A 57,671-nucleotide genomic window follows, 5' to 3' on the forward strand; every position below is an offset into this window, starting at 1 on the left:
GAACCCGAGAATGCGGCCGGAACACTGGTCTCCGAGGCGGCCCGCGGCGAGGGCGGAATCCTGCGCAATGGCCTCGGCGAGCGGTTCATGGAACGCTACGACCCCGAACGCATGGAGCTGTCCACCCGCGACCGCGTGGCGCTGGCCGCCTACACCGAGATCGCCGAGGGCCGCGGCACCGAGAACGGCGGCGTCTGGCTCGACGTCTCCCACCTGCCGCGCGAGACCATCATGAACCGCCTGCCGCGGGTGTTCCAGACGATGATGGAGACGCAGATGCTCGACATTACGCAGTCACCGATCGAGATCGCCCCAACCGCGCACTACTCGATGGGCGGAGTGTGGGTCGACCCCGTCGACCACAGCACCGACGTCGACGGACTGTGGGCCATCGGCGAGGCCTCGTCCGGGCTGCACGGGGCCAACCGCCTCGGCGGCAATTCGCTCATCGAACTCCTCGTCTTCGGCCGCATCGTCGGGCAGAACGCCCTGGCCTACTCCGATGGGCTCGAGGCACAGGTGCGCTCGGCCGAGGCACTCGCCGAGGCCCGCGGCGAGGTCGACGAACTGCTCGCCTCGGACGGCACGGAGAACGTCCGGGCACTCCAGCGCGAGGTCCGCAACCTCATGACTGAGCACGCGGGTGTGGTCCGGGACGAGGCCGGGCTGCTCGCCGGACTGGAGAAGCTCGCGGGCATCGAAGCGAGGCTGGGTTCGGTCGGCATCCACCCGGACATCGCCGGATACGCCGATCTCTCGCACGCCTTCGACCTCAAGTCCTCGGTGCTCGCTGCCCGCGCGACCCTCGAATGTGCGCTCGAGCGCCGGGAGACCCGCGGCTGCCACAACCGCTCCGACTACCCCGAGCAGGACCCGCATCTGCAGGTCAACCTCGTCTGGTCGCCGTCGACGGGAGTCGTGCGCGAGGACATTCCGCCGGTCGATCCCGATGTCGAGTCGCTTATGCGCGCCGACGAGATCAGCCAGGTCGGCAAGCTCGTGGAGTGACCTCCCACTGCTACCTGACGGCGTCCCAGCTCCCTGGCGCCAGGGAGCTGGGACGCCGTCAGGTGTTTGCGGGGGTAGTCCACTTTTAAGAGTGACACGTCCTACAGGAGGAACGGTAGGTTGTGTCACTCTCGGTGCGTAGTGGCCCGGCGCGCGCCCTGCACCGAACGCACCCACCACCCAACCCATCGCCGAGGAGGGTGTGAAGATGGCGTCAGGAGGTGTCAAGACCGCGTTAAGATCCGATCCAAGGCACCCGCCGAGGCGGTGAGATGGACCCATGTCACCCACCCGTTCCACCCACTTCGCCAGCAGAGCCCCCGGCAACTTCGGGGGAGGTCGCCCATGAACTGGTTCACCGGCATCACCCAGATCCTCCTCGTCCTCGCACTCCTCGCCGCGGCTAATGCACCCCTGGGTGCCTATATGGCCCACGTGTTCACTACCGATCGCGACACTAAGGTCGAAGCCCTGTTCTACCGGATCACCGGCATCGACCCGGGCTCCGAGCAGCGCTGGCGGGTCTACCTCTTCTCGGTCCTTGCCTTCTCCGCGGTCTCGATCGGCGTGCTCTTCGCGCTGCTGCGCCTCCAGCACGTTCTGCCGCTGTCCAACGGCAAAGGCTCGGTGTCTGCCGACCTCGCCCTCAACACCGCGGTCTCCTTCGTCACGAACACGAACTGGCAGGCCTACTCCGGTGAGACGACGATGGGCTTCCTCGCCCAGATGGCCGGACTCGGCGTGCAGAACTTCGTCTCCGCGGCCGTGGGACTCGCGGTCGCCGTCGCCCTCATCCGCGGCTTCATGCGCCACAACTCCCTATTCATCGGCAACTTCTGGGTCGACCTGACCCGCGGGGTCCTGCGCATCCTGCTGCCGCTCTCCGTGCTCGCGGCCTTGGTCTACATCGGCCTCGGCGTCGTCGACAACCTCACCCCCGACCAGATCGTCCACACCGTCACCGGCACCGCCGGCGCCACTCAGACTATTCCTGGCGGTCCCGACGCCAGCCAGGAGGTCATCAAACACCTCGGCACCAACGGCGGCGGCTTCTTCAACGCGAACTCCGCCCACCCGCTCTCGGCCCCGAGCGCCCTGATCAACCTCCTCAATGTCTTCCTCATCCTCCTCATCCCCTCCGCCCTGCCCAGGACCTTCGGGATCATGGTCGGCAGCCGGAAGCACGGTTGGGCGATCCTCGCGGCCATGGGCATCCTCTTCGCACTCTCGCTGAGCGCCGTCATCGCCGCAGAAACCTCGGCGAGCACCCCCGCCGCCCAGGCCGCGGGCGCCGCGATGGAGGGACGAGAGACGCGCTTCGGCATCATTCCCTCGGCCTTCTTCGCCGTCGCCACGACGATGACCTCGACCGGAGCCGTGGACTCGGCCCACTCGAGCTATTCGGGCCTCGGCGGGGGAGTGCTCATGGTCAACATGATGCTCGGCGAGATCGCTCCCGGCGGCGTCGGCTCCGGCCTCTACGGCATGCTCATCGACGCCATCATCGCGGTCTTCGTCTGCGGGCTCATGGTCGGCCGCACCCCCGAAATCCTCGGCAAACGAATCGGACGACGAGAGATCACCCTGGCCAGCGGCGTCATCCTCATCACCCCGACCCTCGCCCTGGCCGGCACCGCCGTTGCCACCCTGTGGCCGGGCACGATGGATTCGATCCTCAACACCGCAGCAGGCTCCGCGACCCTCAACCCCCACGCCCTGTCCGAGCTCCTCTACGCCTTCACCTCGGCGGCCAACAACAACGGCTCCGCGTTCGCTGGGCTCGCCGCGGACACCCCGTTCTTCAACGTGTCTCTGGCTGTGGTGATGTTCCTCGGCAGGCTCGTCCCGATCGGGCTGGTGCTCGCACTCGCCGGTTCCCTGGCTGGCCAATACACCGCCGAGGCGACTCCCGGCACCCTGCCCACCCACCGACCGCTGTTCGTCGGGGTCGTCGTGGGCATCGGCCTCATCATCGGGGCCCTGACCTACCTCCCGGTGCTCGCGCTGGGACCGATCAACGAAGGACTGATGTGAGATGAGGAAGTCATCCACCGCACCAACGCAGGCTGCCGCCCCCACCCAGACACGCACCACCGCGACGCTGTCGCTGACCGCCCTCGCCGAGGCGGCCGTCCTCGGGCTGCGCAAGCTCGATCCGCGCACCGCCTGGCACAACCCCGTGATGTTCCTCGTCGAGATCGGCGCGGCCATCACCCTCGTCCTCGCGATCCTCGATCCCACCCGCTTCACCTGGGCGATCAGCATCTGGCTCATCCTCACCGTGGTCTTCGCCAACACCGCCGAGGCGCTCGCCGAAGGCCGCGGCCGCGCGCAGGCCGAATCGCTGCGGGCGACCCGGGTGAGCGCGAATGCACTGAGGATCGACGAGTCCGGCCACGAGGAGACCGTCCCCGCCTCCGCCCTACGCGCCGGTGACCGGGTGCGCGTCGTCGCCGGCGAGGTCATCCCCGGCGACGGCGACATCATCGCCGGAGCCGCGACCGTCGACGAATCCGCGATCACCGGGGAGTCTGCCTCGGTCATCCGGGAGGCCGGCGGCGACCGCTGCGCCGTGACCGGCGGGACGAAGGTGCTCTCCGACGAGATCACCGTGTCGATCACCGCGAGCCCGGGCGAGAGCTTCCTCGACCACATGATCGGCCTCGTCGAGGGTGCGAACCGGCAGAAGACTCCGAACGAGATCGCCCTCGGCGTCTTCCTCTCCGTGCTCACTCTCATCTTCATCCTCGTCGTGGGCAGCCTCGCCCCGATCGCTGCGTTCTCCGGCGCCCCGCAGTCGCTGACCGTGCTCATCGCCCTCCTCGTCTGCCTCGTGCCGACGACGATCGGTGCTCTGCTCTCGGCGATCGGCATCGCCGGCATGGACCGGCTGGTCGGGGCGAACGTCCTTGCCAAGTCCGGGCGGGCCGTCGAAGCCGCCGGCGACGTGTCGACCCTGCTGCTCGACAAGACCGGCACGATCACGATCGGTGACCGGCAGGCGAGCGATCTCGTTCCTTTGGGGTCGACGAGCGAAACCCAGATCGCCGAGGCGGCCCGACTCTCGTCCTTGGCCGATGAGACCCCAGAAGGGAGGTCCGTCGTCACTCTCGCCGAAACGGTCTTCCACGTCGAGGCTGCGGGTCTCGAGGCCTATCCCGAAGCCGAGTTCATCCCGTTCTCCGCGAGCACACGGCTCTCGGGAATCGTGTTGCCCGGGGAACGTGGAGCCGGAGAAACTGGAGCCGGCGGAACGGCTGGAGCAGCCGGAGATGCCGGAGGCGAGGGAACGGCTGGAGCGTCCGAATCCAGGGGGACGGCCGGCGTGAGTGCGCGAACCGTGGTCAAGGGCGCCGCGAAGGAGGTCATCGCCTGGGCGAGCGAGCGCGGCGCCGAGGTTCCCGCCGAGGCCACGGCTGAGGTCGAACGCATCAACACCGGCGGCGGCACCGCCCTCCTCGTGGCCGAGTCCATCGAAGCCGGCGCGCCTGCCGCCACCGCCGCGACCACGTCGGCGCGGGCTAGCGGCTCGGCAACCGCAGCGACGGCACCGGCCGCAATCGCGACGGCCACCGCGCGGATCCTCGGGGTCATCGACCTTCGCGACGTCGTCAAACCCGGCATAGCCGAGCGCTTTGCGACCCTGCGTCAGATGGGGATCCGGACCGTGATGATCACCGGCGACAACGAACTCACCGCCCGCTCCATCGCCCGGGAGGCCGGGGTCGACGATTTCCTCGCCGAGGCGACTCCCGAGGACAAACTCGACCTCATCCGACGCGAGCAGGCAGGCGGCCGGATGGTCGCGATGACCGGGGACGGGACGAACGACGCCCCCGCCCTCGCCCAGGCCGACGTGGGGGTCGCGATGAACACGGGAACGACCGCAGCGAAGGAGGCCGGCAACCTCGTCGACCTCGATTCGGATCCGACGAAGCTCATCGACATCGTCGCGATCGGCAAGCAGCTGCTCATCACTCGCGGGGCGCTGACGACCTTCTCGATTGCCAACGACGTCGCGAAGTACTTCGCGATCGTGCCCGCGATGTTCCTGCTCGCGTTCCCCGGACTCGGGGCGCTCAACATCATGGGGCTGCACAGCCCAGAGTCGGCGATCCTCTCGGCCGTGATCTTCAACGCCCTGATCATCCTCGCCCTCATCCCCGTCGCCCTGCGCGGGGTGCGGTTCACAGCGACGAGCGCCTCGGCGCTGCTGCGGACCAACCTGCTGATCTTCGGACTCGGCGGCCTCATCGTCCCGTTCATCGGCATCAAACTCATCGACCTCCTCATCGCCCCGCTGCTCTGACCACACCGTCCCAACGACCCCGCTGCTCTGAAAGACAGGCTCACCATGGTCACCCTCCTCACCCGCCAGCTGCTCACTGGCGTCAAGGTCCTTGCCGTCCTCACGCTCGTCCTAGGTCTCGCCTACCCGCTGTCGATGGTGGCGATCGGCACGCTCGTCCCCTCCCAGGACGCGTCGATCCGCGACGCCAGCGGTCAGGTCGTCGGCAATGCGCACCTGGCCCAGGAAGTCACCGGCGACGAGTGGTTCTACCCGCGACCCTCGGCCGGCGAATTCGACGGGCTCGCCTCCGGGGCGTCGAACCTCGCGGCCACCAGCCACGAACTCCTCGCCGACATCCGGGTCAGGCGGGCCGACATCGCCGCACGTGAGCACGTCGACCCGGCCGCGATTTCTGCGGATGCGCTGACAGCTTCGGCCTCCGGCCTCGATCCGGACATCAGCCCTGAGTATGCTCGACTCCAGATCGCTCGCGTCGCGCGCGAGACCGGAATCAGTGAGAGGGGAGTGGAGGCCATGGTCGCGAAGAACACCGCGCAGCCGCTGCTCGGCTTCATCGGCGAACCCCACGTCAACGTGACCACTCTCAACAACGACCTCGCCAACAGCTTGGCCGATTCATCCGACCACCGCACCGAATCGCCGGGCACGCACTGATGGTCCCACCTCGGCGGGGGACGCTCACGGTCTTTCTCGGCTACGCGCCCGGGGTCGGCAAGACCGTGGCGATGCTCGAGACCGCGGCCGCCGCCTCGGCGACCGGGCGCGATGTCGTCATCGGCATCGTCGAGGACCACGGGCGCGCCTTCACCCGTGCCCTGGCCGAAGGGTTCGAGATCGTTCCACGCCGGCAGGTTCCCCACCAGGGGAGGACCTTCGAGGAATTCGACCCCGAGGCGGTGCTGGCCAGATCCCCCGAGCTCGTCGTCATCGACGAACTCGCCCACACGAACGTCGTCCCTGACGAGGAGGCCCCCGCCCAAGACGCCACCCGGGCCAAGCGCTGGGAGGACGTCGAGGTGATCCTCGCCGCCGGCATCGACGTGTACACGACGATCAACATCCAGCACCTCGAATCCCTCGGCGACGTCGTCGGGGCCATCATCGGGCGCAGGCAGGCCGAACGCGTCCCCGACCCGTTCCTCCGCGCCGCCGACGAGGTCGAACTCATCGACATCAGCCCCGCCGCCCTGCGGGCCCGCCTCGCCGAGGGCAACATCTACGCCGCGGCGAAGGTCGACGCCGCGATGGCGAACTACTTCCGCCTCGGCAACCTCACCGCCCTGCGCGAACTCGCCCTGCTGTGGCTGGCCGACCGCGTCGACGAAGGCCTCGAGAAGTACCGTGACGAGAAGGGCATCCGCACCACCTGGGCCGCCCGCGACCGGATCCTCGTCGCCATCACCGGCGGCCCGGAATCGACCACCCTCATCCGCCGCGGCCTGCGCATCGCCGGCCGGGTGGCCGGCCGCGAACTCCACGTCGTCCACGTCGTCGAACCCGACGGCACCCGCCGCAGCGGTGCCCCGGCCCTGCTCGCCGCCCGCGAGCTCGCCGAGGCCAACAATGCCGTGTGGCACACCGTCGTCGGCGACGATGTGGCCAAGGCGCTCATCGAGTTCGCCCGCACCCTCAACGCCTCCCAGATCGTCCTCGGCGTCTCCCGCTCACCCTGGTACCGGCGCATGCTCGGCCCCGGCGTGGCCAATCGCGTGATCAATGCCGCCGCCGACATCGACGTGCACATGGTCACCCACGCCCAGGCCGCGAGATTCTGGCTGCCGGACCGCGAGTCCCCACGGGCCAACCCCCTGTCGACGCTGCGACGGATCCTCGGCTGGGTCATCGGAGTGCTCGCCCCACCGGCGCTGACCGCCCTGTTCATCGGACTCGGCCCCGGATCGACCTCGCTGAGCTTGAACTTCCTCTCCTACATCACCGTCGTCGTCCTCGTCGCCCTCATCGGCGGGCTGTGGCCAGCGGTGATGACGGCGGTGTTCGGCACCGTCCTCATCAACTTCTTCTTCACCCACCCGGTGAACTCTCTCTCGGTCAAACAGCTCGAGAACATCCTCGCCCTCATCATCTTCATCGCCGTGGCCGTCGCGGTCGCCACCGTTGTCGACAAGGCCGCCCGCCGCTCCCGGCAGGCCCAGGCCGCCGAGCACGAAGGGGCCGTGCTCAGCGAGCTCGCGGGAGCGATGATCGCCGAGGGCGACAGCCCCGAGGCGATGGTCGCAAGCATCCGCTCGACCTTCTTCCTCGACGGGGTGACGCTGCTGAGCGCGGGCGACGACGGGACCCGCGCGATCGCCTCGGCGGGGGAGGAGACCCGATCCCGCGCGCAGGCCGGAGAGATCATCGACCTCGACGAAACCACGTTCCTCGCGCTCAAGGGACGGGCGCTCAGCGCCGGCGAGCAGCGGATCCTCGACGCCTACGCCGGGCGGCTGCTGCGGGTGCTCACCGAATCCCGGCTGCGGGTTTCCCGCGAACAGGCCGAGGAGCTCTCCGCCGGCAACGCCGTCCGCACCGCCCTGCTCACCGCGGTCTCCCACGACCTGCGCACGCCGTTGGGGGCGATCAAGACCGCCGCCTCGGCGCTGCAGCTCGAGGAGATCGAACTCTCCGCCGCCGATGAACGACTCATGCTCGAGACCATCGAACACGGCACTGAACGCCTCGAGAAGCTCATCGACAACCTCCTCGACATGAGCCGGATCCAATCCGGTGCGGTGACGATCGCCACCGCACCGGTCCTCGTCGAGGATCTCGTCGCCTCGGCGCTGGCCGAAATTGACCCGGGATCCCGGGTTCTCGACCCGGGATCCCGGCCCAGCAGCCGAGGCTCGCAACCGCTCGACCAGGGATCCCAGCCGCCGATCACCGTCGACATCGCGCCTGGGACCTGGGTCGACGTCGACTTCGGGCTCTTCGAACGCGTGCTCGTCAACATCATCGAGAACTCCGTGAAGTACGGACAGGGATCCCCGATCATCATCGATGCCTCGACCGACGCCGAGGCGGTCCACCTGAGGATCGCCGACTCCGGCCCCGGAGTGGGTGCGGACGCCCTCGAACGGATCTTCACCCCGTTCACCAGGCTCGACGAGAGCAACACCGTGGGCCTGGGGCTGGGCATGGCGGTGGCGCTGGGACTGTGCCGGGCGATGAACATCGAACTGCGCGCCGAACAGACACCCGGCGGCGGATTCACCGCCGTGCTCACCTGCCCCGTGACCGAGGAGGCGGCCCCGTGACCGAGGAGGCGGCATGAAGCACGTGCTCGTCGTCGAAGACGACACCGACATCGCCCGGGCCGTGAGCATCGGCCTGCGCGGCAGAGGCCACGAGGTCTCGATCGCTTCGAGCGGTCGGCAGATGAATGAGATCCTCGCCGAGGCGGAGATCGACGTCATCCTCCTCGACCTCGGCCTGCCCGACGTCGACGGCATCGAGCTCATCGGCCAGGTGCGCCGGTGGAGTCAGGTGCCCATCGTCGTCGTCTCGGCCCGCCACGATTCCCATGGGAAGATCGCCGCCCTCGACGCGGGTGCCGATGACTATGTGACGAAGCCCTTCTCCCTCGGCGAGGTGCTCGCCCGGCTGCGGGCGATCGAACGGCGCTCGGGCTCCGGCGGCGGTTCGAGTCTCGTGCGCACCGGCGATGGGCGGGTGGTCATCGACCTGTCCGCCCACATCCTGGAGGTCGAGGGCGCCGAGGTGCACCTGACTCCCATCGAGTGGAACATGCTCGCGGTCTTCGTCAAACACAAGGGGGCGTTGGTCGAGGCCCGCACCCTGCTCACCGAGGTGTGGGGTCCGGAGTACAGCGGGGAGCGCGGCTATCTGCGCGTCTACATGTCCCAGCTGCGGCAGAAGCTCGAAGCCGATCCGGCCAGGCCTGCGTACCTGCACACGCAGATGGGGATGGGCTACCGGTTCATCCCGTAAGCTGCATCCTGCAGACGTCCCTTCGTCTCACCAGAAGTAAACATCAGCATCAGGAACACTGCGCTGATCGCCGTACTCAGGACGATGAGCACGGTGATGATGTTGCCGGTCTCCGCGCTCACCGCAGTCACTACTGTCGGCATCATTCCGCTCAGCCCGTAACCCACATTCCACGAGAACGCGGTGGCAGTTGACCGGATATGGGTTGGGAACGTCTCATTGAGGAAGATGATGAGAGGCGCACTGATGGCTCCGGAGATCATGACCATGACGGCACTGGCGACCAAGATCGACGCAGGTTGATCAGCAAGCACATTGTCGAGTGTCCAATAGAGTCCGGGAATCAGGATGAGGCAGCCGATGCCCGACCAGATGAATACCGGTTTGCGGCCCACGTGCTGACTGATGTGACCGCAAAGCACCGCGACCATCGCCGATCCGAGGACATTGATGATGACGAACAGGCTGGCCTGGTCCTGCGGTAAGTGGAAGTGTGATTTGAACACCGTCGGCAGGATTCCAGTAGTGAGGTAGTAGGGAGCGGAAGCCGAGAAGACGATCGCCGCAGTCAGGAGCATTCGTCCCCGCCATTGTCGTGAGAAGAGTCCGCGGATCGGTGTCTTTGGCACGGTCGGTGCATCCGCGGCGGTCTCTGCCCGTCGACTGGCCTCCCAGAGTGGCGATTCCTCGGTCCGGCGCACCACCACGTAGTTGATGAGTGCACCGAGCAGTGCGGCGAGGAAGAGGATGCGCCATCCCCAGCTCGCGAAGCCCTCTGGGCCGATGACCGCGCTGATGCCGATGACCATGAGGTTGATGATGACGACGGCGAGACTGGCGCCGCCACCCTTGATGAGTCCGGCAGTCATACCCCGGAATCGCTCGGGCACACTCTCTGTGGCCAGAGTGTGGGTGGAGGCGGCGATGCCGCCGACGAACAGTCCCTGAACTATGCGCAGGGCGATGAAGAGAATGGGGGCGGCGACGCCGATGAGTGCAGCGCCCGGCAGGATGCCCATGAGTGCGGTGGCGATCCCGGCCCCGACGACGCCGATTATCATCGACAGTTTTCGTCCGCGTCTGTCGGCCAGGGCCCCGAGCAGGAGAGCACCGAGGGGTCTGACCAGAAGACTGATGGCAAAGGACGCGTAGGTTGCGGTGAGGCTGAGCATATCGTTGTCGCTGGGGAAGAACACGACCGAGACGTACGAGGCCACGTGGAGGATGATCATGAGATCGAACATGTCGATCGTCCAGCCCAGCAGTGCTGCCCCGACCGCCTTGGCCTGCTCTCGGGTCAGACGTTCTTTGCCTCTGGCGGTGGTGGGAATTGTGTTGGATTTAGACATCGTTGTCTCTCCGTCTCTCGGTGTGGCTGGGTCAGGCGAATTGGAAGATGGCCTGGGGGTTGTCGACGAGGATGCGCTTGCGCACTGCCGGATCCGGCGCATAGCGTTCGAGCAGATCGAGCAGCTCGCCGTCGTTGGGCACCGGCCCGGAGTGCAAGGGGTGTGGCCAGTCGGTGGCCCACAACACACGATCGGGAGCAGTGGCGATGTACTCGCGTGCATAGGCTGCGGCATCGTCCCAGGGGTAGCCTGCGACCGATCGACGGTCGCCATTAGAGAGCATCACCCACCAGTTGCCTCGGCCGAGGAGTTCCTGCACGTGGGCGAAGTTCGGGTCATCCAGTCCGTATTCGTACTGCAGCGGGCCCATGTGGTCGATGATGATCGGAGCCTCGACATCGGCGAGCAGATCCGTGATCGGCTTCGGGTCGACACTGTTGAGATGGAGCTTGAGATGCCAGCCGAGGGGTGCCACACGTTGTGCCGTGCGCGTCACTTCTTCGGGATCCGGCATCCGATTCTTGAGCTTCGGGTGGTAGTTGAACCGTGCACCTCGCATGCCCGCCGCGTGCAGTTCGGCCAGTTGGTCATCGCTCGTCGAGTCATTCACGACTCCGCACCCCAGATAGTTCGGACCTGTTCGATGCAGGGCATCGACCATGGCAGCGTGATCGTTGCCGTAGGCGGTTGACTGCACGATGACGCCGCGGTCGATTCCGAGAGCTCGGTGCATGTCGAGCATCGCTTCGACTGTGGCCTGGTAGACGACGTAAGCCGCGTCCGGTTTGACAGGGAACCGCTGACGGGCACCGAAGATGTGGACCTGACTGTCGCAGGATCCGGGTGGGACGGCCGCAGCCGGCGCGCGGGTATCCGGGTCATAGAGGGCGTAGTCGAACATCGGTCTCCTTGCGGGGTTTGCAGTGGTGGTGTGCTTCAGACGAGAATGGCGGTCATCTCGGATTGGATGAGTATGTGGTCGCGGGTCGTGCCCAGGGTGACCTGTCGCACGGGCCGGTCGTTGTCGTTCGGGAAGATCTCCAGCCAGCGTCGATTGAGGATCTCTCTGACTGCGACCGACTGGATGCGCACGGAAAGCTTGATGACGTCGGCCCATGACCCTCCGGCCTCGGTGAGGATGGACTCCAGGCGGTCGAACATCAATAAACACTGCTCGCCGGGGTCAGCCGAGAACTCGTTCGGGTCGGAACCCCTCCCGCCTCCGTGGATCGCGCCGGTCATCAATGTGCCGCCGATGACACAGGCCGCCGGGATCGGATTCTCGTGGCTGAATCCGGAGATATAGAGACTGCGTCGTTGCGTCATGGGCGGGCTCCTCAACGTTGCCGATCTGGGATCTCACCCTACGAAGCGGGTCAGCAGAGCTTCAAGAGAACCTGTGGCGGGATTGATAGGCAACTCGAATAAATGAACGCCGAGCTGTTCAGAACGGCTGCATCCACCCTTCGGAACGAGATTTCTGCGTGGCCATTGACACGAATGTCGCGACTGCGGGCGCTGCGCCGCTGCGGTACAGCAGCCTGACCGGCAGCCATGCCGAGTCATCGATGACGGGATGGAGGGACACGGTTCCACCGGCGGTGATGTTCTCTGCGACCGACCTCGGCAGAATCGAGAGGCAGTCGGTTCCCTGTAGCGCGGTTAGAGCGCGGTTGCCGGGGAGCGGGTTGTCGAGGAATTTCGGACTCACCCCGGCTTCGTCGAGCATCTGGTCGATGAGCCCCTGATAGCCGGGGGCGAGATCGTGCGGGGTGACGAAGATGGTCTCATTGCCTAGGTCGCGCAGCTCCACGCTCTGGGCGCCAGCCAGGCGGTGCCCGCGCGGAATCGCGATGCAGACCTTTTCCCTGGCGACCAGAGTGCTCGACAGGTCCTCGGGCAGCGGATCGGTCCGTACCAGGCCCAGTTCGGCCCGTCCGCGGAGCACCGCTTCGATGACGTCGCGTTCCCACATCTCCAGAGCATCGATCGACATCTCCGGCAGTACGGATCGGCAGGTGGAGACGAGCTTCGGCAGGAACTCGTATCCGACGCTCATAGTGTAGAAGATCGTGAGTCGGCCGTGGCGGCCCGCTTGTGTCGCCCGAGTTCGTTCGACCGCCCGATCGAGCGAGGTGAGGATCGCATCGATGTCGGACCGGAAGCTCTGCCCAGCGGGAGACAGCTCGACGCGCCGAGTGCTGCGGGTGAAGAGTTCGACTCCGAGGTGGTCCTCGAGTCTCCTGATTCTCTGGCTGAGAGTCGGCTGCTCGATGCCCAGCGCCAACGCGGCGCGTCCGAAGTGGAGATCATCGGCCAGCTGGGAGAAAGAGCGCAGTGTCTCCATATCGAGATTCATTCCTGGATTTTATCAATGCCGGTTTCGGATTGCTTGAGTGGCAAAGGTTCGGGTTCTAGTTTGAAGAGACTGCCCTACCCGCGCCAACCGAAACTGCGAGGCTCTTATGAACACCTGTCTTCGAGGTTCAATCACTCCTCTGGTCACGCCATTCAACGATGACATGACGATCGACTACGGGGCACTGAGGGCCCTGATCGATGAGCAAGTCGAGGCCGGTTCTCACGGAATCTCCGTGACAGGAACGACGGGAGAACCCGGATCGCTCGTGCTTGCCGAACGGTTGGAGATGATTGAAGCGTCTGCCTCCGCACTCGATCGACGTCTGCCCTTCGTCCCGGGAACAGGGACGCATCAGCTGCCGGAGACGATCGAGCTGACTCGAAAGGCCGCCGAGGTGGATGCTGATGCCGCACTGATCATCGTGCCCTACTACTCGAAGCCGACTCAGAACGGCCTCTATGACTGGTATGCGCGGATTGCCAGCTCAGTCGATATAGATATCCTTCTGTACAACATCCCCTCGCGCACCGGTGTCGAAATTTCACCTGAGACCGTTGGCCGACTCTACCGTGACTTTCCCAATATCATCGGAATGAAGGAGGCCAGCCCGAATTTCTCCCATGCGAACTTCGTCATGCAGGATTGCGGTTCGGATTTCTTGCTGTTCTCCGGCCTCGAGGCGCTCTGTTTTCCGATCCTGGCCATCGGCGGCGCCGGTTTCATCAGTGTCACTGCCAACTTGGTCCCGGCGGAGATCGCTCGACTCTACGAGGTATTCGCCGCAGGTGACTGGGACGCTGCCCGAGCCCTCCACTATCGGCTCCTCGAACTCAATGACGTCGTGCTCACCGAGACCAACCCGACGGCTGTGAAATGGCTCCTCGGGCAGATGGGCAAGATCAATCCGAACGTTCGTCCTCCGCTCGTGCCGCTTTCTGATTCAGGTCGGACGACCGTGGCCGCGGCGGCCGCGACCTGGAACCTCCTGGACGGAGTGCGCGCATGAGTCTGAGTGAATCGACAGTCGCGGCGTTCGCGTCGGCAGGTACTCCGACGATCGCCAGCCAGTTGCTCAAGCGCGGCTTTCGCGACCAGTACATCCACGGAATCGCAGCGATCTCCGAGGGCAGCAAGATCATCGGGCCAGCCTGGACCATGCGCACCATCCCAGCCCGTGAGGACATGGAGGGATTGTGGCCGGGATCCTCACCCGAACCGGGCCTCAGCCTCTTCGCCGTCGTCGAGTCAGTGCCCCAGGGCAACGTGCTCGTCATCGATTCACACGAAGAGCGACGAACGGCGACAGGGGGAGACATTCTGCTTCATCGTCTGAAGGCCAAAGGCGCCGCGGGCATCGTTACGGATGGCAGTCTGCGTGACGTCGACGGCATCCGCAGCACCGGGCTGCCCAGCTTCTGTGCTGGAGCCACGGCGAACGTCAGTCGCAGTCATCTGCGCGTCGTCGAGCAGAATATTCCGATCGGCTGCGGCGGCACAGCGGTCTACCCTGGCGATATCATCGTCGGTGATGCCGACGGAGTCCTGGTCGTGCCGGAGCACTGTGCCAATGACGTGGCCAGAGACTCGTGTGAGCAGGAGCTGCTCGAAGAGTATCTCGCCGAGAGAATCCGGAATGGGGAATCGCTTGAGGGGATTTATCCTCCCTCCGCGCAGGTCAGAGCCGAATTTGCTGAACAGAGAGGAAAGAAATGATTATCGAAGCGACTTCGCTGTCACCGGAGGAGACCTATCGGCTACTTTCCGGTGTCGTCGTACCGCGACCGATCGCCTGGGTGCTGACGCGGACCGGAGACGGTGTAGACAACCTGGCTCCGTTCAGCTGCTTCACGTTCGTCTCGAACAAGCCGCCGATGCTGGGAATCAACATGGGACGCAAGAAAGGTGCCCGCAAAGACTCGCGCAGCAATATCGATGTGTCCGGTGAGTACGTGGTCCACATTCCGACGGCTAGGTTCACAGATGCGGTCCACACCAGCGCGAAGGAGTTCCCTGCCGAGGTCAGCGAGGTCAAAGTGCTCGGCCTGGAGACGGTGGCCTCGGCGCATGTGAGCGTGCCGCGGTTGCGCAATCTTCCTCTCGCGATGGAATGTCGTTTTCACAGTGCCGTCGCTTACGGAGACACCGGGGCCGAGTTCGTCGTCGGTGAAGTTCTGGCATTCCACGTCGATGACCGCATCTATGCGGATGGCAAGATAGATACCGCGCTCCTTGACCCGATCGCCCGCATCGGCGGGCCCAAATACTCGACGCTCGGGGAGATCACCACCTTGACCGCGATTGAGCAGACACCGAAGTCCGTGATCCCCAGCTGAACCGGCACTGCTATCCCAGCTGAGCCGACGCTGGCGCTGCGGGTAAACCTGTCATCCACAGCCTCTTGCCAGCTGATGCCTGGATAATTGATCCCAGCCGCCCACTTGATCACTTTCGGAAGGACCATGGACGACTATCGAAGTCCCAGCTGGGACATCTACTGCTGCATCTCATCACAACTTCATCCCGCGCGGGCAGGTGGACACCGTTGACCTGGCTGCTCTCGCTTCTCATCGGACTCCTCGTCGTCCTCCTCATCACCGTGGCCACCGGCTACTTCGTGGCGCAGGAATTCGCGTACATGGCCGTCGACCGCTCCCGCCTCGGCGCGCGGTCTGCCGCCGGTGATCGGGCCGCAGATCGGGCTCTGTCGATCACTCGCCGCACCTCATTCATGCTCTCGGGCGCTCAGCTGGGCATCACCGTGACCGGACTGCTCGTCGGCTATGTCGCTGAACCGCTCATCGGCACCGCCGTCGGAGAGGCCCTCGGCGGGACACCGATCCCGCAGGGCACCGGCATCCTCATCGGCACCGTGCTCGCCCTGCTCGCCTCGACGCTCATCCAGATGCTCTTCGGGGAGCTGTTCCCGAAGAACCTCGCAATCGCCCGCCCCGAGGCGCTCGCCACCTGGCTGGCCCGTTCGACATCGCTCTACCTTGCTGTCTTCGGGTGGCTGATCACGATCTTCGACAAGTCCTCGAACGTGCTGCTGCGTATCCTCGGCATCGAACCGGTCCACGACGTCGACCATGCCGCGACCCCGCGGGACCTCAAGCACATCGTCGCCGAATCCCGTGAAAGCGGCGACCTCGTCGACGAGGATTCCCTCATCCTCGACCGGATCCTCGACTTCCCCCAGCAGAGCGTCGAACACGCGACCGTACCCCGCTCCCGGGTCGACGTCGTCGGCGCCGACATGAGCCTGAGCGAGGCCCGTGGGCTCATGCGCACCGGACATTCCCGGTACCCCGTGCTCGAAGCGGACGGGCAGGTCATCGGCACGATCGACCTCCTCGACGTCCTCGCTCCCTCCGAGACCACCCTGCGCACCCTCATGCGGGAGCCGGTCTTTGTTCCCGAATCCCTGCCGCTGCCCGATGCGGTGCGCATCCTGTCCGATAACCGGACCCAGATCGCCTGTGTCGTCGACGAGTACGGCGGGTTCGCCGGCATCGTCACGATGGAGGACCTCGGCGAGGAGCTCGTCGGCGACATCGCCGACGAACACGACGTGGCTATCGAGGAGATCATCGAGGCCGGCGACGGCACGTGGACGGCCCCCGGCCTCATCCCCCTCGACGAGGTGGAGCGTGCCCTGCAGCGGGAACTGCCGGCCACCTCGGCGCAGACCCTGTCCGGGCTCGCCATCGAACATGCCAAGGGCTTCCCCGAGGTGGGGGAGCGGATCGTCATCGATCTGCCGGTCGACCCTGCGGAGTTCGCCAGCACGGAAACGCCGCGTCCCGCGCGACTGCTCGCCGAGGTGCTCGAGGTGGAATCGCACGTGCCCTTCCGGCTGCGGATCGGAATCGAAGTGGACCGATGAGCAACCCTTGGGTCATCGCCCTCATCACTGTCCTCATCATCGGGCTCAGCGCCTTCTTCGTCGCCGTCGAGTTCGCGCTCATCGCCGCCAAGCGGCACCGCCTCGAGGATGCCGCTCCCGGCAGTCGTTCGGCGCGTGCGGCCCTGCGCAGCTCGACCGAGCTCTCGGTGCTGCTCGCCGGCTCCCAGCTGGGCATCACGGCGTGCACGCTGGCACTCGGCGCAATCACGAAGCCGGCCGTCCACCACTGGATCACACCGGTCGCCGAGGCGCTCGGCCTGCCGCTGTGGATCGCCGACATTACCGGCTTCGTCCTCGCGCTCATCATCGTCACCTTCCTCCACCTGGTCGTCGGTGAGATGGCGCCGAAGTCGTGGGCGGTGGCCCATCCGGAGCGCTCGGCGATCATGCTCGCCGTGCCGATGCGGGCGTTCATGTTCCTCACCCGGCCGCTGCTGCACGTGCTCAACAACGCCGCGAACGCGTGCCTGCGCATCGTCGGCGTCGATCCCGTCGACGAGGTCGACCGGGCGCATACCTCGGATGATCTGCGGCAGCTGCTGCGGCATTCGGTGCAGGCGGGCACTCTCGAGCGGGAGTCCTCGGATGCCCTGCTCGGTGCCCTTGAGCTCAGTCGGATCAGCCTCGATGACCTCGTTGCAGGACGGGCGGAGCCGGTCGTCGTCGGTCCCGACGCGACCGTCGGGGAAGTCAGCGAAGCCGCACGCAGGACTCGCCACCGGCGTATCCTCGTGCGCACCGCGGCCGGGCAGGCGGCGACGCACATGGTCCATGTCCGCGACGTGCTCGATTTCGCTTCGGGGGACTCCGTCGCCGAGGTGATGCGTCCGGTCTCCGTGGTCGCGGGGTCGCTGACTGTGGTCCGGGCCTTCGGTGCGATGCGGGCCGAGTGCACACAGCTCTCGCTGGTCGAACGCAGCGACGGCAGATACGCCGTCGTCACGGTCACCGACGTGCTCACGCATCTGCTCACGGTGGACGGTGCCGAGGAGGCGCGACCCTCTCACTGATATCGCGATCCTCTGCTCGCTGCGGCGGACACCGCGCAGAGGCAGCGAACCAGTCGGTCTCCGGTGCGGACGGCGAGGCTTCAGCGTCCGTGCCACTCCATCGGGGTCTTCGAGAGAAAGGACTCGACGGCGGCCGCGAAGTCCTCGCTGCCGTAGACGGAAGCGATGACATCCGAATCGTCGACTGGATCTGAGGAATTGAGGCGGCGGAGATTCTCCTTGATCGACCACTGGGTGAGAGGGGCGCCGCCTGTGATGGTCGCTATCGTCTGTTCGGCGGCAGTATCAAGATCGTCCTCGACCGAGGTCAGGAAGCCGCTGACAAATGCTTCCTGAGCATCGACTCGTCGTGCGGTCAGCAGCATGGATGCGACGCGTGGTTCGCCGAAGACGCGCACAAGTCTGCGCAGAGTGCTCGCGGACAGTGTGTTGCCGAGCGTCTTGGCGATCGGGACCGAGAACGATGCCTTGGGCGAGCCGACGCGGACGTCCGCACAGGCGGCGATTCCTAGGCCGCCGCCGACGCAATGTCCGTCAATGACAGCGATGACGGGCTTGCCGACAGCAGCGAGAACGCTGAGCACCTCGTCGATTCGCTTCTCATAGGCTACTCCGTCCTCGCCGGAGAAACCTCTGAACTGGGCGATGTCCGTGCCGGCGACGAAAGCGCGCCCGCCGGCCCCTCGGAGGACGAGCGCTCGGAGGGTCGGATCCTCGTCTGCCCTTGCCGCTGCCTCGGCGAGGGCCTGGTACATCTCCCAGGTCATCGCGTTCCGGGCCTCGGGCCGGTTGAAGGTGACGTGGAGTGCGGAATCGCGCACCTCGGTGATTACGTCGGTTGTCGTCATCGCTGGGCCTCCGCTTTCTGTGCTGTTCCGACCGGTGGTGTGAGTTCGTCGAGAATCTTGTCCGTATCGGCACCCAGGGAGGGTCCGGCGGTGCCGTGGGTGAGCTGTGACCGTGAGAATCGCATCGGATTGCCCAATTGTCTGACTGATCCGAGTGTGGGGTGCTGTGAGTCCCAGAAGTAGTTGCGGGCGTTGAGGTGGTCGTCGTTGAATACCTGCTCGAAGTCGTTGATGGGAGCCGCTGGTACTCCGACTCTGTTCATCTCCTCGAGAATTTCCTCGACCTCTCGTTCGGCGAACTGCTCCTCGATGATTGCGATGAGCGCCTCTCGGTTCTCTAGTCGTTTCGCCGGTTCGGAGAACAGTTCGTTCTCCTCGAGGAAGGCGAGCTCGAATGCCGAGCAGAATCGCAGCCAGGTCGCCTGGGTGTTCGCTCCGATGGTCACATAGCCGTCCTTGGCCGACACGGCTTGGTAAGGAGCCTGCGCCTGATGGGCCGAACCGTTTGGGCGACCAACTGTGCCTGCGCCGTAGTAGCTGCCCGCTTCCCACACTGCCAAGGAGACTGCCGACTCGAAGAGCGAGACGTCGAGATGCTGGCCCTGGCCAGAGGCTCTCCGTTCGTAGAGTGCGGACACGATACCGAGGGCCATATAGAGAGCGGTCGTGAGGTCGCAGATCGGGACTCCGACCTTGACGGGAGGTTGATCGGGGAAGCCTGTGATGCTCATAAGCCCTGACCGCGCCTGTGCCATGATGTCGAGACCGGCCAGCGGTGCAAGAGGACCGTCCTGCCCCCAGCCGGATGCTGAGGCGTAGACAAGCCCGGGGTGGTCGTCCTTGAGATCGTCGTATCCGAACCCCATCTTCTTCAGCGACCCAGGTCTCAGATTCTCCACGAGGACGTCCGCGTTCTCTAGAAGCGCCTTGAACGAGTTGCGCCCGTCTTCGGATTTGAGGTCGAGCACGATTGATTCTTTGTTCCGATTGAGCCGCAAGAATGGGCTGGACTCGCCGTCGATGTGGGGACCGGATGCTCGAGTTGAGTCACCGGTGCCGGGGGTCTCGATCTTGATCACACGTGCCCCCATATCTGCGAGCTGCATCGTCGCGAACGGTCCGGCAATGAAGACCCCGACTTCGAGGACCGTGATCCCTGAGAGGGGGCCAGGGGAAGTCGTTGGGGAGGGTTCCGCATCTTTGGTCGTCTGGGTCATGGTATCCACCTCACTGTGTTGCATATCACTGTCGATTGTCTACAATAGGCTATCAGGAAGCGAGTTGCACGTCACCGGGGAGGCGCTCGCACGAGAACGGAGTGGCATCGAGATGACGACACCATCACTGGCGAGGGACTCGCTCATCGACAGTCCAAGTTTGGCGGAGCTCGCCGCGGTGAAGATCAGTGAACTGGTCTTCCGCGGGGAGATCGGACCTGACGATCGCGTGGTGGAGGAACATCTCTGCAGCCGCCTCGGTGTCTCCCGGGCACCGGTGCGCGAGGGTCTGCGAATTCTCGAAGGCTCTGGACTCGTCGTCCGTCGTCCACGGGCCGGTGTGCGAGTTGCCAGCCTCAGTCAGAACGACGTCTTCGAGATCCTCACGTTCAGGGAGGGGCTCGAGCAGATGGCCGTCACCCATCTCTACCGGTTCACCGACGACATTGCCGATGTGGACGCGACAGAGCTGGACGCTGCGCTCGTCAGGCTCGCCGATGAGTTCGAGAACGGCGACGACGAGTTCGGTCGTATCCAAGCCAGCTACGCCTTCCACACCGAGCTGGTCAGACTCTGCGGCAACTCCCGGATCGTCTCCAGCTATCGCCAGATCACAATGCAGGTCAAACTCTGCATGTCATTGAATCTCCGTCGTCTCAACACCGTCGAGACTCCAAGCGAAAACGTGGCCAGGCACCGGGACCTGCGCGCCGCCGTTCTATCCGGCGATGTCAACCGAGCGCTTGACGCTATCAGCGGTCACGGGCATGACACCTTCGCCAGAGAATTCTTGGACACCCTTCCCGGAGGTACCGAACGATCCGCGCAGTGGCTCGACGCTCGAGACTGAGCCTGAGCACAGAACATCAGCACCAGGCGCGAACCCGCCCCGCGGTTCGGATTCAACGAAGAATCAGGAGTTCCCAACAATGGCCGACTGGCTGACAGTACTGCACACCCTCATCACGGTCGCCGGAGTCATCGTGTTGATTCTGGCGCTGAAGATCAACCCGCTCTTCGCGCTGCTGATCGGCGCCGGGTACCTGGGATTGGTGACCGGGCAGGGCTTCGGCCCGACGACGGAGATCATCGCCACAGGCTTCGGCAGCATCATGGCCGAGATTGGGCTGCTCATCGTCTTCGGCGTTCTGCTCGGCAAACTGTTGGCGAAGCTCGGCGCGATCGAGGGCCTGGTCGCCGCGTTGATGGCTGTTTCGGGTAAGAGGTTCGCGCCCTATGCACTCGGCGTGACGAGCGGAACCGTCCTGCAGTCGATCTTCTCTGACGTGATCTTCGTAATCACGGCCCCAGTCGGACGATCGGTCGCCGCTCGAATCGGTCGAGCGGGAACAGGAATCATCTCTGCAGCGATGTGCGCAGGCATTCTGTTCGGTCTGACCATGATGATCCCCAGCGTCGGATCGCTTGCTCTGAGCTCGCTGCTCGAGATCCCGATTCCGCGCTTCCTGGCATTCGGCATCATCACAGCGGTCCTCGGCATCATCATCACGATCGCCATCATGAAGACGCTGTTCCTTCGCTTCGGATTCTGGGACGCTGCGACCGATGAGGAAACCTACACCGGACCGGTCGACGATTCCGCGCCCGAGGAGGACGCGCCTCGGCGCCTTCCTCTGTGGCTGACGATCAGCCCGGTGTTCCTTGCGCTCGTGCTCATCGCTTCCGAGTCGATCCTGACAAATCTATCGATCGACATTCCGATCATGGACTTCTTCGGTGCCCCGACCATCGCCATGTTCTGCGCGACTTTCATGGCCTATGTTCTACTTCTCGTGCACAGGGACCACGAATGCGTGACGACGACCCTCAAGTCGGGATTCGCAGCGAGCGGAGAGATCTTGGCCCTCACCGGTCTGGGCGGATCCCTGGCCGAGATGGTGAAGTCCATCGGGCTGGGAGACATCTTGGGAGGCATGTTCGAAGCGGATGCTGCGTCCCCGATCCTCTTGGCCTGGGTTCTTGCGGTGGTTCTGCACACCGCGATCGGATCCGTGTCGGTCGCCTCGATCACGGCCGCAGGATTCCTCGCTCCCGTCGCAGCCTCGACCGGAGTCGACCCAGTGCTCATCGCCCTTGCAGCCGCCTCGGGGTCCCTGTTCCTGATGACCGTGCACAGCAACTTCTTCTGGATGGTCAAGACGATGCTCGGTCAGACGACCAAGGGCGCCGTGAAATCTGTCAGTGTGACGACCAGCGTCGGAAGCGTCGTCGGCCTCGGGCTTGTCTATGTGTGGTCGATATTTCTCTGAGGGATCATTGCTTCAGAGCCAGAATCGCGAACCCTCGCGTATTTCAGTTCTCTCCCATTGTCTAGGATGTCAGGTAGCCGCTAACAACCCGATTGTGAGGAAACAATGTTCGGAAGTCAGCGTAAGAATTCGTCACCGGCGGTCAGCGCCCTCATCGACATCGTGGGCAGTAAGCATGTGCTCACCTCGGCTCGCGCCACCGAACCCTATGCCAAGGGCAACCGCTTCGGCGGCGGGAATGTACTCGCGGTGCTGCGGCCGGGCAGCCTCGTCGACATGTGGCGCTCCCTTCAAGTCTGCGTCGATCACGACCTCATCGTCATCACCCAGTCCGCGAACACCGGACTGACCGGTGGCTCCGGACCCGGCGACCAGGACTACGACCGTGAGATCGTCATCATCTCCACCCTGCGCATCGACGACATCCACCTCATCAACGACGCCCGCGAAGCGATCTGCCTGGCCGGGTCGACGCTCTACGAACTCGAAGACGCCCTTGCCGCCTACGACCGCGAACCGCACTCGGTCATCGGCTCGTCCTCGATCGGGGCCTCGGTCGTCGGCGGCATCGCAAACAACTCCGGCGGCAGTCAGATCCGCAAAGGCCCCGCATTCACCGAATACGCGATCTTTGCCCGGGTCAACGAGTCAGGCCACGTCGAACTCGTCAACCACCTCGGCGTCGAACTCGGCAAGGATCCCGCGCACATCCTCGACAGACTCCAACGCGGCGACTGGAACCCCGCCGACGTCACCCCGCCGCCCGAGGACACCTTCGACACCGAATACAGCGACCACGTGCGCGAGATCGCCGATTCGCCCGCCCGCTACAACGCGAACCCGAAATTCCTCCACGGAGCCTCCGGCTCGGCCGGCAAACTGATGGTCTTCGCCGTCCGCGTCCGCACCTTCCCCAAACAGAAGGACCCGACCACCTTCTACATCGGCACCAACGAACCCGGGACTCTCGAAGACCTGCGCCGCGCCATCCTCGCCTCCGACCGGCCGTTGCCGATTTCGGGGGAGTACATGGGCAGGCCCTCATTCGACCTCGCCGAGGAGTACGGCAAGGACACGTTCGTCTCCGTCAAGCACGCCGGCAGCCGCCAGCAGGTCCAACTGTTCGCCTTGAAGAACTGGGCGAACGGAGTGTTCGCGAAGCTGCCGTTCTTCGGCCCGACCGTCGCCGATACGATCGCGCAGAAGGCCTTCGGTCTGCTTCCCGATCAGCTGCCCACGCGGATGCTCGACTACCGCGACCGGTACGAACACCACCTGCTGCTCGTAGTCAGCGGTGACGACAAGGCTGACACCGAAGAGTTCCTCGAGTCCTTCTTCGCCGAGGCGGCCCAGGATGGTGACTTCTTCATCTGCACTCCCGATGAGGCCCAGTCCGCGATGCTCCATCGCTTCGGCGCCGCGAGTGCCGCGACCCGGTACTTCAACCTCAATCGTGAGGACTCCTCGGGCATGATCACCTTCGACGTGGCACTGCGCCGCGACGACGACGACTGGCTCGAGGTGCTGCCGGAGGAGATCGCCGACCAGCTGCACATCAGCTCCTATTACGGCCACTTCTTCTGTCACGTCTTCCACCAGGACCATGTGGCGAAGAAGGGCGTCGACCCGGTGGAGCTGAAGAAGCAGATGACGGAGTTGCTCGAGGCCCGGGGAGCTGCGGTCCCGGCCGAGCATAATTACGGTCGCCTCTACCGGATCCCGCCGGAGATGGAAGCCCACTTCAAGGAACTCGACCCCTGCAACGTCTTCAACCCCGGCGTCGGAGAGACGTCCCCACATAAGAACTGGGCCTGAGCGGCGCTCGCTCGCGCCTTTCGCACGCTTCTCCTGCAGCGAGTGACATAACCACCCGGTGCTTCGGGTGGTTATGTCACTCTCGCGAGGTTGTAGTTGGGAAGGCGTCGCTCACGAGGTTGTAGGTGGGGCTGCGGCGCTCATGCGGTTGTAGCTGAGCTCGCGGCGCTCACGCGCTGTTCGCGTGGCTGCCGAAGTGTCAGTCCTCGTCCTCGATCTCGGCTGCCCGGGCCGCCTCGGCGCGTGCCTGCTTGATCTTGCGAAAGCGTGAGATCGTCATCAAGGTGATTGCCACGATGAATCCGACGGCCGCGCCGAACACAATGGAGTACGTGCCGGTCGAGACGCCGAGCGTCGTGCTTGCTCCCATGCCGGCATCGATGAGCGGGTATCCCCGGCTCATGTGGAAGACGATTGCGCCGACCCAAACGATGGCGAAGACGGCGCCGACGATGTTGCCGATGACCAGGCGCCTCGGCGAGACGCGAGCCATGGCCATCGAGAAATCGACATTCTCACGATTGCAGTATGACGAAATGGCAATGCTGGTTACGAGAGAACCGATGATGATGAGCGCGCTCCAGATTCCGGCGCCGAGGATCGCGAAGAGCAACCCGAGTGCGAAGAACACATACGTCGAGACGACGGCACCGAATGTGTAGGCACGCAGGATCACGTCCCGTTCGCGTTCATCGCCCATAGAGGGGTCGTTGAAACCGGCGATCCGGTTGGCGAGTTCGTTGGTGGGTTTCTTCTTGTCGCTCATGGTTTTCATGATGGTTCCTCCTGAAGCGAGAAGATCTCTTCGACGGTAGTCTCGAGGGATTGGGCGATGCGCAGTGCGAGATAGACGCTGGGGGCGTAGTCGCCGCGCTCGGTGGCGATGATCGTCTGTCGCGAAACGCCTGTGGACTGGGCCAGCTGGGCCTGAGTGAGGCCCGCTGCCTTGCGAACCTGTTTGAGGTTCGAGGTGCGAACTTCCATGCCACTCCTGATGTCAATGAATCTTTACATTATGAGTAAAACATTCTTGACATTTGATGTCAAACATTCTTGACACATGGTTGCACTACGCACCAAGAGTGACACTTCCTACCGGTGCAACTGTAGGGAGCGTCACTCTTGCGATGATTAAGCGGACAGGGCCGTTTTCGCGCCTCGGGAACCGGGCCGGCGATCAGCGAAGCGCCCGCCGCCGGACGCGACCGCGCGCCCCCACCCCTCGCTGTCTACTCCTCGCCGTCCACCCGCACGCGGCGGGGGTCCTTGGCCAGGCGCACCTCGTGGCTCGAGCGGGTCGGGTTGAGCAACTTGAGCAGAGACAGCGCCAGCACCGCACCGATGAGCGCGCAGCCGGCGGGCAGCAGCATCGCGGTCTTCGCGTTCGCCGCATCGATGATGTTGCCGGCGATCGCCGAGCCGAAGGCGACGCCGAAGCCCAGTGATGTTCCCAGCCAGGCGAAGGCCTCCGTGAGGCGCCTGGGCGGTGCCAGCTGTTCGATGACCGAGTTCGCCCCGATGAGGCTCGGGGCGATCGTGAACCCGACGAGGAAGAGGATGATCCCGTAGGAGAGCATGCTCTGCGCCAGAAGCATGGAGCACGCGCCGATCGCCAGCAGCGAGACGCTGAATCCGAACCGATGATGCGTCGCCGAAGTCCAGTTCCGTGAACCGTAGAGTGCCCCAGAGATCAGCGAGCCCAAGGCGAAGGCGCTGAGCAGGATGCCGGCCAGCGGCTTCAGCCCTAACTCGTCGGAGAAGGCCACGGCGATGACGTCGATGGCTCCGAAGTTCACGCCGAGGAACACGTTGACGAGGATGATCGTGAAGATGCCGGGGTTGGAGAACACGTGCCCGCGGGCCTCGGTGGTGCGCTCGACCGGCGGAGGTTCGGTCGATTTCTGGATGTAGAGCAGCGTCGATCCGACCGCGGTGGAAAGCATCGAGAGGATGATGCCGGCCGGCGGCCACACGGCCGTGGCCATGACCGTGGCGAGCACCGGCCCGGAGACGAAGAGGAGCTCATCGGCCACAGATTCCCAGGAGAACGCGGTCTGCAGCTGCTTGGGTGAACCCACTACGTGCGACCAGCGCGAACGCACCAGCGAACCGACGGAGCCGACGGTGGCTCCGGCGATGCCGGCGAAGACGAAGACGAACCCGGTCCACCAGTCGAGGTAGACGGAGAGGATGAGCAGGAGCAGCCCGGCCAGGTGGATGATGACGATGGGCACCATGACCCGTGCCTGGCCGTAGCGGTCGACGAAGCGCGCGATCCCGGGGCCCGCAATCGCTTGGACGATCATGAAGACGGCGGCGACGATGCCGGCCAGACCATAGGAGCCGCTGACGCCTTGAATGAAGAGGACGATTCCCAGGCCCAGCACTGCAATGGGCATACGTGCAACAAGACCGGCCAAGGAGAACTTGAGAGCACCGGGAAGCGAAAGGATTTCCCGATAGTTCTTGAACACCAGCAAAGTCTACCCACGGCGCCGCGTGACCACCAGGAGAACTCAGCGTGATCACTGGTGAATCGGGTCACCACGTCCGAAACTCTGTGATGCCCGGTACAATAGCCGAGATTGCTCACTGAACTGACGGCGCGAAGCGCCGAATCGACTGAAACCTCGGAGCGCCGATGACGGACAACACTACTTTCGATGATCTCTTCGATCGCCAGAACGACGAACCGCAGCGACCTCGACGCAAGAAGAAACGCGTCTGGCGCAAGGTCCTCGTGGCGATCCTGATCATCGTCATCCTCGCCGTGCTCGGCATCGGCCTCTACGTGTGGAACGTGGGCCGCTCGTTCGACAACAACGCGAACAAGCTCTCCGATGAACAGGTCTTCGGTTCCCAGAAAGCCGACCGCAATGATGAGGGCGGAACGAACATTCTGCTGCTCGGCTCCGATGAGCCGATGGATCAGGTCGACGTCAACGACTCCCGCGGACTGCGCTCGGACACGATCATGGTCATGCACCTGCCCGAGTCCGGGTCGAACGTGCAGGTCATGTCGATCCCTCGTGACAGCTGGGTCGATATCGAAGGCCACGGCAAGGCCAAGATCAATGCCGCCCTGTCCTACGGCGGACTGCCGCTGGCCGTGTCCACGGTCTCGGACTTCATCGGCACCGACCTCGACCACGTGGCGATCATCGATTTCGAGGGCTTCAAAGCGCTGACAGACAGCCTCGGCGGAGTACGTGTGGACTCGGAGCAGGAATTCGAGAAGAATGGGCACACCTTCAGCAAAGGCGAGAACATCCTCAACGGCGATGAGGCGCTGACCTTCGTGCGCGAACGCAAGCAGTTCAAGGACGGCGACTTCCAGCGTGCTCGCAATCAGCAGGCTTTCATCAAGGGCCTGACCAGTGAGATCATCTCAGCGGACACGCTGTCGAATCCGAAGAAGATCCAGGACATGGTCAAGAACTTCGCTCCCTACATGTATGTCGACTCCGGCCTCGACGCGCAGTACATCTCGGCCACCGCGTTCGGGATGCGCGACGTCCGCCCCGGCGACATCGAGTTCTTCACCGCACCAACGGCAGGCGTCGGCACATCAAGTGACGGTCAGTCGATTGTCAACGTTGATGAGGACGAGTTGGAGAAGGTCCGCGACGCGTACAAGAACGACACCCTTGCCGACTACGTCCAGAATGCCCCGGAGGCGCACCTGTAAACGCTCCGTCACGCTGACTGCAGCCCCGCACCGGTTCCGACTGGTGAGGGGCTGCAGCGTTTCGGGGCTGAGCACGACGAGCCACAGTGTCAGTGACAGCTGCAGGAAGTGCCATTGCCGCGGTCCAGGCCTCTGCGAAGAGTTCTCTGGCGCGCTTGTGCGAATGGTGGTGCTCGAGTTGTCAATCCCTCCCCCTCTGCGCTGTCACCGAGGAGGCGATGACACGCTCGGTGCCGACCAGTCTTGTCCTCGTGGTTGAAGTCGGGACAACGACGGCTGGAAGGAGGCTGGAAGCGTGTAACAGCCGGGTGGCGAGTATTCGGCAGTTCCGCGGCGGGTATGCATACAGGCTCTGACTGCACCCACGACAGAACAACAGGCCCTGCTCGTCGACCACCACGAACGCTGCCGCATGCGTCTCAGCTCAGCGTTGGTGTTCTGGCGTGGACGAAACTTGAATGCACCGTTTTCGTCAGTACAGTAATACCCCATCGTGACCGGGAACTCCGATCTGTCCGATGGGGAAGTGGCAGGGTCCTTACTCCGACAGCTGTTTCTACTCCAGCACCCCGTCGACCAGGGTCCGCGCATCGTGCTGCACGGCGCGCAGGTGGTCCTCGTCGCGCAGGGACTCGGCGTAGATCTTGTACACGTCTTCCGTGCCCGAGGGGCGCACGGCGAACCAGGCGTTGTCCGTCGTGACCTTGAGTCCGCCGATGGGAGCGTTGTTCCCAGGCGCCGAGGTGAGCACCGAGTTCACGGCTTCACCGGCGATGGTCTTCGCGCTCACCTGGGAGGCGTCAAGGGCTCCCAGGCGAGCCTTCTGCTCCCGGGTGGCCGGAGCGTCCTGGCGAGCGTAGGCGCTGGTGCCGAAGTTCGCTGCCAGCCCGGCATAGCGCTGGGAGGGAGTCTGTTCGGTCTTCGCGGTCATCTCCGCGGCCAGGAGCGAGAGGATGATGCCGTCCTTGTCCGTCGACCACACCTTGCCGCCTCGGCGCAGGAAGGAGGCTCCGGCGGATTCCTCACCGCCGAAGGCCAAGGTGGAGTCGAGGAGACCGTGGACGAACCATTTGAAGCCGACGGGAACCTCCGTGAGGCTGCGCCCGTGGGCGTCGACGATGCGATCGACGATCGACGAGGTGACCAGGGTCTTGCCGATGCCGGCTCCGGTCGGCCAGTCGGGGCGGTTGTCGAGAAGGTAGTCGATCGCCGTGGCCAGGTAGTGGTTGGGGTTCATCAGCCCGGCGTCGGGGGTGACGATGCCGTGCCGGTCCGCGTCGGCGTCATTGCCGGTGGCGATGTCGAAGTCGCCGCGGGAGGCGATGAGCCCGGCCATGGCGTAGGGGGAGGAACAGTCCATGCGGATGTTCTCATCCCAGTCCAGAGTCATGAACGACCACGTGGGGTCGATGTCGGGATGGACGACGGTGAGATTGAGGTCGTAGTCCTCGGCGATCGCCGCCCAATAGTCGACACTGGCCCCGCCGAGGGGGTCGGCACCGATCCTGATGCCCGAGCCCCGGATGACGTCGAGGTCGATGACCGATTCGAGGTCGGCGACATAGTTGTCGACATAGTCGAAGTTCTTGGTGTTCTCGAGATGGAAGGCCCGCTGGAACGGGGTGCGGGGGATCTTCTCCCACCCGGCGGCCAGGTAGGAGTTGGCGCGCTCGGCGATCCAGTTCGTCGTCTCCGACCCGGCCGGTCCGCCGTGAGGCGGGTTGTATTTGATGCCGCCGTCGGAAGGCGGGTTGTGGCTGGGGGTGACGACGATGCCGTCGGCCTGCGCGTCGGTGCGGGACTTGCCGGCGTTGAACCCGAGGATCGCATGCGAGATGGCCGGTGTGGGGGTGAACCCGTCGCGTTCATCGATGAGGGCGGGCACCGAGGCGGCGGCGAGCACCTCGAGGACGGTGAGGAACGCCGGTTCGCTCAACGCATGAGTATCCCGACCGAGGAAGATGGGCCCGTGGATTCCCTTGTCCTTGCGAAAGTCGACGATCGCTGCGGTGATCGCGGCGATGTGGGCCTCGTTGAAGGAACGGTTGAAGCTCGAACCACGGTGTCCCGAAGTCCCGAAACTCACGGCCTGAGAGGGCACCGAGGGATCAGGGACAAGGTCGTGATAGGAGTCGAGCAGTGCGGGGATGTCAACGAGATCCCGATCCTGGGCCAGCTGGCCGGCGCGAGTAGTCATGGTCCTACCTTGCCAAAGTCCGGCGGCTGCACACAGTCACGGGCCATGAGTTCTTGCATCGTGGACTCAGCGGCCGGACTGAGGCGACCCAGATGGCAGGCAGTGCGGACTCCGAGGCGCGAGCTCCCCGATGATCTCGCTGGTCGCGCCCTTTCCTATGGCCGCGTGCCATCGCAGCGTGGGAGGACTTTTGAGCCCTTCGGATGCCGAGATGTCTGCCGATCACGGCTCTATCGGTGAATGCTCGTTCGACACAACCGCTGTCTGACTCACCTTTGCCCCCTGCGGACTGCTCTAACTTAGCGCGAGTTTCTGCTGCAGCTGCTGCGGTACCGCCGACGACACTGAGGGTCGGTTTCTCCCCGTCGCGACCGAACGCCTCAAAGCAGAACACCCTGCGCTCGTCCTGGTCCTAAGGCCGAGCTATCCGGCTTAATGGGAGTTCTTGAAGGTGCATAGATACCGCGCCTCCCTTGGGCGCCGGGAACGCCAGCGGAACTGTCGTCAGAATCGGCGCGAATGTGCGTACGCCGTAGTCTAAGTCAACGACCTCAGAGGTGCCATCCGTCGAAGCGCTGCGTTCCAGCGATATCGATGTGCCTAAACCGCTCGGCCGTGATGAGTGCGGTCGGCAGATTCAAGAGTTCGTGCCTGGAGCTCCAGCATTGACCATCTTCCGCCGCCGGCCCCGTGCTCGTTGCTTGGAGTTGCTCGCGCGCTTATTGGCGGCGGTATATGTTCCTGTCTGTGTGCGCTCTCACTGCGGTTGAGGTTCCCGAGGCTGCGGCATAGTCGAAAATCTTCATTGAACCTCTACTGATTCCCGCGCATGTTCGCGCATCTCGACGTAACTCTGGGCCGGCGATTCGGGGTCGTCGGGATGCTGGTCTATCGCGTGATTGAGATCGCGCAGAAATCGGGTGACAACGCCGCGCTCCTTGGGGGTCATGGAGTCAGCGACATTGAGCATACGGGCATGCATGTCTACCAAGGTGTGGCGTACATCCTCACTGGCTAACGCCGTCGGTTTCACCGCTATTGAGCGTCGATCATCCGGGTGGGGGGCGCGCTCGGCATAGCCGTCTTTGATCAGGCGATCGACGAGAGCGCTGGCCGAGGCGGGCTGGATGGAGAGACTTTGCGCCAACTCACGCTGACGAATCACACGCCCTTGAGCCTGAGCCGAGAGCAGGAGACGCAACGCTAAGAGGTCCTTCTCGCCCATCCCCATGTCCTGCCTGACCTTGGAGCGCATCCTGGCGTTGGACTCGCGATAGCGCCGCAGCTCATTGAGCAGCTCGATTGAGTCAGCAGACTCGACTCCCCGTTCGGAATACCAGTAACCACTGGTTGCCGAAGATCCGTGTAAGGACATTTCGCCAGTTCCTTTCGAACCATCCGTGATACTGTTAGCCTAGCTAACTGTTAGATTATCGATTGTATCAAAATATCAAGGGGCGGGTATCATCATGGCGGCAGATTCGACGGTTGAGACTACCAAGGCCGAACCATGTGCCGACCCGCTCAAGCGCCTCATGTGGGATCTCTCCGCGACCGGTGCCTGCACGTACGCGGAGCATGCGGCAGCTGAGATCGATGGCATTGTTCGCGCGACGTTCTCCTTCTTCGGGGTTGCCGCTGAGTCGGTTCTCGACGTGCATGTGACCCTGACCGAGGGGTCGGACTACGTCGCTCTCATCGGACGTGTCACCGATGAGATCATCCCGCGCCTCGAGGTCAGCGCGGGAGTAGTGGCCTCAGAGAAGCGCATCGAATTCTCGGTGGCCCCCGAAGAATTGACTTCGATTGGCAGCGCATCCCGCTCCACTCAGTCCCTCGAGGGCCTCCAGGGCGATGGGGCGGTGGCCGCAGCCTGACATATGCGAAAACAGAAGGCGAGTCGTTAAACGACTCGCCTTCTTTCGCGCCCACACCTAACAAGCTGTGTTCAATCGAGATTGCTTTCGGACTCGAATGTCACCGCCACCGGCGGCGGTGTTGAGTTTGCCGAACCCTGACACGTCGCGGCCGAAGAAGTCCTCGCCCGCGAGTTGGTGGCGCAACTCGTCGAATGTCTGAGCTGCGCCACCCCGCCCGTGCAACGCAATTATCGTTGCCTGGACTCCGCCGCGTTCCGCTAACTCAGCGCTGCCGGGGGGTGCGGTTTTCCGCGCTAACGAACCATGCCTGCTGCTCGAGTTTATCGATGACCTCGTGCAAGATGTCAGCGGTAGTTGGGTCCGCTTCGTCGACTTCGTCGTGGACGTCTCGCATGGTTCCGACGGTCGCCTCGATTGCTTTGGTCACCAAGTTGACTGCGTCGCTGGTGAGGATCTCTCCCTGCGGGAACTCTGGAAGCGAGTTCTGCTCTGCGATCACCGAGGGTCGACCGTCCGGGGTCGCATGGAGGGCGCGCATCCGCTCGGCCACATCATCGGACGTTTCGCGAGCAATGCTCACGATTTCGTCGAGATTGAGGTGGAGGTCGCGGAAGTTGGGTCCGACGATATTCCAGTGAGCCTGCTTGCCAACCAACTGAAGTGCCAGCAGATCGACGAGCACTGACTGCATGTTCTTCGCCAGTGCGTCAGAGGCGAGAAACCCTTTCTCGGCGTTCTCGGTCTTGGTGAGTTCTGATCCTGCGGGATCGGGAACGGTGACTGTGTTCGACATGACCTCTCCTGAATATTAGATGATCTAACCGTTAGATAGACTACCTGTATTTCTGTATAGGGCAAACATAAGCCCGGATTCAACGCCCGGCAAGGAGACATCCCTGTGCCCTGGCGACCCGAGTGGCCTGGAGTGTCGATGAGTTGCCCTTGAAGCCATTGAACTGTTTGGAGCCTGGCGGGAGCCGGCTTACTTACCTGAGTCCGCCATCGACGTTGCCTGTCTCTAGTGGTCGCCAGGCAAGTGCCCGAGAGGGTCCCGCGATGATGGGGGCACTGTGGCGTCAGGGTCCTTCAGCGATCGGCTGATCGCCTCACGGATGCCGCAAGGTTTAAAGTTGCTATCCCTATTGATCAGGTCACTTGTCCATCGCGCGTCGGTAGCGACCATGTTCTGCTGGAGACTTTCGACGAGTGCTTCAGCTATGGCCGTGTCGACACTGGTGATCCGGGCGACAAGCTTCGCCACGACTGGTTCGGGTAACGATGGGAGGTGCAGCTGGTCGCGGTGAATGCCCGCGACTTCAGCGAAGAGCTCGAGAAGGTCGGGGTAGCTGAAACGCTGACCGCCGCCGACGTCGTAATGGCCAGTGGGAATTCTCGCGGTTAAGGCTCCCTCGATTGCCATAGTCACGTCTTCAACTGAGATCGGTTCGACTTGGTGGTCCATCCAGTACGGAACAATTGTGATGGGAAGCCGTCGGGTCAGGCCGGCCATCATATCAAAGCTTGCTGACCCTGCGCCGAGGAGCATCGCGGCACGCAGAGTGATCACCGTGGGTGTTGCTTGTGCGAGTATTTCTTCGACCTCGAGGCGGGAGATCAGATGCTCGGAGAGAGCCTCTCGTTTTACTTGAGGGACGATGCCAGAGAGGTAGACAAGGCGTTCGACGTTGCTGGTCGGCAATGCTGAAACGAGGTTCCGGGCCGCCTTCCTATCGGTTTCCCGGAAGTTCATGCCGTCCATTCCATGGACCAGGTAGATGACGGCCTCGATGTCTGGCTGGAGAGCTTTCATGATTGAGGTTTCGTCGAGAACGTCAATCTCGGCACGTTCGACTGAATCGGACCAGTAGAAACGATCAAGCTTCGCTGGTCGCCTCGCCCCGGCGATGACCTGGTGTTCGGCTTTGAGGAGTGTGGGGATGAGTCGGGAGGCGACGTAGCCAGTTGATCCGATGACGAGTACTCGCATGTGACCTCACTTCAGTTAGTCAGGCATTGCTCGGCGGGGTTCTCGAAGTGTACTCCTGTCTGCGCGAAGCGCGTTCTAATGATCAACGTTTTCGTTGCTTGGCTGTGTCACACTCGGAGTCATGGTCCCAGGCACTGTCAATGAGCTCTCTAAGCATGATCGTCTGATTCTCGACATCGAGAAGACATCGCCCTCGCATATCGAGCGCGAGTCATTATGCGAGCGTATCGGTCTGCCAATCGGGCGGTATTCCGGTGTACTCGAGGGTCTTGCGGATACGGACGCGGCCTACAGCTACGCTCCCAGTGTCGTGGAGCGAGTTCGGCGTCTTCGTTCTGAACGTTTCGCCTTCGAGCGTCGGCAGAGACGGTGGCAGCGTTTGCTTCACTGATTGTTGGGCTCGTTGACGGGGCTATTCGATCCTGGCTCTTTTTGTGACGGGAAGGCCCGGGCTCTGCGGTAGAAAGTGGCCCTCGACATTCCCCGGTCCCGGGCGACCGCCCAGGTTGAGTTCCTCGCCCTTGCCGGAATCAGCCTGGCCGCGGCGCTGCCGGCGTCACGGTTGCCCAATTGCCGTCCCGACGAGGAGATCCCCGACCCGGAGAAGCAGCCGGCAGGCTGAGCAGCACGAATCTATTTCACCCAGGGTTCCTCGCCGCTCTCGGAGACAATGGGTTTGCCGTTGTCCAGGTGCCATGAGCCCATTCCGCCGGCGATATTGAAGGCGTCGAAGCCATTGTCGTTCAGCCAGGCTACGGCCCGGTTCGAGCGGCCGCCGGTGCGGCAGATGACGTACATGTTGTCATCGAGGGGCAGGTCATCGAGTCGTGTCGGCAGATCGCCGAGGGGGACGTGGATCGCGCCCTCGATATGACCGGCCTCCCACTCATCGTCTTCGCGGACGTCGACGATGGCGGCACCGTCGGGGATTTCGCTGACTGAAACTGCATCTTCGTCCATGACATCAGTGTAGACACGAGTGGGGGCGACCACACCACCGCTGGGCCACGAATGCCGAAGTCAGGTGGTGCCTGAATGTTGCCTGGCAATAGCCATCGTGTTTACGCTGTAAGCGATTCGCCCGGCACGCGGATGCAAGAATGACCACAACGTCCACGCTACTCCTGGGAGGGATTGCTGATGAGCAATAACAATGACAGAGATACAACGGGTGAGTCGCGAGGCGAATCCGTCGCACGCGACGCCGCCGCGACGTTGGATAAGGCAACGGAGAAGATCGGCGGCACCTCTGATGTCGACTCGGGTGTGAAGGTCGGTTACACCGAGAAGAATGTTGAGGCCCGTGCCAAGGCGGCAGCGCAGAGTCAGGGTGCAACGCTTTACCGAAACTCCGACGGGTCCCATACGGCCGTTGACGAATCGGCGGCGGTGGTGGGCAGTGCGGATCCCGATCTGGCCACTGAAGGAACAGTGAAATCACGAGGAAGGGACACAATGTCAGCAAACAACGACTTGGATCAGCAGGATGTCATCAGAATTCTTGATGGCAGCGGCTACGTAATGCTGACGACAGCGTTGGACGATGGGAAGCTGCTGGCTCACCCAATGGTCCCGCAGCAGGTCACCGACGATGCCGATATCTGGTTCATCATCGGGTTGCAGGGGGACCAGGCCTCGGCCCTCAAGCACAATCCGAACGTGAATGTGACCGTCTCGGAGGCGGGAAACTGGCTATCCGTGGCCGGTCGGGTCGAATTCGTCGATGATCAGGCCAAAATCGATGAACTCTGGAGCGACTCGGTGGCCGCTTGGTTCGACGGTGGTCGCAATGACCCCGACGTCGGCCTCATCAAGGTCACGGGAGACTCGGCTCAGCACTGGGGACTCAAAGGCGGCAAGGTCGCAGGGTTGGCTCAGATCGTCAAGGCCAAGGTCACCGGACAGCGCACCGGCGGTGGGAGCTCCACGACCGAACTCTGAGGGATGACGCTCTGAAAAGAGACACCTCGATCTCCGGGGCGGTTCGGTGAGGTCACCCGGGCCGTCCCGGTTCGTCGTCTCCGTTATTTTCGGCAGCATGGCGGGTCGAACAGGCTATTCTGACCATATGTGAGCCCGCAGTCGGGCTCCCCGGCGTCGAGCAAAGTTGCCCGACACTGCACCCATTGCCCGGCACTGCACCCGGAAGGAACTGCCGTGTCATTCCAGGCCTACCTCGACATTATCGAAGACAAGACCGGACTCACCCCGCGCGAGTTCGTCGACATCGCCAAGGACCGCGGCTACGACGACTCGGTCAAGGCCGGGGTCATCCTCGACTGGCTTCAGAACGACTACGGGCTCGGGCGCGGCCACGGCATGGCGCTCGTTCACGTCATCAAAATGGGCCCGCAGATCGACGCCAAACACGTCGGGACCGGCGGAACCCACAGCGACGAGTCGGACATGCTGTGGCTCGATGGCAAGGCGAGCAGGCCCGCCTGACGGCTCTGACCCCAGCCAGCCCAGGCACCCGCCTGACCGCCCGGAACCTCACCTGGGCCGAGGTGACCCGGCACTCACCCCACCCCGACTAGCATGGGGACCATGGCTAAGCAGATCGTCATCATCGGTGGGGGACTGGCCGGGACCACCGCGGCCAGGCAGCTGAGCGAGCGCGGGCAGGCGGTGACCGTCATCGACCCGAACGCGGGCAAGACCTGCGAGCGTCCGCCGCTGTCCAAACACCTCTTCGACGACTCCCGCTTTCACCTGCCCTACCACCTGGAGAACCGCGACCTCATCACGTTCGTCCGTGACACGGCCACGGAGATCACCCTCGCCGAGGCGGTGGCAGGGGAGGGCGTGCGCGGCACAGTCCACCTCAACTCGGGTGGCGCCCTCGACTTCACCCACGCCATCCTCGCCACCGGGATGGAAGCCAACCGGCCCGAGATCCCCGCATACCCGGATGCGCTGCCGGTCTACAACCTCGGCGAGGCCGAATGGGTCCGCACCCAGGTCGCCAACGCCACTCGCACCCTCGACGTCGGGGTGCTGGGCTCGGGATACCTCGGGATGGAGGTCGCCGCCTCGGCGGTGGCAGCCGGACACCGCGCCACGGTCTATCTGCGCGGCGACGAACCCCTGCGAAAACAGCTCTCGGCGCCCGTGCGGCAGGCACTGTTCGACAAACACCGGGCCGCGGGTGTGGACTTCGTCACCCACACGGCCAGCCCCGACGACATCCCGGCAGGAGTTCACGATCTGTTCATCACCAGCGTCGGCGCCCGCCCGATCACCCTCCCCATCGACGGCGACAGGCCAGGGAAGGCATGGGACGTCGATGAGAAATTGGCGACAGACCATCGAGGTATCTGGGCCGCCGGCGACTGTGCGCGCATCACTGCCGGCCCTGCCGCACTCGTCCGTCCCTGGGCCTGCGAACCCGTGGCCGAATCCCACGGCAGACACCTCGCCGAGGTGATCCTGGCCGAGACCGACGACACCGCGGACCCAGCGGCGCTGAACTGGAACGATGTGCCCTGGCACTGGAGTTTCCAAGGTCCGGAGAAGGTGTTCACCGCAGGCCTGACCAGCCCCGATGCCACCGACACGATCATCAGGCACGACCCGAGCGGGGCGAAGTTCCAGGTCTTCCACTTCGACGGCACAACCCTGGACTCGAGGCTCATCGGGGTCGAAACGCTGAACTGGCCGCCCATGCAGGCTGCCGCCAGACGGATACTCGGGGGTCACTGGATTCCCACCCGAGCCCAGCTCGAGGACCCGGATTTCGACCTCAAGGCTCACAGCCGACTGTGAGAAACCGATAGTCTCATCACGTAGACTTCTTGATTGTTCCAACCCCAGTCGCCGACGAGAGATTCTTCTGTTCATGGATATGGCTAAGCTTGCTGCCGAGCACGGACTCGACAGAGTCGGTGGACGGCCTTCTTTGCCTGAGTACGTCAAGCAGCTGATCCAGCGCAGCGACTTCACCTTCACGCTTGCGAAGTACAAACTGCAGAGTGAGAACGAACGCAACCGCCTCGGCATGCTCTGGGTGCTGCTGCGCCCGGCATTCTCCGCCCTCATCTACGGCACGGTCTTCGGCTTCATCATGCAGGGTGCCACGGCGCGTCCGCCGGACTTCGCCCCCTTCGTCATCATCGGCGTCTTCGTCCTCGAATTCTTCAACTCCTCGATGAACGGGGGAGCGAAGTCGATCATCTCGAACGCCTCCCTCGTTCAATCCCTGCCGTTCCCGCGCATCGTGCTGCCGATCGCTACGGTGTTTCAGAATCTCCTCAACTTCATCCCCACCTTCATCTTCATGGCCCTGCTGGTCATGCTCTGGGGAGCCCGACCGGACTGGGACTGGCTCCTCTTCATCCCGCTGGTCATTCTGTTCTGGATCTTCAACCAGGGCGTGGCCTTCATCTTCGCCCGCGTCACCGTTCACTTCCGTGACCTGTCCCAGGTGACCCCGTTCATCTCCCGGATGATCTTCTACACCTCGGGTGTCTTCTTCGACCTCAAGGTCATGGTCGAGAAGATCAATCCGGCCCTGCAGCCCTTCGCCGACTGGCAGCCGCTCAACAACGTGCTCGCCATCGCTCGCGGCATCCTGATGAAGGACGGCGCCATCCCCTACGACTACTTCTGGCACCTGGCGATCTGGGCCTTCGCCATCTTCATCTTCGGCTTCGTGTTCTTCTGGCAGGCCGAGGAAAGGTACGGTCGTGATGAATGAGCAGACCCCTATGAACACCGGCAGTCTCCCCGAGGTGACCGAGCACAATGACCCCGTCGTCATCTGCGATGGCGTCCACGTCCGCTACAAGACCTTGGCCACGGGCAAGAAGCTCAAGCTCGGCGGCGGGGGCGGCATGCTCAAACGCCAACGCGGCATCCAAGAGGTCCACGCGCTCAAGGGCGTCAGCTTCGTCGCCCACCGCAACGAGTCGATCGGCGTCATCGGCACCAACGGCTCCGGCAAATCTACACTCATGCGCTCGATCACGGGACTCACCCCGACCTCCGAGGGGTCGATCTATGCGAGTTCGCGGCCGAACCTCCTCGGCGTCGGCGCCGCCCTGATCCCTGATCTTTCCGGTGCCCGCAACATCATGCTCGGATCCCTCGCCCTGGGCCTGACCCGCTCCCAAGTGGAGGAGAAGTTCGACGACATCGTCGAGTTCACCGGACTCCAGGACTTCATCAATCTGCCGATGCGCACGTATTCCTCGGGCATGTCCCAGCGCCTGAAGTTCGCTATCGCGACCTCCGTTCAACACGAAATCCTCATCGTGGACGAGGCGCTCAACGTCGGCGATAAGAAGTTCCGTGACCGCTCCGAGGGTCGGATCCGTTCGATCCGGGAGAACGCCGGTACTGTCTTTCTCGTCTCGCATTCGATGCGGTCGATCAAGGACACATGCAACCGCACGATCTGGATCGAGAAGGGCGTGCTCACCGCCGACGGCCCCACCGAGGACATCGTCAAGGAGTACGAGGACTTCAACAAGGCCGATAAGGGCAAATAGCGCCTCCTCTCCACCGACTGAGACACCCGATTGCATCCGGCAACGACCGCAGTAGACTCATCCCCTGACATCAAGGCGACCGGTCGGGCCGCCTCAAGCCGGGTGACGAGCAATGGGGCCCGCATCCCAGAAACAATGAAGAGGTATGCGGATGAGTGCGCCGACACTAGAGACGAGCGCGGATAAGGCGAGGGCCCGCAAGGCCGTTGTCGCGGCAGGATTGGGCAATGCCCTCGAGTGGTACGACATCATCCTCTTCGGGTTCATGGCCACGTCCATCACCGCGACCTTCTACCCGGGCGAGGGACTATCGGCGCAGCTGATGACCTGGGCGACCTTCGCGATCACCTTCGTGGTCCGACCTTTGGGTGCCGTCATCATCGGCCGCTACTCGGACAAGCACGGCCGCAAGGCAGCCCTGTCTCTGACGATCGGGCTGATGACGCTCGGCGTCTTCATCATCGTCGTCCTGCCGGGCGAATCTGTGCTCGGCATCTGGGCGGCGATCGGTCTGGCCATTGCCCGCATCATCCAGGGTATCTCCGCCGGCGGCGAGTTCGGCTCTGCCACCGCCTTCCTGACGGAGAATGCCACACGCGGCAAGGCCTTTTACGCCTCTTTCCAGACCGCGACCCAGGGCATCTCGATGTTCCTTGCCGCCGGCATCTCCTGGATATTCAGCTCCATCCTCACCGAGGACGCTCTGCACTCCTGGGGTTGGCGAGTCGCCTTCGCCCTCGGCCTGCTCATCGGCCCCGTCGGCTGGTACATCCGCGCGAAGATGGACGACACCCCGGAGTTCGAAGCCGCAGAGAAGGCTGACAATCCCCTGCGCATCCTGCTCGGGCAGAACCTCGGACGCCTGGCCTCCGCGTTCCTCATCATCGCGATGGCCACGATCTCGGTCTACCTCATCACCTACTTGCCGCAGTTCGCCGTAGGCAACCTCGGCCTTGAACCGTGGGCTGCGTTCCCCGGTGCCGTCGTCGCCGGCATCATCACACTCATCGGAGCCCCCTTCGCCGGCACCCTCGCCGGCAAGGTGGGGGCCACGACCGTGATGATCCCGACCACCATCGCCGGCATCATCGTCGCCTGGCCGATGTTCATCCTGCTGACCGCCAGCCCCTCGATCGGTGTTCTCACCCTGTGCGAGGCGATCGTCGGTCTGTTCATGGTCTTCTACTTCGGCCCCATGCCCTCATTGCTCTCCGAACTCTTCCCCGTCCAGATCCGCAGCTCCGGCATGACTATCGCCTACAGCCTCGGTGTCGCGATCTTCGGCGGTTTCGCCCCGCTCATCCTCACCGCACTGGTCAGCGCCACCGGCGAACTGACCGTGCCCGGCTTCTACTACGCCGCACTGTCCCTGCTCTCCCTCATCGGCGTCATCGCCGCCCGGAAGGTGTACAAGCAGCGCTGATCTTCGCCGAGGCGGGCCGACCAGCTGCTGGATACATGGTTCACAGTGACAAAGGGAAAGCTCTTTTGAGCAGCGCGGTTCACTTTGCTTTTCGAATATGCCGCAGAAGCAAAGCAGAACGTGTTCTGCCAGCCTGCTGCCTATTTAAGAGCCTCGCCTGTTGGAGCAAGGCCGAGGTACTCAACTCCCATTTCCTGAGAAGTCCCCGGCTAAATTATTGCGTTTCCACGCGGAAGATAGTGGGCGTTACGGCCAGCAGCATCTCCGCGAACAAGTCGTCCTTCCTGGACGAATCGATCAAGTGCGCCCCTCGCTCCGGCCGGAGTCATTCCAGTCAACTTGGAATAGTCACCCGACGTGATCCGGTCTTGAACCTCAAACCATTGGCTGACTATTTCGGAAGCCTCTTCGGCGCCTGGTGCCATGAACCAGAGCACCCGCTGGCGTTGCAGCATCTTTCGATCTGCGGCCTGCCCTCCAACGATATGGCGGGCTTCCTTCGATAGTGTCCACACATTCTTAAGGGGGGAAATCAGCGGCTGTCCATCGATGACGCATCTGTGCGCTATTTCGAGGGCCTCGGCAGCTTCGTCGACGGTTCGCTGCAGTATCTTCGACATTCGTTGCACCGTTGTGAACGGGCTTCTCAGGAGAGTGTGAACTATAAGCGCAATTTGCACGTCTCGTTGCCGGGCTGCCGGTTGAATCTTTGAAGTCAGCCGAACAATGGGAAGAAGAGGTTGACCTCCTGCGAGGCGTACTCGCACTCGCGGCCCAGGCTCCTCCACGAGCAATGGTGGACGATGTCCAATACTGACCATTTCGCGATACATCCCGTCGACTCCGACGCCCTGCTTATCGACCAGTCCGAGCGCTCGAGAAACATCCGCTAATGCGGGATACCGGCTATAGCGCTGTGTGAGGACATTGTCTGCTGAGATTCCTCCGACGAACCCACCCGGGGAGACAACGGTCAGCGACGCGTCGGCCTCAACCCAAGTCGCGGTCGTCGGCTCTTGTAGATTCCAATCGCGATGCACCACTCCATTGAGTACGGCTTCTCGGGCCGAGCGCGATGGCAGTTGACGAATCGCGCGTTCTGAGAATTCCCCTGGCAGGGTGATTCTGTCGTTGGCCGCGTCCAGAAGTGCTTCTACCCGCTCTATTTGTTCCAGGAGGCTCAGTCCTTCGTATTCAGAATCATAGGCAAGAATGTCGCCGCCTTCGACATCTAGCCTGGTCCATGTCAGCCGTGCTCTTGGTGCAGGACAGAACAGCAAGGCTCCAGCCTCTGTGAGATAACCGTCGACGCTCAGCACCCCGATGCGACGCAGCATGTCAGAAGGCGCAGCTGCAGCGAGGTCAGCTTGAGTGTCATTCGAGGTGTCGCGTCTGGCCAAGTAATCCCGGGCCACTGCAATTGCTTCGGGCCTGACACTATCTATGGTGAACGAAGTCGGTCTGGCCATGGAATCCCAGCCGCTTCGGTCTTGACGTCGAGCCCACCATTCCCCTCGGTCGACGGGCACCGAGGCGGCTCCCACCCTCCAGCGGATTCGTCCGCTTGTATCGTCGACGGGTTCGCGAGCTTCAGCTGCGTAGATCACAAGCAGCCTGATCCCTTGCTCGATGTGCTCCTCGATCTCTGGAGCAACCTCAACTCGTCGGTAGATCTGCTGGCGAAGCCACTCAATGTTCAAGTCTGTGCCGAGCAGGTCCCCTGAGCGATCTTCTACTCCGACGATGAGCGCTCCGCCTCCAGGAGTATTGGCCATAGCCGAGACCTCATCTGCCAGCTGATCGGCGGCCTTAGTGTTCTCTGAAACTCCAGGTAGCAGACTTCCGGCGACTCCTCTGCGTCCAGCTTCTTCTTTGAAATCCACTCGCTGACGTTCTGCGCTGTCAGGAAGTGCGCCCGTCCGCAACGATTCCAGGCAGACCTCCACCGCCTCGCGAGAACGTGCACGGTCTGCCATCAGCTCGGTCCCCGGTTCAAAGGGAAACCCCCTTTGCGGTTCGCTCATGACTTTCACTTTACACCTGAACCTAAATGCAAAGTAGTCGTGAGTGTCTGGGGGCGCTATCTATTTCCAGAAAGGATGATCGGCGAGCCGCAAGGTCGTCCTTTCTTGACGCAAGATATCCACAGCTGGCGTGACGAGTTTCGACACTAGGCGATCACTAGTCGTTAGCCGCGCCGCCCGCTCCCTCCGCAAACCGCACGAAGTACCTCAGCGCTTCGAACGAATCCACGGCATCCGGGTTCGCGACCTTCTCCAAAGCATGTCCCTGGATGAGGCGTTTGACCGGCACTTCGAGCTTTTTGCCCGTGCGGGTGTGCGGGATGGCCGGGACGGCAATGATGTCGTCGGGCACGTGCCGCGGTGAAGCCTTGGTTCGCAGGTCGCCGGCGATCCGATCCCGCAGCCCATCATCGAGCGAAACCCCGTCGGCCAGCACCACGAACAGCGGCATCCAGTATCCGCCGTCGGGTTGCTCGGCTCCGATGACGAGGGATTCGGCCACCTCGGCGATGCCGTCGACGACGTCGTAGATGTCGGCGCTGCCCAGGCGCACGCCGTGCCGGTTGAGGGTGGCGTCCGAGCGTCCGGAGATGATGACGCTGCCGTGGTCGGTGATCGTGATCCAATCACCGTGGCGCCACACTCCGGGGAACATCGAGAAGTACGTGTCCCGGTAGCGTTGCCCGTCGGGGTCGTCCCAGAACTTCACCGGCATCGTCGGCATCGGGGCGGTGATGACCATCTCCCCGACCTCGTCGATGAGTGGATGACCAGAGTCGTCCCAGGATTCGAGGGCCACGCCGAGGTTCGGCGCCGAGAGCTCACCCGCCCACACCTCGAGGTTCGGTGCGGAGCCGGCGAATCCGCTGACGACGTCCGTGCCGCCGCTCGTCGAGGCCAGCTGCACGCGTTCGCCGATGGCGTCGCGGACCCAGGGGAAGCAGTTCGCAGGTACGGGTGCGCCGGTGGCGCCGATCAGCCGCAGGTTCGTGAGGTCGTGCTCCCGGCCGGGTTCCAGTCCTGCCTTCATTCCCGCCAGGAGGATCCCCGGGCTGAGCCCGAGCACGTTCGCCTGCGTGTCCGCGGCGATCTCCCACAGTCGTCCCGGACCGGGGTAGAGGGGGCTGCCGTCGAAGCAGACGGTTGTGCCTCCTGCCACCAGTGCGGAGACGACGAAGTTCCACATCATCCAGTTCGTGTTCGTGTACCAGAAGAAGCGGTCGCCGGGTCTGATGTCCATGTGCAGGCCGAACATGCGCAGGTGGTCGACGACGACTCCGCCGTGGCTGTGCACGATTCCCTTAGGGATCCCCGTTGTGCCCGAGGAGTAGAGCACCCACAGCGGGGTGTCGAAATCGACGCGCACGAACTCGGGCGGGGTATCGCCGGAGGTGACCTCGTCCCAGGTGGTGAGGTTCGCGATCGTGTGGTGCTCATCGAGGACACCCACGCCGAGGTTGCCGACCCCGACGACGGCCCGCAGACTCGGTATCCGTGCCGCCAGGTCCGCAACCTGGTCGCGGCGGTCGAAGCTCTGCCCGTTCCAGAGGTAGCCGTCGGCGGCGAAGAGGACTCTCGGTTCGAGCTGGCCGAGTTTCGCGGCGGCTCCTTCGGCCGCGTAGTCCTGGGCACAAGCCGACCAGATGGCGCCGATCGAGGCGGAGGCGAGGACGGCGATGAGGGTGTGGTGGGTGTTGGGCAGATAGCCGACGACGCGGTCGCCCTGACCGACGCCTTGGCTGCGCAGCCAGGCGGCGACGGATCCGACCTGGCGGCGGAGTTCGCGCCAGGTGGTCTCTGAATGATCGCCGGCCTCGGTGATGGTGATGATCGCGGGTTCGTCGGCGAGCTTGTCATCGAGTGCATGACGCAGAGCGTGTTCGGCGTAGTTGAGATGAGTGCCGGGGAACCATGTGGCACCGGGCATGGAGCGGTCGGCGAGGACTTCCGTGTACGGTTCGTCGGCGATGACGTCGAAGAAGTCCCAGATGGCACTCCAGAAGCCGTCGAGGTCGTCGACCGACCAGCGCCACAGATCGTCGTAGCTGACCATGCCCTGGCCCGCGCGCTGATTCGCGAACTCGGTGAAGTCGAGGATCAGCGGACGCGGAGTCTGGTCGGGATTCGGGCGCCAGATCGGTTCAGCGGTCAAGTCTTCTCCTCAGCACTTCGGCAGGCGGTAGCGAATATGGTCTCCACCAGCTGAAACGAGGTGTACTCGTCCCGCAGTGAAGGCGTTGAGTCCACCTTACGCCGCCGACGCAGCGGCTTTTGCAGTCCGTCCAGAACGCAACTGCGCCGCTGAGAATTCTCAGCGGCGCAGTTCTCATGTAGGCGGATTCAGTTTCAGCCCCACACGCCTCGGGTATCGTGCACGATCTTCTGCGTGAGTAGAGAAGCATCCAGGTTGATGAACTCGTTGTGGTCGACGAGCAGGAGAACGATGTCGGCCTGCTCGATCGCAGTCTCAGTCTCGGTCAGGGTCACGTTGTCACGGGGCCCCAGCTCAGCCGGAAGCTCTTCGACGTTCGGCTCGACTGCGAGAATCGTCGCTTCAGGAAGCTCCTCAGCCAGACGATTGACGATCTGACGAGCCGGGCTCTCACGCAGATCATCGATGTTCGGCTTAAAGGCCAGTCCGAGCGTCGCGATCTTCACTTCGTCGATGCGCTTTGCCTGAGGAATGAGTTTGTCCAAGACGAACCCGGGCTTCGAGTCGTTGACTTCGCGAGCAGTCTTGATTAGCGGCGACTGCTCCGGAGCTGTTGCGACGATGAACCACGGGTCCACGGCGATGCAGTGGCCGCCGACACCGGGGCCCGGTTGCAGAATGTTGACGCGAGGGTGGTGGTTGGCGAGTTCGATGAGTTCCCAGACATTGATGTCGAGCCCATCGGCGATCATCGACAGCTCGTTGGCGAAGGCGATGTTGACGTCGCGGTAGGCATTCTCTGTCAGCTTGGATAGCTCTGCCGTCCGCGCGTCCGTCATGAGGAACTCGCCCTCGCAGAACAGCTGGTAGAGGTCGCGGGCGCGTTCGCCTGCGTTGCCGTTGAGCGTGCCGACGATGCGATCGTTTGTCCGCAGCTCGATCATGATGCGGCCGGGCAGCACACGCTCGGGGCAGTGAGCGAAGTAGATCGTCTTCGCAGTGTTTTCCTCGAGCGTCAGATCTGGGCGCTGCGACAGAATCGTGTCGGCCAGGAATTCGGTTGCGCCGGGAGGCGAAGTCGACTCGAGGATGACGAGCTCATTGCCCTCAAGCAGTGGTGCGATCTGCTTGCCGGCTGTTTCGATGTAGGACAGGTCAGGTACGTGGCCGTCTTTAAAGGGCGTGGGTACGGCGACGATGTAATTGTCGGCGTGTGGAGTCTCGGTTGTAGCGCGCAGAAAGCCCTGGGAGACGACGCCAGCAACCGTCGTCGACATATCAGGCTCGACGAACGGGACTTTGCCCTGGTTGATGAGGTCGACAGCCTTTTGGTTGATGTCGACACCGACGACGTTTGCTCCAGAACTGGCCAACACGGCCGCAGTGGGTAGTCCGATGTAGCCGAGGCCGATGACGGAGACCGAAGGGCGATTGCTCTCGGGAGTAGGGGTCATAGATCTTCTCTCTGGGTTCTAGTGGCGGCGATGGAAATCTGCTGTCAGCTACCGCTGCACTGCGTGACACACGACAGGTGAAATGTTATTGGATAATGTCGCGGCCACGAAACAGTGGGCGGTTCAAGCCGCTATTGGTGATGTGGCCCACCTTGCGAGTCAAGGTTCGGTAAACTTACCGTGTATTTTTTCTCTTCAGGATAGGCCCACTGTGGAGATGTGATTGAATTCTGTAAAAAGTGAAGAACTGTTCGCGCACCTCGGCGGGTCTGGCCTTGAGTCAACGGTCGGCCCGCCTTTGTGCGTTGGGAATTGGTCTTCAAGTCACGAAGGAGTTGCATTGAGCGCTGGCAAGTCAGGTATCCCCCCGAAGGTCATGGTTGTGTATGGAACCAGGCCAGAGGCGATCAAGGTGGCCCCGGTGATCAAGGCTCTTGAAGCGGATCCGAATCTTGAGCCGATCGTCGTCGTCACTGCTCAGCACCGTGAGATGCTCGACCAGGTGAACCAGGTGTTCGAAATCGAACCCGATGTGGACCTCAACCTCATGGCGCACGGACAGACCCTCAATACCATCGCGGGCAGCGTCATCAGCAAGATCGACGATGTGCTTGCCGACCACGAACCAGATGCGGTTGTCGTCCAGGGTGACACCACGACGGTGATGGGAGCGGCAATCGCGGCATTCAATCGGGAGATTCCAGTGGTCCACCTCGAAGCTGGACTCCGCAGTGGGGATATCAATTCACCGTTCCCCGAAGAGGCCAATCGGAAGATCGTCTCCCAGATCGCTCGCGTGCATCTCGCACCGACTATGGTTTCTCGGAGCAATCTGCTCGCGGACGGGGTACCTGATGAGAATATCCACGTCATCGGCAATACGGTCATCGACGCTCTGCAGTGGGCCGTTGAGCGCCCGGTCGAATTCAGCCTTCCTGAGCTTCAGGCGCTGGAGACTGATGAGCGCCGAGTTCTGCTGGTAACCACCCACCGCCGAGAGAACCTCGGCGACAACATGGTGAACATCGGCAAGGCTATGCGACACCTGGCTGCCCAATATCCCGATCTGCTCATCGTCTGGCCCGCGCACAAGAACCCCAAGGTCCGCGCGTCGATCGCCCCTCAGATCGAAGACCTCGACAATGTGATCTCAATCGAGCCCGTTGAGTACGGCGAGTTCTCGCACCTCATCAACGCCTCCGACATCGTGCTCACCGACTCGGGAGGAATCCAGGAAGAGGCCCCCAGCCTGGGCAAGCCGGTTCTGGTTCTCCGAGAGAACACGGAACGCCCCGAAGCTGTGGATGCGGGTACGGTGAAGTTGATCGGTACTGCAACCGAGAAGATCATCTCCGAGGTTTCACGACTCCTCGACGATAAGAAGTCTTACCGGGACATGGCCAATGCTGTGAATCCCTACGGTGACGGCCATTCGGCCGGTCGCAGCGTCGATATTCTCAACGAGCTTCTCGGCGACAACTGAACCTTCGGTCAGAAGCAGTAGTGTCCACGGCTGAAACCGAAACTGTGGACATTGCTGTTGGCCAACAGCAGATCGTCGTCGACAGTCCACGTATGACTATGCGAGTCACGAACTTGGACGAAGTTGAAACGGTCTGCAGAGTAGATTCGAGCTCCGTCTGAGACGAGTCGCCGTTGCAGGTCGGTATCTTCGCCCAGAGTGCGATCGGCGAATGGAGTTCGACGGAACAGCTCTCTGCTCCCCATCAAGGTGGGGCCCATGACAAGATCGGTGAAACGGTGCTCGCGTTCGGGGAACCGGCACATGACGATGTCACGATTGCGCAGGTGAAGGTAGTGAGCCTGCTTGCCGACGAGATCCGCATTTGAATAGCGCAGAGCTGCGAGCTGGTCCGTCAGATAGTGCTCACCGTAGACGTCGTCATCATCCATCTTGGCGATGACGTCGCCAGATGCCGCTTCGATGCCGCGGTTAAGGCACGCGCCCAGGGAATCCGAGCCCGGGGCCTCGAGCAGTATCAGGTTTTCGATCCCCAGCTCGGTTGCATAATTCAGCACCTCCGGCGATGAAACGAACCCGTGTTGGACGATGATGAGCTCTCGATTCTCAATCTTCTGCGCTGCGTGCGTCTCAAGGACGTTGCTGAGGTGTCCCGGGCGATTCGTCGAGACCACGACAGACACGGAACGAGGAATCGGATCGCTGTACTCGACTCCAAGGGAGTCCATGATCGTCATCGCGCGATGAGTGTAGGTGTGTTCGTTCCAGATGCGCCGTTGCGCGAGATGCACCGTGCGGTCTCGAAGTTCACCGCTTCTCACATATGCTCTGAGGGTGAGTTCGGCTTCTTCTTGCGTCTCAGGCTGAGGGAGCTCTGAAAGTGGGAAGAACCGCTTCGTCGCTTCACTGGGGGTCGAGATGACCGGAGTTCCGGCGGCGGTGATCTCGAAAATGCGCCTCGCGCACATACTTGGCGAATCGACCACCGAGTTCACATTGAGGAATGCCTTGTAGTTCTTGTAGGCCGTCAGAAGGTTTCGGTAAGGCAGAGACCCAACGACTCTTTCGGCCAGAGTACCGGGAAATTGATAGCGCTCGTCGTCGCCGAGGAACCGGGAGAAGATCTCAAGTCCGTGCTCCATCCGAGGGGACACGTTATCGGCGGCTCCCAAGAGCAGGTCCATCTGAGCTCGTCGCTCGGGGAATTTATGAGTGAAGTACATCCCCGCGAATGCGATATCGCGTGTGGCGTAATTGTGCGCAGGTCGGACTGGAGAATGAATTGCGGGTTGAGCGGCGAACGCCAAAGCGGCGATGCGGTCATGCCCGAGATGTTTCCTGTACTGGTGGACAAGTCGCACGTCGCTGGTGAAGACGACATCGAATAGCTTGGCCAGTGGAAGGAAATCGTCGAAATGGGGAGGATCTTCCTTGTTCCAGAACACTGTTGGGATTCTGCGATGACGACACTCTGCCAGCAGTTCGACAACCTCGGGGCTTGGTCCGGTGGTGCCGGTGAGCTTGAACTTCCAGTCCCCACCGTTGCCATTCCACGCTGATTCGATGAAGACGAAGTCGACCGAGTCCAGCTGCGATGTCCATCCATCGCGTTTCAGTGGGACAGCCGCCCATTCGTAACCGAAGCTCTCCGCTGAGAACTCGTCGAGGATGGTGCCGACTCTGAGATCGTCGAAGACAGGCCGACGATCGGACTTCGGAGCTGCAGGAAACGCCTCTAGCAGATTGTCTGCAGTGAGCTGGTCGGTCGTCCGTCCATCGGCAACGCCTTGGTGAAGATTCCGACGGCGCCTCCACTTCAAGAATTGAGCTGGGCCGCCGTGGCGCAGATGCCAGAGACCGGTCCGCAATGTGCGAAGAGGAGTTTGAGGCACAGTAGGATCCTTTCGACCTGATCAGAATCGCGCAAGTCCTGTTTCGCAGAGACCCGAATCAAGTAGGCACGAACATTACGGGATTTATCACACTCTACTTGCAGTGGGGCAACCGAAATGAAACCATTTCTTAACGCTTTCAACTGTCTTCCTGTGCGGAAGCTGACAAGCCCAATAGTACAATCAAGAGGTTGCAAGAAGCTCGGTCGGATGCTGCGAGATGTATACGGCGCAATCGTAGACTGAGTTGAACCAGACCATGTAGGACGAGGGAAAAGAGGACAGTGGGAAGCAACACAGGGCCCATTCCCTCACGGACCCCAATGAGACGGCACGGCAGAGCGATGGCGCTGTCACTCATCGATGGTCTCGTGTTCGCGTTCCTCGTCGTATCGATGACGTTCGTGAGGTACGACTTCCATGCGTCTCTGGTAAACGTGCCGGGAGTGCTCGTCTGTTCGGCGGTCGGTTTGATCGTCTTTCTCATCGGCGGGCCCCTGGCGATCTACCGCGGTCGCTACCGACGGGGTTCGACCGATCAGTTCGCCGCAATCGTGGGAACGGTTGCTCTGGGTGTCGGCATCATGTGGGTGGCCGAATTCGCCTTCGCCAGTCGACTGCTCATCCCGACCAGCGTCCCCATTACGGCGGGAGCGCTCATGGTCGTGGTCAAGAGCCTCGAGAACTGGATTCGTCGCAACTTGAGGCAACGCAGCCTCACCACGTCCGGTGCGTCCCGGCCCACGATTGTCGTCGGCGCGGGGAACAAGGGCATGCTCGCCCTCGATATGATCGCTCAGGACACGCACAGCGAATTCGTCGCTGTCGGCATCCTCGACGACGACCCTGCTAAGCGGCATCTGCGCTACAACGGAATCCGCGTGCTCGGACCGATCGCCGATATCGCCACCCATGTCGATCGCACCGGTGCCGGGGCTGTCATCATTGCGATCGCTGACCTGCCGCCCGAAGAGCTCTCCCGTATCGCGTCGAATCTCGAATCCCGGCCGGTCGAGATCAAGATCATGCCGAAACTCTCGGACTCCGCGTTGGCACGTCCCGAGCCGGACGTCCATGACGTCGCTGACCTGCGTCACCGCAGCTTCCGCGATGTCAGCCTAGAAGACCTCATCGGACGCAAGCCGATCTCGACGAATATCGACGACATCGCCTCGGCGATCACCGGCAAGGTTGTCCTCGTCACCGGTGCAGGCGGCTCCATCGGCTCACAATTGTGCCGTCAGGTCGCCCGGTTCGATCCGGCCCGACTCATTATGACCGACCGGGACGAATCCGGCCTGCACGCCACTGAGCTCGGCCTCGAGGGGTCAGCCCTTCTGACCAATGATGACCTCGTCCTCGGAGATCTGCGAGATCCGGCATTCATCGATATCCTCGTCGCTGAGGCGAAGCCGGACATCATCTTCCACGCTGCGGCTCTCAAACACTTGACTTTCCTAGAGCGTTTCCCGGAGCAGGCAGTGCGCACGAACATCGGAGCCAGTCTCGATCTGCTCAATGCAGCGGTGGCTCACGACGTCGATGCCTTCGTCCATATCTCCACCGACAAAGCCGCAGGTGCGACCTCAGTGCTGGGGCGGACGAAGTTCTCCATCGAACGGGCGATCGCCTCTGTGGCCGCGGCAACCGGACGACGCTATATGTCGGTGCGGTTCGGCAATGTGCTCGGTTCCCGGGGGTCCGTGCTCGAGACGTTTGTGGCCCAGGTGGCGGCCGGTGATCCTGTCACAGTCACCGACCCGGAGGTCACTCGATACTTCATGACGGCCGATGAAGCCTGTGAACTGGTTCTGCAGGCTGCGGCGATCGGTGGCCCCGGAGAGACCTTGGTCCTCGACATGGGCGAACCGATCCGCATCGATGACCTCGCCAAGCGAGTGATCGCGCTGTCGGGTCGCAGTGATGCTCAGATCGTCTACACGGGTCTGCGCCCGGGGGAGAAGCTGACTGAAGCCCTTCTGTCGCCCGGAGAGGTCGACAGTCGACCCACCCATCCGCTGATCACTCAGGTGCCGATCGCTCCGATCGATCTGGAGAAGCTCGGCGATCTGGTCGCCGAATCTCGTGCCCCGCAGGTCTTCACCCACCGGTCGAGTCTCGAGGAGCATCTGACGAGCCTCCTCGCCTCCGAGGAGGTCCCGGTCACCGACGACGCAGCGATCGCCATCGCCCCGGATCCGGCATCATCAGGAGCCTCCGAGCCCGACACAGACGCTCATGACACCGGAGTCGGACTCTGATGCCTCTGCAGTCGCTGGTGATCCTGGTTGTGGCCGCGGTGGTCACGGCTCTCAGCGCCCTCATCGCCTTTCCGCTGCTCCGCCGAGCGGGGGTCGTCGATGTCCCCTCTCATCGCTCCTCGCATACTATGTCGACCGTCCGCGGCGGGGGAATCGCCATCGGCTGCGGCATCACTGTGGCGACGGTTCTCGCCATGGTGTGGACTGTCAGCGAAGATGGGGTCTTCGGCCTCGGCGGAACCCTCCTGCCGATCGGTTTCCTGGTCCTGACCTGGTGCTATTCGGCCATCGGGATGAGCGATGATCTCGACTCCCTGCGCCCCGCCGGGCGGCTGATCGGACAGGTCATCCTGGCTCTGCTGTTCAGCGCCATCATCGCAATGTTCTCAACACAGGGAGTCGCTCACGTCATCGCCTTCGCGGTTATCGGCGTAGCCACTGTCAACGCCGTGAACTTCGTCGACGGACTCAACGGGTATGTCACCGAGTGGACCATCGTCACCGCTGGATGGTTCGCCTTCGTTGGGTCCTGGGTGGGCGAGAGCGATATTGCGCTGCTCGCTCTGGCGTTGGTCGGGGCTGCTGTCGGGTTCCTCCCATTCAACCTCGGTCGGGCCAAGGCGTTCCTCGGAGACACAGGAAGCTACGGGATCGGGGCGGCAGTATTCGCTCTCGCGGTCTGGCTGTTCGTTCAAGGCGTCCCGATCGTCGTCATCATCGCACCGATGATCTTCGTCTTCTTCGACGTCGGACTCACTTTGGTCCTGCGCTTGTTTCGAGGGGAGAATATCCTCTTGCCTCATCGTGAACACATCTACCAGCGGATCCAGCAGGCAGGGTGGCCGCACAGCTCTGTCTCGCTCTTCCACGCCTCGCTGTGTGTCCTCGCGTGCATCATGGCTATACCGACGCTGCTGAGCGGCAACACGGCGACGACGTATCCTGCCCATGTGTTCTGGGTTGTGCTGCTTGCTCTCTACGCGCTGCTGCCGCTGTGGCTGCGGCGACGCGCTCAGAAGGAGGTGGCAACCGCATGAGGATCCTCCTGCTCAGTCACTACTACTGGCCCGAGGTCGGCGCCCCGCAGCGCAGATGGGCGACACTCGTCAGTCATTTTGTCGACCGAGGGCACCAGGTCATTGTCGCCGCTCCTCATCCACACTATCCGCACACCAGGCGCGATGAGTTCTTCGGTTCCCAGGTCGGACGTCTGCGGAGACGGGTTGCGGCGAAACTCGGCGGAACGTGGGAGACGGGCGAGCTGGGGGAGCGGATCATTCGTGTGCCCTACCTGCACAGCGGAAGCTCCATGGCTCGGCAGTTGCTCGACCAAGGAGTCGCCTCGGCAGGAGCCGTCAACGCAATCATCGGCAGAATGCGCGGTCCGCACAGACCCGATGTCGTCATCTCGACGACGCCGGCACTGCCGTTCCTCTTCGCGGGGGATATCATCGCCCGAGCACTGCGTGTTCCTCATATCGCCGAGGTGCGAGATGTCTGGCCCGATCTCATCAGCGATCTGGCACTGGTGACGAACGCAATCGGAAAGTACATTCCTCGGGCCGCGACATCCTATCTCGAGGAGAAGGTCCTTCCCGGACTGCTTACCGTCGTTCAGCGACGAGCCTCTGCGGTTGTCGTGACGACCGAAAGCTTTCGCTACCTCCTTGAACGCAGGGGCATCCATGCCGAGGTCGTCCGCAGCGGTGTCGCACGGTCAGAGATCGACCAGACGCCTCATGAGTGCACCGCAGACGATAGAGATACCAAACTGCTCTATGTCGGTACCGTCGGTCGGTCACAGGATCTTGCCTCCGTGATCGCTGCGGCCTCCAGGACCCCCGGAATCAAGGTCCGCATTGTCGGCGACGGTGCCGACAGATTGAACCTCCAGACTCTCGCCGGAACACTCGGAGCACCGGTTGAGTTCTTCGAACAGACGACCGGTCAAGCCCTCGCCGAACATTGGGAGTGGGCCGACGCAGGGCTCGTCAGTCTCGGCGATGTCCCCGCTCATTCGCTCACTGTGCCATCGAAGCTCTATTCGCTCATGGCTCGTCGAGTGCCGATTCTCGGTGTTGTGGCAGGAGAAGCGGCCGAGATCATCAGCGAGAACCAGGCCGGCGTCGTTGCTCGGCCTGGAGATGTGGATTCGATCGTCACAGCGATGCAGGCACTGGTACAGGGTGTTGAGAGCCCGGACGACGCCGGACATCGGTGGGTGGTCGACCATGCATGCGTCGACGTGATGGGCGCCGAATATGACCAGATCCTTGAGCAGGTGCGGTCATGAACTTAAAGTTCCTTGCCAAGCAGATCGGCAATGCGGTCATCACGACTGCCGGCCATATGAACGATGACCGCGTCTTCTTCTCCATGCAGTTGGCGCGCCGCCTCCCGAAATCAGCATCACAGACGGTCGGCCGTTTGCTCGGGAGAGTCCCCGGTGCCGCGACAGGTGCCGCCTCGGCGTGGCTGTTGGGACAGGAGAGCCGTGCCAAAGCCATCATCACAGCGGCCGAAGAAGAGCAGCCGTCTCGACTGCTCGGAGAGATCGCTCTCAACCTCGGCATGCTCAATGCCGCAGATCGCATAGCTGACTCGCTCGACTCCGCAGCGTCGTTGCGCTCTCGCATTCTGTGGACCGTAGGCAACATCGACGAGGCGATCAATGTGCTCCCGGACGGCAAGCGCAAGCGACGTCTTTCTGCAGAACGCAAGTCCATGTCTCCTGGATGGTGGCCCGACACTGAATCGCATCTTGTTGCTCGGCCCGTTGCCTGCACGAGCGCTGGATCTGCCGCGTCCCTGCATGTGCTGACGAACTCCCTGCCGCACACGCGATCCGGCTACGCATACCGCAGCCACCTCATTCTCACCACGCTCAAAGACGCCGGACACCGAGTGGCAGCGACCACTCGTCCCTCCTACCCGGTGACAATCGGCCGCCTCAGCGGAGACATGGTCGAGTCTGTAGATGGTGTCGACTATCTGCGAGACGTACCGCTCCGCCCAGCCGCCACACCCACCGCACGGCTCGAAGAGCAAGCTGCGTGGATCGCGGACCAAGCTCTCGAACGTCAGGTGGACCTGCTCCATACCACCACGCATTACGTCAACGGACTGGCTACCGGCGCCGCGGCCCGAGCGATCGGGCTGCCCTGGGTGTACGAGGTCCGGGGGGTTCTCGAGGAGACCTGGGTTGCGGCCGGCAGCACACCCGCCGAACGCACTGCGCGGCGGGAGAGTCAGCGCTTCGCACTGATGCGGAGCAAAGAGATCGAAGTTGCGTCAGCAGCAGATGCCGTCATCACTCTCGGCGAGACTATGCGTGAGCACCTCATCGCCGGTGGAGTCCCAGCTGAATCGATCACGCTCATCCCGAACTCCGTATCCGAAGCCGTGGTGAATACGGACACCAGTCGGTCGCCGGGCGAGGTTCGACTCAGCCTCGGACTGCCTGTGGACGGCATCTGGGTCGGCACCGCCACGTCGATCGTAGGTTACGAGGGTCTCGACGACCTCGTCGATGCAGTTGTTCTCGCTCGCCGGCAGGGCACGGATATACGGCTTCTCATCGCCGGTGACGGCGTTGCGTTGCCTGAGCTGCGCGAACGTGCCGCGTCGCTTGGAGACAAGGCGGTATTTACCGGACGCGTATCGCAAACACAGGCAATTGAATATCAGCTGGCGCTCGACGCCATCGTCGTTCCCCGCAAGGACGAACCGGTCTGCCGTCTGGTCACACCGATCAAACCGATCGAAGCGATGGGGCTGAGAAGACCGGTCATCATCTCTGACCTGCCGGCTCTGCGAGAGCTTGTGCCGGGGAGCGCCGGATTGTGGACCCCGCCGCAGGCACCTCAATACTTGGCACAAACGCTGTCCGAATTGGCTTGCGATGACAGTGATCGAGAGAATTATGGACACAATGGACGTGCACACGTTCTTGCGACGCGCAGGTGGAAGGAAATCGGACGACGATATGGGCTGGTCTATTCTCAACTCATGGGAGCTGACGCAGGATGACTGAGACGAAGAATCCGTTGGGCCTGAGCTCGATTCCCTCGGTCTCGAGCGACGGCCTCGTGCCCGTTGGACGTCGGGCAAGTCTGCGCAACTATCTGACCGCGCTGTGGAATCGTAGGCACTTCATAATCGCCGAGTCTCGTGCCAAGATGTCCAGTTCAACGAGGAAGAACATGCTCGGTTACGGCTGGCTATTCTTCAACCCGCTACTTTCTGTACTCGCATATTGGTTCATATTCGGCTTTATCCTGCAAACTTCGCGAGGCGTACCGAACTTCCTCGGCTTTCTCGTCATCGGTGTGTTCTTCTTCGGTTTTACGGGAAAGTGCATGACTGGCGGGACTGGGGCGATCCGAGCGGGGGCGTCGATGATCAAGGGGTTCCAATTCCCTCGCGCTGCACTGCCAATCTCGACAGTTGTCCGCAATTTCCTTGATTTCATGCCGACTGTGCTCGTCATGACCATCGTCCTCGCGGTCGTTCCTCCCCTTGAGGTGATCACGTGGCGGGTGGTGCTTGTAATCCCAGTCATAGTCCTGCAGACCTTATTCAATGTGGGCCTAGCATGTTTGTTCGCCCGACTTGGTCATAGGCTTCCAGATCTCACGAATTTCATGAGTATTGTTAGCAGATTCTGGTTGTACGGTTCAGGCGTATTCTTTTCCCTCGAGGATCGTTTAGCTGATCATCCAATGCTCCAAACGATCATGCAGTACAACCCGATGCACGCTTACCTGACAATCGTGCGCAACTCTTTGCTCTACGGAGTGGATTCGGATCCGAGGCTGTGGATCATCGGGGCGGCGTGGGCATTGGGCCTAATGATCGTAGGATTCCTATTCTTCTGGAGAGGAGAGGAAAACTATGGACGACTCTGAGCTGCAGCATCCGAACATCATTGCTGAAAATGTCCAGGTCCGGTATACCGTCAATACCAATGATCCGAACTACCGAGCCAAAGGACTCAGGCGACTGACTAACGCAGTCGCGGGCCGCAGAGGTCAGACGACAGTTCGTGCTCTCCGTGGAGTCAACTTCGTCGCCCGTGAAGGCGAGATGATCGGCATCGTCGGTGCCAACGGCTCCGGAAAGTCAACGTTCTTACGTAATGTCGCCGGTGTAGAGCAGCCGGATCGAGGGCGCATTCTGGTCCGCTACCAGCCGCTTCTACTCGGGGTCAGCGCCGCTCTGCAACCCGCACTGTCGGGCAGCGAGAACGTCCGTCTCGGCTGTCTGGCGATGGGCCTTTCCCCCGAAGAAGCTGAAGACGCCTTCGACTATGTCGTTGAACTCTCTGCGCTCGGAGCGGCGATCCACCGCCCGATGGGGACCTACTCCTCAGGGATGGGGGCGAGGTTGCGGTTCGCAATTGCTTTGGCTGCGCGTCCAAAGATTCTACTCATCGACGAAGCGCTATCGACCGGCGATGCTACCTTTGCCGAGCGCAGCGAACAAGCAATGGACAAACTTCTGGCTGACGCCGGAACGGTCTTATTGGTGAATCACGCTGCCAAGGTAATTCAGGAGCTGTGTACCCGTGCAGTCTGGATGCATAGGGGTGAGATCCTCATGAATGGCCCAGCCGAGGCTGTCGCAGAAAAATACCGGTGGTGGGCATGGAACGTGGCCAAAGGCAAGCAGGATGTTGCTGACAAACTTCTCCACG

The 57,671-nt window shown here is 62.7% G+C and carries 49 protein-coding genes (2 of these 49 cut by a window edge); 31 read left to right on the forward strand and 18 right to left on the reverse strand.

From position 1 onward, the window contains the following. The 6 genes from CV023_RS17705 to CV023_RS17730 form a co-directional block, all read left to right on the forward strand. Positions 1-1,008: the 3' portion of an L-aspartate oxidase gene (locus CV023_RS17705; RefSeq protein WP_230748377.1), read on the forward strand. Its footprint begins 750 nt before the window's first position; the window shows 1,008 of its 1,758 coding nt (coding positions 751-1,758); the start codon falls outside the window, past its left edge; the stop codon is at positions 1,006-1,008. Between the two features lie 345 nt (positions 1,009-1,353). Continuing rightward, entirely contained in the window at positions 1,354-3,042 is a 1,689-nt protein-coding gene (gene kdpA, locus CV023_RS17710; protein WP_230748379.1) for a potassium-transporting ATPase subunit KdpA, read from the forward strand. Between the two features lies 1 nt (position 3,043). Further along, positions 3,044-5,317 carry an HAD-IC family P-type ATPase gene (gene kdpB, locus CV023_RS17715; protein WP_230748380.1) on the forward strand — a complete coding sequence of 758 codons (2,274 nt, stop codon included), beginning with the start codon at positions 3,044-3,046 and terminating at the stop codon, positions 5,315-5,317. 45 nt (positions 5,318-5,362) lie between these two features. Next, positions 5,363-5,974 carry a potassium-transporting ATPase subunit C gene (locus tag CV023_RS17720; RefSeq protein ID WP_230748382.1) on the forward strand — a complete coding sequence of 204 codons (612 nt, stop codon included), beginning with the start codon at positions 5,363-5,365 and terminating at the stop codon, positions 5,972-5,974. Further along, the gene (locus CV023_RS17725) at positions 5,974-8,577 is read left to right on the forward strand and encodes a DUF4118 domain-containing protein (protein ID WP_230748384.1); all 2,604 of its coding nucleotides are present in this window, start codon (positions 5,974-5,976) and stop codon (positions 8,575-8,577) included. The genes CV023_RS17720 and CV023_RS17725 overlap by 1 nt, the downstream gene beginning before the upstream one ends. Before the next feature lie 13 nt (positions 8,578-8,590). Next, positions 8,591-9,271 carry a response regulator gene (locus CV023_RS17730; protein ID WP_230748386.1) on the forward strand — a complete coding sequence of 227 codons (681 nt, stop codon included), beginning with the start codon at positions 8,591-8,593 and terminating at the stop codon, positions 9,269-9,271. On the opposite strand, the gene CV023_RS17735 is transcribed toward CV023_RS17730, so the two are convergent. From CV023_RS17735 to CV023_RS17750, 4 genes are all read right to left on the reverse strand, one after another. After that, positions 9,253-10,620, reverse strand: coding sequence for an MFS transporter (locus tag CV023_RS17735; RefSeq protein WP_230748388.1), 1,368 nt, complete (start codon positions 10,618-10,620; stop codon positions 9,253-9,255). The genes CV023_RS17730 and CV023_RS17735 overlap by 19 nt on opposite strands. Before the next feature lie 31 nt (positions 10,621-10,651). Then, positions 10,652-11,521, reverse strand: coding sequence for an amidohydrolase family protein (locus CV023_RS17740; RefSeq protein ID WP_230748390.1), 870 nt, complete (start codon positions 11,519-11,521; stop codon positions 10,652-10,654). A 35-nt stretch (positions 11,522-11,556) separates the two neighbouring features. Next, positions 11,557-11,946, reverse strand: a complete 390-nt coding sequence (locus CV023_RS17745) for a RidA family protein (RefSeq protein WP_230748392.1) — start codon at positions 11,944-11,946, stop codon at positions 11,557-11,559. Between the two features lie 118 nt (positions 11,947-12,064). Continuing rightward, on the reverse strand, positions 12,065-12,979 hold the full coding sequence (locus CV023_RS17750; RefSeq protein WP_230748394.1) for a LysR family transcriptional regulator: 915 nt from the start codon (positions 12,977-12,979) through the stop codon (positions 12,065-12,067). A gap of 106 nt (positions 12,980-13,085) precedes the next feature. Here CV023_RS17750 and dapA point away from each other — a divergent pair, with 106 nt between their 5' ends. The 5 genes from dapA to CV023_RS17775 all read left to right on the forward strand — a co-directional run bounded on the left by dapA (position 13,086) and on the right by CV023_RS17775 (position 17,896). Further along, positions 13,086-13,988, forward strand: a complete 903-nt coding sequence (gene dapA / locus CV023_RS17755) for a 4-hydroxy-tetrahydrodipicolinate synthase (protein WP_269067524.1) — start codon at positions 13,086-13,088, stop codon at positions 13,986-13,988. Then, complete coding sequence (locus CV023_RS17760; protein WP_230748398.1) at positions 13,985-14,695, forward strand: ribonuclease activity regulator RraA; 711 nt, start codon at positions 13,985-13,987, stop codon at positions 14,693-14,695. Before dapA ends, CV023_RS17760 begins: the two co-directional genes overlap by 4 nt. Next, a complete protein-coding gene (locus CV023_RS17765; RefSeq protein WP_230748400.1) occupies positions 14,692-15,315 on the forward strand; it encodes a flavin reductase family protein in 624 nt (207 codons plus the stop codon). Before CV023_RS17760 ends, CV023_RS17765 begins: the two co-directional genes overlap by 4 nt. A 209-nt stretch (positions 15,316-15,524) precedes the next feature. Continuing rightward, positions 15,525-16,865 (forward strand): hemolysin family protein, encoded by a 1,341-nt coding sequence (locus CV023_RS17770; protein ID WP_230748402.1) that lies wholly within the window; start codon positions 15,525-15,527, stop codon positions 16,863-16,865. Further along, entirely contained in the window at positions 16,862-17,896 is a 1,035-nt protein-coding gene (locus tag CV023_RS17775; RefSeq protein WP_230748403.1) for a CNNM domain-containing protein, read from the forward strand. The genes CV023_RS17770 and CV023_RS17775 overlap by 4 nt, the downstream gene beginning before the upstream one ends. Positions 17,897-17,976: 80 nt before the next feature. Here CV023_RS17775 and CV023_RS17780 read toward each other — a convergent pair whose 3' ends face one another. After that, a complete protein-coding gene (locus tag CV023_RS17780; RefSeq protein WP_230748404.1) occupies positions 17,977-18,744 on the reverse strand; it encodes an enoyl-CoA hydratase in 768 nt (255 codons plus the stop codon). After that, positions 18,741-19,985 (reverse strand): CaiB/BaiF CoA transferase family protein, encoded by a 1,245-nt coding sequence (locus tag CV023_RS17785; protein WP_330166668.1) that lies wholly within the window; start codon positions 19,983-19,985, stop codon positions 18,741-18,743. Before CV023_RS17785 ends, CV023_RS17780 begins: the two co-directional genes overlap by 4 nt. Here CV023_RS17785 and CV023_RS17790 point away from each other — a divergent pair. The 3 genes from CV023_RS17790 (at position 19,870) to dld (ending at position 24,046) form a co-directional block, all read left to right on the forward strand. Continuing rightward, complete coding sequence (locus tag CV023_RS17790) at positions 19,870-20,811, forward strand: GntR family transcriptional regulator (RefSeq protein WP_230748406.1); 942 nt, start codon at positions 19,870-19,872, stop codon at positions 20,809-20,811. The genes CV023_RS17785 and CV023_RS17790 overlap by 116 nt on opposite strands. 79 nt (positions 20,812-20,890) lie before the next feature. Next, entirely contained in the window at positions 20,891-22,231 is a 1,341-nt protein-coding gene (locus tag CV023_RS17795) for a GntP family permease (protein ID WP_230748407.1), read from the forward strand. 105 nt (positions 22,232-22,336) lie between these two features. After that, positions 22,337-24,046, forward strand: a complete 1,710-nt coding sequence (gene dld / locus CV023_RS17800) for a D-lactate dehydrogenase (RefSeq protein ID WP_230748408.1) — start codon at positions 22,337-22,339, stop codon at positions 24,044-24,046. Between the two features lie 199 nt (positions 24,047-24,245). Here dld and CV023_RS17805 read toward each other — a convergent pair whose 3' ends face one another. The 3 genes from CV023_RS17805 to CV023_RS17815 form a co-directional block, all read right to left on the reverse strand. After that, entirely contained in the window at positions 24,246-24,812 is a 567-nt protein-coding gene (locus CV023_RS17805; RefSeq protein ID WP_230748409.1) for a hypothetical protein, read from the reverse strand. 5 nt (positions 24,813-24,817) lie between these two features. Beyond that, the gene (locus CV023_RS17810) at positions 24,818-25,030 is read right to left on the reverse strand and encodes a helix-turn-helix transcriptional regulator (protein ID WP_230748410.1); all 213 of its coding nucleotides are present in this window, start codon (positions 25,028-25,030) and stop codon (positions 24,818-24,820) included. A gap of 245 nt (positions 25,031-25,275) precedes the next feature. Next, positions 25,276-26,520 carry an MFS transporter gene (locus CV023_RS17815; protein ID WP_230748411.1) on the reverse strand — a complete coding sequence of 415 codons (1,245 nt, stop codon included), beginning with the start codon at positions 26,518-26,520 and terminating at the stop codon, positions 25,276-25,278. Between the two features lie 167 nt (positions 26,521-26,687). On the opposite strand from CV023_RS17815, the gene CV023_RS17820 reads away from it, so the two are divergent. Continuing rightward, the gene (locus CV023_RS17820; RefSeq protein WP_230748412.1) at positions 26,688-27,734 is read left to right on the forward strand and encodes an LCP family protein; all 1,047 of its coding nucleotides are present in this window, start codon (positions 26,688-26,690) and stop codon (positions 27,732-27,734) included. A gap of 556 nt (positions 27,735-28,290) precedes the next feature. Here CV023_RS17820 and pgm read toward each other — a convergent pair. Together pgm and CV023_RS17830 are read right to left on the reverse strand one after the other, a co-directional pair. Further along, on the reverse strand, positions 28,291-29,931 hold the full coding sequence (pgm, locus tag CV023_RS17825; protein WP_230748413.1) for a phosphoglucomutase (alpha-D-glucose-1,6-bisphosphate-dependent): 1,641 nt from the start codon (positions 29,929-29,931) through the stop codon (positions 28,291-28,293). A gap of 802 nt (positions 29,932-30,733) precedes the next feature. Beyond that, the gene (locus CV023_RS17830; protein ID WP_230748414.1) at positions 30,734-31,306 is read right to left on the reverse strand and encodes a MarR family winged helix-turn-helix transcriptional regulator; all 573 of its coding nucleotides are present in this window, start codon (positions 31,304-31,306) and stop codon (positions 30,734-30,736) included. Positions 31,307-31,400: 94 nt separating this feature from the next. Here CV023_RS17830 and CV023_RS17835 point away from each other — a divergent pair, with 94 nt between their 5' ends. Further along, positions 31,401-31,808 (forward strand): hypothetical protein, encoded by a 408-nt coding sequence (locus CV023_RS17835; RefSeq protein WP_230748415.1) that lies wholly within the window; start codon positions 31,401-31,403, stop codon positions 31,806-31,808. A 265-nt stretch (positions 31,809-32,073) separates the two neighbouring features. Here CV023_RS17835 and CV023_RS17840 read toward each other — a convergent pair whose 3' ends face one another. Both CV023_RS17840 and CV023_RS17845 read right to left on the reverse strand, forming a co-directional pair. Continuing rightward, positions 32,074-32,604: a Dps family protein gene (locus CV023_RS17840; RefSeq protein WP_230748416.1), complete on the reverse strand. Its 531-nt coding sequence runs from the start codon at positions 32,602-32,604 to the stop codon at positions 32,074-32,076. A gap of 225 nt (positions 32,605-32,829) precedes the next feature. Then, complete coding sequence (locus CV023_RS17845; protein ID WP_230748417.1) at positions 32,830-33,798, reverse strand: NAD(P)H-binding protein; 969 nt, start codon at positions 33,796-33,798, stop codon at positions 32,830-32,832. 121 nt (positions 33,799-33,919) lie between these two features. Here CV023_RS17845 and CV023_RS17850 point away from each other — a divergent pair, with 121 nt between their 5' ends. Then, the gene (locus CV023_RS17850; protein ID WP_230748418.1) at positions 33,920-34,189 is read left to right on the forward strand and encodes a DUF3263 domain-containing protein; all 270 of its coding nucleotides are present in this window, start codon (positions 33,920-33,922) and stop codon (positions 34,187-34,189) included. A gap of 75 nt (positions 34,190-34,264) precedes the next feature. Next, positions 34,265-34,420: a hypothetical protein gene (locus CV023_RS17855; protein ID WP_230748419.1), complete on the forward strand. Its 156-nt coding sequence runs from the start codon at positions 34,265-34,267 to the stop codon at positions 34,418-34,420. 11 nt (positions 34,421-34,431) lie between these two features. Here the strand turns inward: CV023_RS17855 and CV023_RS17860 are convergent, their stop codons facing one another. Then, positions 34,432-34,758 (reverse strand): rhodanese-like domain-containing protein, encoded by a 327-nt coding sequence (locus CV023_RS17860; RefSeq protein ID WP_230748420.1) that lies wholly within the window; start codon positions 34,756-34,758, stop codon positions 34,432-34,434. 495 nt (positions 34,759-35,253) lie between these two features. On the opposite strand from CV023_RS17860, the gene CV023_RS17865 reads away from it, so the two are divergent. From CV023_RS17865 to CV023_RS17890, 6 genes are all read left to right on the forward strand, one after another. Continuing rightward, on the forward strand, positions 35,254-35,739 hold the full coding sequence (locus CV023_RS17865) for a pyridoxamine 5'-phosphate oxidase family protein (protein WP_230748421.1): 486 nt from the start codon (positions 35,254-35,256) through the stop codon (positions 35,737-35,739). 216 nt (positions 35,740-35,955) lie between these two features. Continuing rightward, the gene (locus CV023_RS17870) at positions 35,956-36,243 is read left to right on the forward strand and encodes a DUF4287 domain-containing protein (RefSeq protein WP_230748422.1); all 288 of its coding nucleotides are present in this window, start codon (positions 35,956-35,958) and stop codon (positions 36,241-36,243) included. Positions 36,244-36,345: 102 nt separating this feature from the next. Beyond that, positions 36,346-37,563, forward strand: coding sequence for an FAD-dependent oxidoreductase (locus tag CV023_RS17875; RefSeq protein ID WP_230748423.1), 1,218 nt, complete (start codon positions 36,346-36,348; stop codon positions 37,561-37,563). Positions 37,564-37,642: 79 nt separating this feature from the next. Continuing rightward, positions 37,643-38,494, forward strand: coding sequence for an ABC transporter permease (locus CV023_RS17880; protein WP_230748424.1), 852 nt, complete (start codon positions 37,643-37,645; stop codon positions 38,492-38,494). Continuing rightward, positions 38,487-39,287, forward strand: a complete 801-nt coding sequence (locus CV023_RS17885) for an ABC transporter ATP-binding protein (protein WP_230748425.1) — start codon at positions 38,487-38,489, stop codon at positions 39,285-39,287. The genes CV023_RS17880 and CV023_RS17885 overlap by 8 nt, the downstream gene beginning before the upstream one ends. A 151-nt stretch (positions 39,288-39,438) precedes the next feature. Further along, positions 39,439-40,710 carry an MFS transporter gene (locus CV023_RS17890; protein ID WP_230748426.1) on the forward strand — a complete coding sequence of 424 codons (1,272 nt, stop codon included), beginning with the start codon at positions 39,439-39,441 and terminating at the stop codon, positions 40,708-40,710. Positions 40,711-40,919: 209 nt separating this feature from the next. On the opposite strand, the gene CV023_RS17895 is transcribed toward CV023_RS17890, so the two are convergent. The 3 genes from CV023_RS17895 to wecC form a co-directional block, all read right to left on the reverse strand. Beyond that, positions 40,920-42,734, reverse strand: a complete 1,815-nt coding sequence (locus tag CV023_RS17895) for a DUF5635 domain-containing protein (RefSeq protein ID WP_230748427.1) — start codon at positions 42,732-42,734, stop codon at positions 40,920-40,922. A gap of 157 nt (positions 42,735-42,891) precedes the next feature. Next, positions 42,892-44,886: an acetoacetate--CoA ligase gene (locus CV023_RS17900; RefSeq protein WP_230748428.1), complete on the reverse strand. Its 1,995-nt coding sequence runs from the start codon at positions 44,884-44,886 to the stop codon at positions 42,892-42,894. A gap of 194 nt (positions 44,887-45,080) precedes the next feature. Continuing rightward, entirely contained in the window at positions 45,081-46,340 is a 1,260-nt protein-coding gene (gene wecC, locus CV023_RS17905) for a UDP-N-acetyl-D-mannosamine dehydrogenase (RefSeq protein WP_230748429.1), read from the reverse strand. 376 nt (positions 46,341-46,716) lie between these two features. Here wecC and wecB point away from each other — a divergent pair, with 376 nt between their 5' ends. Next, positions 46,717-47,823, forward strand: coding sequence for a non-hydrolyzing UDP-N-acetylglucosamine 2-epimerase (gene wecB / locus CV023_RS17910; RefSeq protein WP_230748441.1), 1,107 nt, complete (start codon positions 46,717-46,719; stop codon positions 47,821-47,823). Positions 47,824-47,831: 8 nt separating this feature from the next. On the opposite strand, the gene CV023_RS17915 is transcribed toward wecB, so the two are convergent. Beyond that, positions 47,832-49,715 carry a glycosyltransferase family protein gene (locus CV023_RS17915; RefSeq protein WP_230748430.1) on the reverse strand — a complete coding sequence of 628 codons (1,884 nt, stop codon included), beginning with the start codon at positions 49,713-49,715 and terminating at the stop codon, positions 47,832-47,834. 344 nt (positions 49,716-50,059) lie between these two features. On the opposite strand from CV023_RS17915, the gene CV023_RS17920 reads away from it, so the two are divergent. The 6 genes from CV023_RS17920 to CV023_RS17945 form a co-directional block, all read left to right on the forward strand. After that, entirely contained in the window at positions 50,060-51,976 is a 1,917-nt protein-coding gene (locus CV023_RS17920; RefSeq protein ID WP_230748431.1) for a nucleoside-diphosphate sugar epimerase/dehydratase, read from the forward strand. After that, a complete protein-coding gene (locus CV023_RS17925; protein ID WP_230748432.1) occupies positions 51,976-53,013 on the forward strand; it encodes an MraY family glycosyltransferase in 1,038 nt (345 codons plus the stop codon). The genes CV023_RS17920 and CV023_RS17925 overlap by 1 nt, the downstream gene beginning before the upstream one ends. Further along, positions 53,010-54,269 (forward strand): glycosyltransferase family 4 protein, encoded by a 1,260-nt coding sequence (locus CV023_RS17930; RefSeq protein WP_230748433.1) that lies wholly within the window; start codon positions 53,010-53,012, stop codon positions 54,267-54,269. The genes CV023_RS17925 and CV023_RS17930 overlap by 4 nt, the downstream gene beginning before the upstream one ends. Positions 54,270-54,454: 185 nt before the next feature. Beyond that, positions 54,455-56,005, forward strand: coding sequence for a glycosyltransferase family 4 protein (locus CV023_RS17935; protein ID WP_230748434.1), 1,551 nt, complete (start codon positions 54,455-54,457; stop codon positions 56,003-56,005). Beyond that, positions 56,002-56,883, forward strand: a complete 882-nt coding sequence (locus tag CV023_RS17940) for an ABC transporter permease (RefSeq protein ID WP_230748435.1) — start codon at positions 56,002-56,004, stop codon at positions 56,881-56,883. Before CV023_RS17935 ends, CV023_RS17940 begins: the two co-directional genes overlap by 4 nt. Further along, on the forward strand, positions 56,870-57,671 hold the 5' portion of the coding sequence (locus tag CV023_RS17945; protein WP_230748436.1) for an ABC transporter ATP-binding protein. 536 nt of this gene lie beyond the right edge of the window; only the first 802 of its 1,338 coding nucleotides appear in the window; its start codon is at positions 56,870-56,872; its stop codon lies off the right edge, out of view. The genes CV023_RS17940 and CV023_RS17945 overlap by 14 nt, the downstream gene beginning before the upstream one ends.

Source organism: Brevibacterium sp. CCUG 69071 (assembly GCF_021023135.1).
Classification (GTDB): domain Bacteria; phylum Actinomycetota; class Actinomycetes; order Actinomycetales; family Brevibacteriaceae; genus Brevibacterium.

What these genes read in the sequence shown, in the direction of transcription:
- wecB (WP_230748441.1), top strand. Translation starts at nt 46,717, where the DNA reads ATGGTTGTGTATGGAACCAGGCCAGAGGCGATCAAGGTGGCCCCGGTG.
- wecC (WP_230748429.1), bottom strand. Translation starts at nt 46,340, where the DNA reads ATGACCCCTACTCCCGAGAGCAATCGCCCTTCGGTCTCCGTCATCGGC.
- CV023_RS17795 (WP_230748407.1), top strand. Translation starts at nt 20,891, where the DNA reads ATGGCCGACTGGCTGACAGTACTGCACACCCTCATCACGGTCGCCGGA.
- CV023_RS17890 (WP_230748426.1), top strand. Translation starts at nt 39,439, where the DNA reads ATGAGTGCGCCGACACTAGAGACGAGCGCGGATAAGGCGAGGGCCCGC.
- CV023_RS17930 (WP_230748433.1), top strand. Translation starts at nt 53,010, where the DNA reads ATGAGGATCCTCCTGCTCAGTCACTACTACTGGCCCGAGGTCGGCGCC.
- CV023_RS17735 (WP_230748388.1), bottom strand. Translation starts at nt 10,620, where the DNA reads ATGTCTAAATCCAACACAATTCCCACCACCGCCAGAGGCAAAGAACGT.
- CV023_RS17845 (WP_230748417.1), bottom strand. Translation starts at nt 33,798, where the DNA reads ATGCGAGTACTCGTCATCGGATCAACTGGCTACGTCGCCTCCCGACTC.
- CV023_RS17775 (WP_230748403.1), top strand. Translation starts at nt 16,862, where the DNA reads ATGAGCAACCCTTGGGTCATCGCCCTCATCACTGTCCTCATCATCGGG.
- CV023_RS17790 (WP_230748406.1), top strand. Translation starts at nt 19,870, where the DNA reads ATGAAGACCCCGACTTCGAGGACCGTGATCCCTGAGAGGGGGCCAGGG.
- dld (WP_230748408.1), top strand. Translation starts at nt 22,337, where the DNA reads ATGTTCGGAAGTCAGCGTAAGAATTCGTCACCGGCGGTCAGCGCCCTC.
- CV023_RS17745 (WP_230748392.1), bottom strand. Translation starts at nt 11,946, where the DNA reads ATGACGCAACGACGCAGTCTCTATATCTCCGGATTCAGCCACGAGAAT.
- CV023_RS17925 (WP_230748432.1), top strand. Translation starts at nt 51,976, where the DNA reads ATGCCTCTGCAGTCGCTGGTGATCCTGGTTGTGGCCGCGGTGGTCACG.
- CV023_RS17820 (WP_230748412.1), top strand. Translation starts at nt 26,688, where the DNA reads ATGACGGACAACACTACTTTCGATGATCTCTTCGATCGCCAGAACGAC.
- kdpA (WP_230748379.1), top strand. Translation starts at nt 1,354, where the DNA reads ATGAACTGGTTCACCGGCATCACCCAGATCCTCCTCGTCCTCGCACTC.
- CV023_RS17810 (WP_230748410.1), bottom strand. Translation starts at nt 25,030, where the DNA reads ATGGAAGTTCGCACCTCGAACCTCAAACAGGTTCGCAAGGCAGCGGGC.
- CV023_RS17725 (WP_230748384.1), top strand. Translation starts at nt 5,974, where the DNA reads ATGGTCCCACCTCGGCGGGGGACGCTCACGGTCTTTCTCGGCTACGCG.
- CV023_RS17830 (WP_230748414.1), bottom strand. Translation starts at nt 31,306, where the DNA reads ATGTCCTTACACGGATCTTCGGCAACCAGTGGTTACTGGTATTCCGAA.
- CV023_RS17785 (WP_330166668.1), bottom strand. Translation starts at nt 19,985, where the DNA reads ATGCAACACAGTGAGGTGGATACCATGACCCAGACGACCAAAGATGCG.
- CV023_RS17720 (WP_230748382.1), top strand. Translation starts at nt 5,363, where the DNA reads ATGGTCACCCTCCTCACCCGCCAGCTGCTCACTGGCGTCAAGGTCCTT.
- CV023_RS17730 (WP_230748386.1), top strand. Translation starts at nt 8,591, where the DNA reads ATGAAGCACGTGCTCGTCGTCGAAGACGACACCGACATCGCCCGGGCC.
- CV023_RS17920 (WP_230748431.1), top strand. Translation starts at nt 50,060, where the DNA reads ATGGCGCTGTCACTCATCGATGGTCTCGTGTTCGCGTTCCTCGTCGTA.
- CV023_RS17860 (WP_230748420.1), bottom strand. Translation starts at nt 34,758, where the DNA reads ATGGACGAAGATGCAGTTTCAGTCAGCGAAATCCCCGACGGTGCCGCC.
- CV023_RS17765 (WP_230748400.1), top strand. Translation starts at nt 14,692, where the DNA reads ATGATTATCGAAGCGACTTCGCTGTCACCGGAGGAGACCTATCGGCTA.
- CV023_RS17865 (WP_230748421.1), top strand. Translation starts at nt 35,254, where the DNA reads ATGTCAGCAAACAACGACTTGGATCAGCAGGATGTCATCAGAATTCTT.
- pgm (WP_230748413.1), bottom strand. Translation starts at nt 29,931, where the DNA reads ATGACTACTCGCGCCGGCCAGCTGGCCCAGGATCGGGATCTCGTTGAC.
- CV023_RS17875 (WP_230748423.1), top strand. Translation starts at nt 36,346, where the DNA reads ATGGCTAAGCAGATCGTCATCATCGGTGGGGGACTGGCCGGGACCACC.
- CV023_RS17740 (WP_230748390.1), bottom strand. Translation starts at nt 11,521, where the DNA reads ATGTTCGACTACGCCCTCTATGACCCGGATACCCGCGCGCCGGCTGCG.
- CV023_RS17750 (WP_230748394.1), bottom strand. Translation starts at nt 12,979, where the DNA reads ATGAATCTCGATATGGAGACACTGCGCTCTTTCTCCCAGCTGGCCGAT.
- CV023_RS17885 (WP_230748425.1), top strand. Translation starts at nt 38,487, where the DNA reads ATGAATGAGCAGACCCCTATGAACACCGGCAGTCTCCCCGAGGTGACC.
- CV023_RS17835 (WP_230748415.1), top strand. Translation starts at nt 31,401, where the DNA reads ATGGCGGCAGATTCGACGGTTGAGACTACCAAGGCCGAACCATGTGCC.
- CV023_RS17940 (WP_230748435.1), top strand. Translation starts at nt 56,002, where the DNA reads ATGACTGAGACGAAGAATCCGTTGGGCCTGAGCTCGATTCCCTCGGTC.
- CV023_RS17850 (WP_230748418.1), top strand. Translation starts at nt 33,920, where the DNA reads ATGGTCCCAGGCACTGTCAATGAGCTCTCTAAGCATGATCGTCTGATT.
- CV023_RS17780 (WP_230748404.1), bottom strand. Translation starts at nt 18,744, where the DNA reads ATGACGACAACCGACGTAATCACCGAGGTGCGCGATTCCGCACTCCAC.
- CV023_RS17760 (WP_230748398.1), top strand. Translation starts at nt 13,985, where the DNA reads ATGAGTCTGAGTGAATCGACAGTCGCGGCGTTCGCGTCGGCAGGTACT.
- kdpB (WP_230748380.1), top strand. Translation starts at nt 3,044, where the DNA reads ATGAGGAAGTCATCCACCGCACCAACGCAGGCTGCCGCCCCCACCCAG.
- CV023_RS17840 (WP_230748416.1), bottom strand. Translation starts at nt 32,604, where the DNA reads ATGTCGAACACAGTCACCGTTCCCGATCCCGCAGGATCAGAACTCACC.
- CV023_RS17805 (WP_230748409.1), bottom strand. Translation starts at nt 24,812, where the DNA reads ATGAGCGACAAGAAGAAACCCACCAACGAACTCGCCAACCGGATCGCC.
- dapA (WP_269067524.1), top strand. Translation starts at nt 13,086, where the DNA reads ATGAACACCTGTCTTCGAGGTTCAATCACTCCTCTGGTCACGCCATTC.
- CV023_RS17880 (WP_230748424.1), top strand. Translation starts at nt 37,643, where the DNA reads ATGGCTAAGCTTGCTGCCGAGCACGGACTCGACAGAGTCGGTGGACGG.
- CV023_RS17895 (WP_230748427.1), bottom strand. Translation starts at nt 42,734, where the DNA reads ATGAGCGAACCGCAAAGGGGGTTTCCCTTTGAACCGGGGACCGAGCTG.